Here is a 57,315-nt window from a genome sequence, read left to right on the forward strand (position 1 = left end):
TTGTCCTGGCAGCCACGGGCCTGCTCGATGGCGGCGCGGCGACCACCCATTGGCGCTATGCGGAAAAGCTGCGCGAGCGCTTTCCCAAAATCGCGGTCGACGACGCGTCGCTTTATCGGCAGCACAATCGCATCTCCACCTCTGCCGGCAGCGCCGCCGGCATCGACCTGATGATCGAGATGGTGCGGCAGGATTTCGGGCCGGCGGCCGCCAATTCGGTTGCGCGAAGGCTGGTCATGGCCGCGCACCGGGCTGGCGGCCAGGCGCAATTCCTCGAGCGGCCCGTTGCCATGCGTGAAAGCGCTGGAATCGGTCCGCTGCTGGACGCCGTGCGGGCGCATCTTGGCGAAGACTGGCCCATCAGCCGCATGGCCAAAACCATGGGAATGAGCCCGAGGACCTTCGTGCGCCGCTTTGCCGAAGCGACCGGACAATCGCCGGGCGACTGGCTGGCCGACGAGCGGCTGGAGGAAGCCAAGCGGCTGCTGATGCTGGGGGATCCGGCGATGGAGGATGTCGCAATGGCGGTGGGCTTCGGCAGCGCCCATACCCTGCGACACCACTTCCGGCAGAGGCTGGGTATCAGCCCGAGCGAGTACCGGGCGCGGTTCATGGCGGAGCGGGCCTGACCTGCTGGTTCACGCAAGCGTGGGTAAAGTAGACCAACATCGCCAAGTATTTGTCGCAATCGGAAGAGTAGCTTGGGAGCCATGAACAGACCTATGCTCCTCGCCGCCACGCTCCTGCTCCTGCCCGGCTCCGTCCTGGCGCAGGAGGCCGACCTCGCTCCAATCCTTGACCGCGCGGAGGCGCTCGAACCGCTCGAGACCGTGCTGGTCTCGGTCGATGGAAATCTCTTTGCCGAGCGCGGCTATCACGGGTCCGATGTGGACGATCCGACCAATATCAAGTCCGCCTCGAAAACCGTCGTGTCGGCCCTGGTGGGCATGGCCATCGAGCGCGGACTGATCGAGAGCGCGGACCAGAAGATCGCGGACTTTCTCGGCGGCGAGTTTCCGGATGACCCCGATCCGCGGCTGGACGAGGTGACGGTCGGGCAATTGCTGTCGATGCAGGCTGGCCTGGCCCCGACATCGGGCCCAAACTATGGGCGCTGGGTGGCGAGCCGCAACTGGGTGCGCTCGGCGCTGTCGCAGCCCTTCGAGACCGATCCGGGTGGGCGCATGCTTTATTCGACCGGCTCGACGCATCTGCTCTCGGCCATCCTGACCGAGGCGGGCGGAGACTCTTCGCTCGACCTCGCGGAGGAATGGTTCGCGCCGGTGGAGGATTTCGACATCACCGACTGGGAGCAGGATCCGCAGGGCATATATCTGGGCGGCAACCAGATGGCGATGAGTCCGAAGAGCCTGCTGGCTTTTGGCGAAGTGTTCCGCACGGGCGGACTGGCGGCTGACGGCACAAGGCTCCTGTCGCAAGACTGGATCGACGAGAGCTGGACCAGCCGCACCAATTCCCGTTTTACCGGCGACGGCTATGGCTATGGCTGGTTCCTGCGCAATATCGGTGGCGAGGAGGTGCGCTATGCCTGGGGCTATGGCGGACAGATGCTCTATATCGTGCCGGCGCTTGAGCTGACCGTGGTGATGACCTCCGACGAGAATGCCCCCTCGGCAGGCAATGGCCATCGCGATGCGCTGCATGCGCTGCTTGGGGAGATAATAGCGGCTGTCGACCCGGGCGACGACGTTCAGGCCCGCAGCGCCCAATAAAGCCCCAGCGCACCACCGAGCAGCAGTGCCAAAGCCGCGCCCGCCATGACGCGCCCGTCATGCACGAGCATGGCAAGGCCGAGCGCAGCGATGCAGAGCATCGGCACCGAACTGGCAAAGGGCACGATTTCGAGGAAAGGCACGGCCAGGCAGAGCAGCAGGACCACAGCCGCCGCAGCGCGCTGGAACGGTTCGTAGACGAGGATGGGCCAGCGGTCGTGAAACATGCGGTCCATCCGGCCGGCCACCTTTTCGAGCTTTTCCAGCGCGGTTGAAACCTTGTCCGACGCCATTGACCATTTGCGGACGAAGCCGGGAAGCCACATGGTCTTGCGGCCGGCAAGGACTTGCACGGCGAACACGGCAAGCAACAGCGCGATGACGGTCGGCACGCCGGGAATGCTGCCGATTGGCGTGAGTTCGACCAGAGCGGGAACGAGGAAGAATGGTCCCCTGCCCCGTGAGCTCAACTCGTCGACGATATCCCCCACGCTGAGGCGAGGCTGTTTCTCGGTTCTGTCCAGCAGGCGCTGCCGCAGGGCTTCAACGGTCCCGGTGCTCATTTGCGCCGACTTGCAAACCGGCCAATGAAGCCGCGCGCGACGGGTGGAACAGGCGGAAGCGATCATGCTTGTCGGCACGCTTGAGCCAGGCATAGAGACGCGCGCGCGCCGTATCCATGGCGATGGGCTCGAGCCATCCCTGGGCGCCCTCCGGATTGACCACGACGATTTCCGGACCACCCGCCTCGCCCAACCGCTTGGCCAAAGCGCTGACAATGGCGCGCGAGGCGAAATACTGGCTTTCGATATAAAGGAAGCGCTGTGCGGCCGCGATCTGATCCAGCCACAGGCGCTCGATCTCCAGCACGGCCGGGCGATCGTCGAGGGGTGGCGCGCTGCGCGCCACGCCCAGCGCGACCTTCTCGAACTGCACGGGCAAGGTGTCCGGCCACAGGCTGTCATTGCTTTTGAGGGGCGACATGTCCGGCTTGCCGCCCGCAATGGTCCAGCGATCGCGCACGAGTTCGGCGATGGTGTCGACCACAGGGCCGCTGGAGGCCGTGGTGACATCGTGCCAGGGCTTGTAGCGGCGCCGGGTGACCGGACGGCGGCGGCGCGGGTCCTTGTGGCGGTGTTCGCGCGTGTCCCAGCGATCGCCGGTCATATCGATGCCGCCGACAAAGGCCAGCGCATCATCGACCAGCATGATTTTCTGGTGATGCGAGGCAGCGGGCGGATGGGCGCCGTCGAATTTGAGATGAATGCGGGGGTGTCGTGCCCATTGCAGCATGCGCAACAGCGTGGTGCCGCGCTTGGCGACGTTGATCAGGCCGAAGTGCCATTGCAGGAGGAAGATTTCGAGGTCCGCGTTCTGGTCGACCAGCCACAGAAAGAAGCGGCCGAGTTCAGACGGAGCAGGATCGTCTTCGGTGTCATGGAGATCGATCCGGCTGTCGAAATCCCAGCCGACCAGCGTGATGCGCCGCTTGGCCATCAACATAGCGGCGCGCGCGTGACGGAAATAATCTTCCGCGTCGACGATGACGGAGAAATGCTCGGCATTGGCAACGGCCATGCAGTTGCTGCCGGGGGTAAGGATTAGGCCCGTCAAGTGACGCTCCGGGACTGGAAGAATGACGCGTGTTGCAAACGCGCGACCCGCCCGAAATTTCCATCCATCGCGCAAAAGTCAGGCGACGTGCCCTATTCGTCGCGCTTGTGGCCGTCGAGATGCTTGCTGGCCTTGGCTTTCTCGGCTTCGACCTTGAGCTTTTCGGACTTGGTCCGTCCAAACTTCAGCCGATTGGCTTCGGCCGCCGCGTCCTTTTCGGTGCGGGCCTTGGCTTTGCGGGCGGTGCGAAGGTTGATGATCTCGGCCATGGGCGCCCTCAGAAAATATAGGAACAGGACACCAGCACGACCGGCTTGTCGGGGATGAAGAGCACGGCTTCGAAAGTCGCGGCATCCTGGAAGTAGGACGCTTCGATGAGCTGCGACCCGGGGGCGATATGTTCGGCGAAGGCGGGGTCGAAATTGACCCGTTCGTCGAACAGCTCGAAGGAGTAGAATTCGCCGGGCGTGGCGGTGGCCGGATCGAGCCAGGCGAATGTGCTGTCGCCGCTGACCCGCATCGTGCCAGCCGGCGTATCCGGCCCTTCAAGATCGGACACGCAGTCGAAATCGTCCATGGGCTGGGCGACGGCCGGCGAAACCATGAGGCTCAGAAGCGCGGCGACGATGATGCGGTGCATTGCGGGATCTCCGGCGATTGCGGGAGATTGCCGGAGCTGCGGATGGGCGGCAAGTCCCTTTCGGGCGCCGCCCAAGCGAAGTCAGACCAGCCGGCTCTGGTCCATCGCGGCGGCGATGAAGCTGGTGAAGAGCGGATGGGGTTCGAACGGCTTGGACTTCAGTTCAGGATGGAACTGCACGCCGATGAACCACGGGTGGTCGGTGCGCTCGACGATTTCGGGCAGCGTGCCATCGGGCGAGACTCCGGAGAACAGAAGGCCATTGGCTTCGAGACGCTTGCGATAGTCCATGTTCACCTCATAGCGGTGACGATGGCGCTCGTTGATGCGGGTCGAACCATAGATGTCGGCGACGCGCGAACCGCGGGTCAGCTGGGCCGGATAGGAGCCGAGGCGGAGCGTGCCGCCCAGGTCGCCTTCGGCGGAGCGGGCTTCCTTTTCGTTACCCTTCACCCATTCGGTCATCATGCCCACGATCGGCTCCTTGGTGGGGCCGAATTCGGTGGATGATGCCGCCTTGATGCCGGCAGTGTTGCGGGCAGCCTCGATGCAGGCCATTTGCATGCCGAAGCAGATGCCAAAATAGGGCACATCCTTGGTGCGAGCAAAGCGGGCTGCCTCGATCTTGCCAGCCGAGCCGCGCTCGCCGAAACCGCCGGGCACGAGGATGCCATGGACATGTTCCAGATACGGCGCCGGATCGTCGCGCTCGAACACTTCCGAGTCGATCCATTGCAGGTTGACCTTCACCTTGTTGGCAATGCCGCCATGGGTGAGCGCTTCGGAAAGCGACTTATAGGCATCCTTGAGACCGGTATATTTGCCTACGATGGCAATGTTCACTTCGCCTTCGGGGTTGTGATACCGGGTCGTGACGTCGTTCCAGGCCGACATATCAGGCTCGGGCGCGTCGGTAATGCCGAGCGCGGCGAGGATTTCACGGTCGAGGCCCTCATTGTGGTAGGCCATCGGCACGTCGTAGATCGAGCCGACGTCGAGGCCCTGGATGACGGCGCTTTCGCGCACGTTGCAGAAAAGGCTGAGCTTTTTCTTCTCGCCTTCCGGGATAGGTCGGTCGCAGCGCACCAGCAGCACGTCCGGCGCGATGCCGATGGACCGCAGCTCCTTGACCGAGTGCTGGGTCGGCTTGGTCTTCAATTCGCCGGCCGAGGGAATGTACGGCATCAGCGTCAGGTGGAGGTAAGCGACGTGATTGCGCGGCAGTTCGTTGCCGAGCTGGCGGATGGCCTCGAAGAACGGCAGGCCCTCGATGTCGCCCACGGTGCCGCCGATTTCGACGAGGACGAAGTCATAGTCCTCGTTGCCTTCGAGGACGAAATTCTTGATCGAGTCGGTGACGTGCGGGATGACCTGCACAGTGGCGCCGAGGAACTCGCCCTTGCGCTCCTTGGCCAGCAGATCGGAATAGATGCGGCCCGAGGTGATGTTGTCGCGCTTGTTGGCGGCGCGGCCGGTGAAGCGCTCGTAGTGGCCCAGGTCGAGGTCGGTTTCCGCACCGTCATCGGTGACGAAGACCTCGCCGTGCTGGGTCGGCGACATCGTGCCGGGATCCACGTTGAGATAGGGGTCGAGCTTGCGCAGGCGGACCTTGTAGCCGCGCGCTTGCAGCACGGCGCCGAGAGCAGCCGATGCCAGACCTTTGCCAAGGGAGGAAACCACGCCTCCGGTGATGAATACGTACCGAGCCATGGGCGATCACCATAAGCATATCGTTGTCGATTCGCAGAGACCGAAACCGGCTCTACACAAAAAGAAGAAGGGGATGTCGCCATCCCCTTTTCGCATTCGCCTTGCGGCGGATCAGTTGCCCGTAGGCGCCGCGGGCACTGGGGCCGGCGTCGCCCCGGCATCGGTGCCGGTGGCGGGAGCCGTCTCGTTGGCCGGGACCGGAAGGTCCGTGGCGGCCGGAGCCGGAGCAGTCTCGTTGGCCGGCGGAACCGGCAGCGGCAGGTCCGAAGTCTCATTGCCGCCGAGGGCGTTGAGCGCATCCAGAACCGTGGTCGGCGCGGCGCCGTCCTCAACGGAGGTAGCGCTGTCGAGAATGCTGCTCGTGCCGCGATCGAGTTCGTTGAGAATGGTGAGGCCGATAGCCAGGGCGAAGAACAGCGTCGCCAGGATGGCCGTGGTGCGCGTCAGCAGATTGGCCGAGCCGCGGGCCGTCATCAGGCCGCCGCCACCACCGCCGCCAATGCCCAGGGCACCCCCTTCGGAGCGCTGAAGCAGGATGACGACAATCAGCGCCAGCACGATCAGCAGATAGGCGACGAGCAATACGTTGGCCATGAATCTCTTGTCTTCGCGTCAGTCCGGGCGTGCCAAAAGGCCTCGCCCGGTTTGGAAAGGATGCGGGGTCATACACCCCTCAACCGGCAAATGAAAGTCGCCTGTGGCGCTTTTTCGCCACAGGGGAGCATCACCGGCCGGTCCTAGACGGCGGAGATAATCGTATAGAAGTCCTTTGCCAAGAGGCTTGCCCCGCCGACCAGGCCGCCATTGACGTTTTCCACGTTGAGGATTTCGCGGGCATTCTGCGGCTTCAGCGACCCACCATAGAGAATGCGGATGGACGCGCCCTTGTCGTCGCCGAAGCGGCTGACAAGGCGAGACCGAATGGCATTGTGCATGTCGCGGATTTCGTCGAGCGTCGGGGTGCGGCCGGTGCCGATGGCCCAGACCGGCTCATAGGCGACGATGACTTCATGCAGGCTCGCGGCGTCGGGGATCGATGCGGCGAGCTGCGTCGCCACGATGGCTTCGGCGTCACCCGCATCGCGCTGCGCCTCGGTTTCGCCGACGCAGATGATCGGCTTGAGGCCGGCACCGATGGCGGCTTCGGCCTTGGCGCGCACGGTGTCGCTGCTTTCGCCATGATCGGAGCGACGTTCGGAATGGCCGACAATCACATATTGGGCACCGGCATCGGCCAGCATGCCGGCGGAGATGTCGCCGGTATGGGCGCCGGAGGCCTGGGCATGGCAATCCTGCCCGCCGGCAATGATGCCGCTCGAGGCGCCCTGGGCGGCCACGGCGGCAAGCAGGGTGGCGGGCGGGCAGACTACGACGAGCGCGCGAGGCGCCTCGCCCGTCGTCAAGAGACGCGCCAGCTCACTCAGCTCATCCAGCGAGTGGGTGAGCCCGTTCATCTTCCAGTTTCCTGCGATCAGCGGTGAGATGGTCGTCAATCTAGCTACTCCTGCCTCTTGCGCCGGAGAGGGCTTTGCCCTAACCCCGGCTGTCGTATTTGTCTTACTAGTCCGCCCTTGCCGTCGCGGTAAAGGGTTGGACCCGAAACTGGAACGCTTCAGATGCTCGATGGTTTGCGTAGTTTTGCAAAATCCTGGCCGGGGAAGATCATGGGGGCGTTCCTGCTCGTGGGTGTCGCCGGCTTCGGCATCAACAATGTGATCGTCGACCTCGGCAGCAATACGGTGGCGCGGGTCGGGGACGAGGAAATCAACTCCCGCGAATTCCTTCGCGCCTATCAGGCCCAGGCCAATGCGGTGTCCCAGCAGATGGGTTCTGTGCCGACCGCCAGCCAGGCGGAAGCCATGGGCCTGCCGACGGCCGTGCTGCTCGGCCTTTCGGAAGGCGCCTCGCTCGACATGCTGGCCAATGATTTCGGCCTCGGCGTATCTGACGCCAAGCTTGGCCAGTTGACCCGCGAGGATCCGTCCTTTGGCGGTACGCTGGGCAATTTCGATGCGTCGCGCTTCAGCCAGGTGCTGCAGGCCGCGGGCTGGACCGAGGCCGAGTATTTCGAGGCGCGGGGCGACGAGGCCCGCCGCGAGCAGTTGATTTCGACGCTGTTTGCCGGCGCCGAAATGCCCGCCGTCGCGTCCGACCTCATCAGCGACTATGCCAGTGCGACCCGCACCATCGACTTCATCACGCTGAGCGAGACCAGCATCGAGGCGCCGGCCGCGCCGACCGAAGAAGAACTGGCGGCTTACCTTGCCGAGCACCAGGCCGAGTTCCGCACCGTGGAAACGCGCACGGCTAAGCTCATCGACCTGTCGCTGGCGTCGCTGGCCGCTACCAAGACCATTTCCGACGAAGAGATCGCCGCCGAATACGAAGCGACCAGGGCAAACCTGACGACGCCGGAGCGCCGCACGCTTGAACAGGTGACGCTGACAACCCCTGAACTCGTCGCCCAGTTCGAGGCCGGCCTCGCCGCAGGCACCGATTTTGCCACGCTTGCCACCCAAGCAGGCCTTACGCCCTCGTCCATCGGCACGCTCGCCCAGTCCGAGATTACCGACCAGGCGCTGGCGTCGGCGGCCTTCGGCCTGCCCGAGAACGGCTTTGCCATCCTGGAAGGGATCGGCGGGCAGCGCGCCGTGCATGTCGCGGCCATCGAACCGGCCGGCGAGCCGACCCTCGAGGAAGCGCGCGAGCAGATTGCCAACCGGCTGTCCCAGGCGCAGGCGCGTGGCGAGATCAACGACGTGCTCGACCAGATCGAGGAACTGCGCGCTGCCTTCCAGCCCATCGAGCAGATTGCCGACCGTTTCGGTCTGCCGGTCTATGAACTCGACATCACCGCAGGCGGTAGCGAGCTCGCAGCCATGCCGAACCTTTCTCCGGAAGAGTATTCGCGCGTTGCGCAGGCCGTCTTTGCCGCCAATCCGGATCGCCTGATCCCGGCCGTGCCGCTTTCCGGCAATGCCCATGTGTGGTTCGACCTGGGCGAGGTGGCGCCCGCACGCGACCAGACGCTGGACGAGGTCCGCGCTGAAGTCGAGGCGGCGATTGCCGAAGAGCGCGCGAACAATGCCCTGCTCGCCAAGGCCACGGAGATCGTTACCCGGCTCGAAAATGGCGAAGCTCTCGCCGATGTCGGATTTGAGCTCAATGCCTTCCCGCAGTTGAGCTCGCCCTTCACGCGCTTCGGCTCGGAAGACGGGATCATCGACAGCACCCTGGCTGCAGCGGCTTTCGCCGGCGGCCCCGACCATGCGGGCTCCTCGGTCAACGAGGCCGGTGAAGTCGTGGTGTTCCAGGTGGTGGACGTCGCCGAAGGCACGCCGCTCGACCAGGCAGTGCTCGACAGCATCACCGAGGAATACAAGGCCGGGACGCAGAGCGAAGTCGTGGCTGCCATCCGCGAGGATGCCGGGCTGCGGATCAACCAGCAGGCGCTGACGCAACTGCTGGTCAACAATTACGGCCAGTAACGGCGCAACAACCCAACGGAACCAGACCAAAATGGGCGACGACTACTCCAAGACCTTTGCCGCGCAATACGACGCCGGAAAGTCTGGACTCGTCTGGCGTCGCATCGTGGCGGACCTGGAAACCCCAGTCGGGACCTATCTCAAGCTGGCCGCGGGCCGCACTCATAGTTTCCTGCTCGAAAGCGTGCAGGACGGGACCACGCGCGGCCGCTATTCGATGATCGGCCTCCTGCCCGACCTCATTCTCAAGGTCGAGGATGGCAGGGCCTCGATCAACCGCTCCGCCCAGACTGCGCCCGACGCCTTCGAGCCGCTCGACGACAAGCCGCTCGATGCCCTGCGCAAGCTGGTGGCGGAAAGTCAGATCGAGATGCCCGAGGGACTGCCGCCGCAGTCGGCAGGCATCTATGGCTATCTCGGCTATGAGATGGTCCGCTACATGGAAGTGCTGCCCAACAGCAATCCGGACGACCTGCAGACGCCCGAGGCGGTGCTGATGCGTCCCTCGCTGCTGGCCATTTTCGATACGGTCAAGGACGAGCTCTACCTGACGGCTCCGGCCTATGTGCGTGAGGGCGTCTCGGCTGCCCAGGCACTCGCTGCCGCCGAGGACAGGATCAACGACGCCATCGCCCGGCTGACCCGGGCAACGCCGGCAACCCCTGCCCTGCCCGATCTCGAATCCATCGCGGTGACCAGCAACACCTCGAAGGACGAATATTTCGGGATGGTCGCGCGGGCCAAGGACTACATCACCGCCGGCGACATTTTCCAGGTGGTGCTGAGCCAGCGCTTTTCCGCCGACTTTACGCTGCCGCCCACCGCGCTTTATCGGGCACTGCGGCGCACCAATCCCAGCCCCTATATGTATTTCTTCGATTTCGGCAGCTTCGCGGTTGCCGGTTCGAGCCCGGAAATCCTGGTACGGGTGCAGAATGGCGACGTCACCATCCGTCCGATCGCCGGGACCCGCAAACGCGGCTCCACCCCGGCGCGGGACAAGGAACTGGCGGACGAGTTGCTGAGCGACCCCAAGGAGCTCTCCGAGCACCTGATGCTGCTCGACCTCGGTCGCAACGATGTGGGCCGGGTGGCCAAGACCGGTACCGTCAAGGTGACCGACAAATTCTTCCTCGAATACTATTCCCACGTCATGCACATCGTCTCCAATGTCGTCGGCGTGCTCGACCCACAATATGACTTCGTCGACGCGCTCTCGGCCGGCTTCCCGGCGGGCACCGTTTCGGGTGCGCCAAAAGTGCGGGCCATGGAGATCATCGACGAGCTGGAGAAGTCGCGGCGCGGCATCTATGGCGGCTGCGTGGGCTATTTCGGTGCCGACGGGACGATGGATACCTGCATCGTGCTGCGCACCGGCATCGTCAAGGACGGCAAGCTCTATGTGCAGTCCGGCGCCGGCATCGTGGCGGACAGCAGACCCGAACTCGAACAGCTCGAATGTGAGAACAAGGCCCGCGCCCTTTTCAGCGCTGCCGAGGAAGCGCTACGCTATGCCGGTGAAGCGGGAGTGGGGCAGTGATGGAACGTTCCAACACGCATCGTGTCGTCATCCCCGCGAAAGCGGGGACCTCCGTTTTTCGATGGCGGGGTCAGCTCTGAAACAGAGGTTCTCGCTTTCGCGAGAATGACACCGTGCTCAGAACATAGGCCTCAAATGACCAAGACCCTCGTCATCGATAACTACGACAGCTTTACCTACAACCTCGTCCATTTCCTGGGAGAACTGGGCGCCGACATCACTGTGAAGCGTAACGACAAGATTACGCTCGAAGAGATCGCCGCCATGGCGCCGGATGCCATCGTGCTCTCGCCCGGCCCCTGCACGCCCAACGAGGCGGGCATCTGCCTGGCGGTAATCGACCGGTTCAAGACTACGACCCCGATGCTGGGCGTGTGCCTCGGCCACCAGGCCATGGGCCAGGCGCTGGGTGGCGATGTCGTGCGGGCCCCGAGCCTGTTCCATGGCAAGACCAGCAAGATCAACCACACCGCCAAGGGAATTTTCCGCGGCCTCAATGCCGGGTTCGAGGCGACGCGTTACCACTCGCTGATCGTCAAGGCCGACACGCTGCCCGAGGCGCTGGAAGTGACCGCGACGACCGACGACGGGCTGATCATGGGCATGCAGCACAAGATCCTGCCGATCCATGGCGTGCAGTTTCACCCCGAAAGCATCGCCTCCGAGAACGGGCACGCCCTGCTGCAGAACTTCCTCAACATCGCCCGCGACTTCAACGGCAGGAAGGCGGCGTGATGGATATCAAGGCAGCCCTCAACAAGATCGCCTCGCGCCGTGACCTGACGGGCGAGGAAATGCGTGGCGTGATGCGGCAGATCATGGCCGGCGAGGCCACGCCCAGCCAGATCGGCGCCTTTCTCATGGGCATGCGCCTCAAGGGCGAAACGGCGGGCGAAATCGCCGCGGCAGTGTCGATTCTGCGCGAGATGATGGTGCCGGTCGAGGCTCCTGCCGACGCCATCGACATCGTCGGCACGGGCGGGGACGGGCATGGCACGCTCAACATCTCGACGGCCGCTGCAATCGTCGTCGCGTCGATGGGCGTGCCGGTGGCCAAGCACGGCAACCGCGCCCTGTCGTCGAAGTCGGGCTCGTCGCAGGCGCTCGAAGCGCTCGGCGTCAAACTGGACCTGTCGCCGGACCAGATCGGCAGCACCATCCGCGACGCCGGCATCGGCTTCATGTTCGCGCCTTCGCATCACCCGGCGATGAAATATGTTGGCCCGACCCGCGCCGAAATGGGCGTGCGGACCATGTTCAACCTCCTTGGCCCCCAATCCAACCCGGCAAGCGTGCAGCGCTACCTCCTGGGCGTTTTCGCGGAGGAATGGGTCGAGCCGGTGGCGCAGGCGCTGCAGGCGAACCGGGCGGTGAAGGCCTGGGTCGTGCATGGTTGCGACGGGCTCGACGAACTCACCGTCACCGGCAAGAGTTTCGTCGCCCAGATCGCCGGCGGCGACCTCCGCAGTTTCGAAGTCTGGCCCGAGCAGGCCGGGCTCAGGCAGCACGAGCTCAAGGACATTCTGGGCGGCACGCCCGAGGAGAATGCCCAGGCGATCCACAATCTTTTCGACGGTGCTCCCGGCGCCTATCGCGACATCGTGTTGCTCAATGCCGCCGCAGCCCTCATTGTCGCCGACAAGGTGACGGATTTGCAGGAGGGTGCGGCCATGGCCGCCGCCGCCATCGATGGCGGCAAACCCAGGGATACACTCGCCCGCCTCGTGGCGGCATCGAACGGACGAGCGCAATGAGCGATATTCTCAAGCAGATCGAAGCCTATAAGCGCGAGGAGATCGCAGCGGCCAAGGCCATGCGCCCATGGGCGGAAGTGGTGGCCGAGGCGCATGATCAGCCGGCGCCCCGCGGCTTCCTCCGGGCAATCAAGGACAAGCGGGCTCGCGGCGACTATGCGCTGATCGCCGAAGTCAAGAAGGCCAGTCCGTCCAAGGGCCTCATCCGGCCCGACTTCAATCCGGCCGAGATTGCCCGCGCCTATGAAACGGCCGGCGCCGCCTGCCTCTCCGTGCTGACCGACCGCCCCAGCTTCCAGGGGTCGCCGAGCTATCTCATCGAGGCGCGCGCTGCGACGCGGCTGCCGGTTCTGCGCAAGGACTTCCTGTTCGAGACCTATCAGGTGGCGGAAGCCCGCTCCTGGGGCGCGGACTGCATTCTCATCATCATGGCGGCCGTGGGCGACGACGTGGCCCGTTACCTGCTCGATGCCGCCGAGGAATGGGGCATGGATGCGCTGGTGGAAGTGCATGACCAGCTCGAGCTGGACCGCGCGCTGGCCCTGGATACCAGGTTCATCGGCGTCAACAATCGCAACCTGCGCACCTTCGAAACGACGCTCGACACCACGATCAACCTCGCGGCCGGCGTGCCCGATGGCGTGGTGCTGGTGAGTGAGAGCGGCATCGTTACCCACGAGCAGGTCAGGATGCTAGAGGAGCGCTGCAATGTCGGCACTTTCCTGGTCGGCGAGAGCCTGATGCGGCAGGACGATGTCGTCGCCGCCACGCGCACCCTGTTGATGGGTGCGCCGGAGGCCGTGCGCTGATGGCTGGCGGCCTCACCCATCTCAACGAGAAGGGCGAGGCCCATATCGTCGATATCGGTGACAAGGCCGTTACCCGTCGCCGGGCGGTGGCACAGGCGCGGATTTCCGGCCAGGCCGAGACCATCGCCACTATTGTGGGCGGCGGCCTCAAGAAGGGCGATGCCCTTGCAGTGGCGCGCGTGGCCGGCATCATGGCCGCCAAGAAGACATCGGACCTGATCCCACTCTGCCACCCGATCCCGCTGACCAAGGTGAGCGTCGACATCGAGGGCGATGGCCCCTCTTCCATCCTCATCCTCGCGACGGCCGAAACCACCGGGCAGACGGGGGTGGAAATGGAAGCGCTGGTTGCCGCGTCGACGACGGCGCTGACTCTCTATGACATGGCCAAGGCGATCGATCGCGCCATGGTCATCTCCGATATCTGCCTCGTGGAAAAGTCGGGCGGCAAGTCCGGCGACTTTGTCCGCGCATGAGCCTCCTTCCCGTCGACGACGCCCTCAGGGCCATTCTCTCACACGTCTCGCCCGTTTCTACCGAAACCGTGCCCCTGGCAGACGCCGTCGGGCGCGTGCTGGCGGCGCCCATCGTGGCGCGGCATGACCAGCCGCCCTTCGACGCCAGCGCCATGGATGGCTATGCCATGCGGGCCGAGGATGTGGCTGACGGCACCTGGCTGGAGTTGATCGGCACGTCGCAGGCGGGTGCCGGTTTTACCGGCGCGCTGGGGCCCGGGCAGGCCGTGCGCATCTTTACCGGCGCGCCGGTGCCTGATGGCGCCGATACGGTCATCATGCAGGAAGAAGCGGTGCGCGAGGGCGAGCGCGTGCGCTTTACGGCCCCTGCCCGGCTCGGTCACAGCGTTCGGCCCAGGGGCAACGATTTTGCCGTCGGCCAGGTGCTCCTTGCCGCCGGCACACGGCTAACACCCATGCAGATCGCCGTGGCTGCCGCCGCCAATGCCGACCGGCTGGCGGTGGCGCGGCGTCCGCGCGTCGCGCTGGTCGCGACCGGGGATGAACTGGTGCTGCCCGGCAGTTCCCTGGGGCCGGACCAGATCGTCGCTTCCAACAGTTTCGGGCTCGGCGCCATGCTCGCCCCCTATGCCGAGGCCATTGCCGATCATGGCATCATCGCCGACGATGCCGGCCTGCTGCACGACCGCCTGGCTGCCGCCTTGGATGCGGAACCGGATGTGCTCATCACCACCGGCGGCGCTTCAGTCGGCGAACACGATCTGGTGCAGGACGTCCTTACGACCCTCGGGGTCAAACTCGACTTCTGGCGCATCAACATGCGCCCGGGCAAGCCGCTGATGTTCGGCACGCGTGGCAAGACCCTGGTCTTCGGCCTGCCCGGCAATCCGGTCTCGGCCATGGTCACGGCTTTGGTCTTCATCAAGCCGGCGCTGCGGGCATTTCTGGGTCATGGCGAGCCGGCGCACTGGCGCCTCCCGCTCGCGGCGCCAACGCCGCTCAACACCGCCCGACGGCATTTCATGCGCGCGCGGCTGATCCACTCGGAAACCGGACCGATGGCCGAGCCGATCAGCCAGACCGACAGCGGCCACACCTCTTCGCTGGCAGCGGCGGGCCTGCTGATCGTCCAGCCCGAACATGATCCCGGACAGGCCGCCGGGGCGCTGGTCGAGGCCCTGCCGATCGACGCCTTCTAGCCGTTTCCCCGGGCATTGCGGAACATAACTGGAACATGTATGGTCGTTCCGTCTATGTTCCGATTCTGGACCGAGGGGCCGATGCTGACACGCAAACAACACGAGCTGCTGATGTTCATCCACGAGCGGATGAAGGAGAGCGGCATTCCCCCCAGCTTCGACGAAATGAAGGATGCGCTCGATCTCGCGTCAAAATCCGGCATTCACCGGCTGATCACGGCGCTCGAGGAGCGCGGCTTCATCCGCCGCCTGCCCAACCGGGCGCGAGCTCTGGAAGTGGTCAAGCTTCCCGATTCGATGAACCCCTCTCTGGGTGGCCGCAAGGCGAAGTTCGAACCGGCGGTGATCGAGGGCAATCTGGGTAAGGTGGCCAGTCCCCCTGCCCGTGGTGGCAGCGTCGGTGACGACTATGCGCGGCCGGTTTCGATTCCGGTCATGGGCCGGATCGCCGCGGGTACGCCCATCGAGGCCATCCAGACCCATTCCCACACCATTGCCGTGCCGCCCGAAATGCTGGGCGCAGGCGAGCATTACGCCCTCGAAGTGCGAGGCGATTCGATGATCGATGCCGGCATTTTCGACGGCGATACCGTGCTCATCAAGAAACAGGAGCACGCCTCTACCGGCGAGATCATCGTCGCCCTGGTCGATGACGAGGAAGCGACCCTCAAGCGCCTCCGCCGCAAGGGCGACACCGTGGCCCTGGAAGCGGCCAACCCCGCCTATGAAACCCGCATCTTCCCGCCTGACCGGGTGAAGGTGCAGGGGCGCCTCGTCGGCCTTTTGAGGAAATACTGATGCGCTGCGCGGCAGGTTTCGGATTTGGGTTGCTGCTGATGCTGGCCTCTCCGACTGTCGCGCAGGAAGCCTCGTTGCGCGAGACGCGCTGCTGGGTGGGCGACGTGGTGTTCTCGGCCGGCATGAGCGTCAGTGTCGGCGACGATGTCGCTGTTTGCGAGGCGGGGACCGGCTGGCGCATCGCTGGCAGCAACGTTGCCGTGGCTGGCTGCGTGCTGGAGGGCGAGTTTTCGTCCGTGGGCGCGGTGGTCGGCATTCGCAACAGCGACGACATGCTGCTGCAATGCGATCCGCGCGGGCACTGGGTGACGATCGAGGCAGATTGAACCATCTGGCGCGCCGCATTGGACGGTCAGGAACGCTCCTCTGGTTGAGGCATTCCACCTCTGATGGAGGAAAATGCCATGGCGTCAGGTCCGCTCAAGCTCGGATTTCCCGTAAAGGTCCTGGGCAACCCGGCGCTCAAGAGCAATGATGCACGGCGCGCCCAGTCCAATCCGCATCTGCGCGTGTCGCTCGGCTACCTCGCCGATATTTTCGACTATCTCGAACGTCACGACATTCGCATGTACCGAATGTCCTCGGATATCGCGCCCTATGCGACCCATCCGGATATGCCGCAGTTCCATTCCATGGTGCGCGACTGCGCGGCGGAGCTGGCCAATCTTGGCAGCAAGGCGCGCGACCTCGGATTGAGGCTCTCGTTTCACCCGAGCCAGTTCATTGTCCTCAATTCGCCCGACCCGGACCTGGTGCGCAAAAGCATCTGGGACCTGACGAGCCAGGCCGAAATGCTGGACTTGATGGAGCTTGGCCCCGAGGCAGTGCTGGTCGTGCATGTCGGCGGCGTCTACGACGACAGGCTGGCAGCCCGGCAGCGCTGGGTGGATACCTGGCCCACCCTGCCCGAACCGGTACGCCGGCGGCTGGTGCTGGAAAATGACGACCTGCGTTTTTCCTGCGCCGACGTCCTTCATATTCATGGCGAAACGGGCGTGCGGCTGATATTCGATCACCAGCATTTCTGGTGTTTCAATCCCGAAGGGCTGGGGCTGCGCGATGCGCTGGCGGCGATGCTGGCGAGCTGGCCAGGCGAGGTCCGGCCAAAGGTGCACTTCTCCTCGCCCCGGACCGAGATGCGTCAACTGGCGCGAAAGAACCGCAGGACCGGCAAAGCCGAGACGGTCAACGTGGCGCCAGTCTGGACCGGGCACGCGGATTTCGTGCAGCCGTTCGAATTCATCAGCTTCATGCGCATTGCGGTTGGGCTGGATTTCGACGTCATGCTCGAAGCCAAGGCCAAGGACCTCGCCCTGATCAAGCTGCGGCCCGATCTCCTGCGCTATGCCCCCGATGTCGCGGCGCGATTTGGGTTGCTGGCGGCTGACCGGGAAGAGTTGGAGGACGAGGAGAAGGCGCTGATGGAGCCGGAGGGATCGTCGTGATTGCCTGCTTGTCGAAGCCGGCCTTGGGGAACAGGAGCGTGGCTGGACGCATTGGGCCGACATGACCAAAGGAGGTTCGCATGCGCCTGTGGTGTCAAGCACTGACCGTGGCAACGCTGCTGAGTGCGCAGCCGGTCCTAGCCCAGACCGAGGGCTGGCAGACCTACCGAGACCCTGACTTCGGGTTTTCCGCCATGCTGCCCACCGAGCAATTTGCGCCCATTGCCGTTCCCGAGACGCAGGGGGTGACGCTGCGCTCGGCCGACGGCGAGGCCCAGATCAATTTCCACGGCGGGCCGGCGCAGGATATGGGCCGCGACATGCTGGAGGAACGGCTATCCTCTGGCGACCAGATCCGGACCATCACCTACCGCGCGGGAGGAGACTCCTGGTTCGTGCTATCGGGATATTACAAGCCGGAAGGCATCGACGAGCCAGTGATCTTCTACACGAAGGTGCTGTTTTCACTGACGCATGACAGCTTTTCCGCCTTCGAGATCAGTTTCCCCCAAAGCGACAAACCGCGCTACGAGGATATGGTCGAAATCTTCGAGGACAATTTTACGCGTCCCGCCGGTTAAAGCGCCCCCTGTCGGCAGGCACGTAATCGTCCAAAGCAAAGCGCCGCCGGCAGAAATCCGGCGGCACTTCATTTTTCACTGCGCGATCAGTGGTTGTCGCGCGGCAGGCCCTCGGTCTGGGCGATGCGCTGATATTTTTCGGCGGGCTTGAGGATGGCGCCGTCGCCGAGCTGGCCGACGAGGCTGCGCTGGATTTCCTGCCACGGGGTCTGGTGCTTGGGGAACTTGTAACCGCCCTCCGCTTCGAGCGCCGCGCGGCGAGTGGCGATTTCCTCGGCCGAAATCATGATATTGGCCTCGCCCTTGTTGAGGTCGATGCGGACCCGGTCGCCGGTCTTGAGGATAGCAAGGTTGCCGCCCGCTGCCGCTTCCGGAGTGGCGTTGAGGATCGAAGGAGAGCCCGACGTGCCGGACTGACGCCCGTCGCCGATACAGGCCAGCGCCGAGACACCCTTTTTGATGAGATAGTCGGGCGGCCGCATGTTGACGACTTCGGCGGCACCCGGATAGCCGATCGGGCCGGCGCCGCGCATGAACAGCAGCGTGTGCTCGTCGATATCGAGCGATGGGTCGTCGATGCGATGGTGATAGTCCTCGGGACCATCGAACACCACGGCCTTGCCCTCGAACATGCCCGGATGGGCCGGATCGGACAGGTAACGATCCTTGAATTCGGTGCTGATGACCGAGGTCTTCATGATGGCGTTGTCGAACAGATTGCCGCGCAGCACGAGGAAACCGGCCTCGGCCTTGAGCGGGTTGTCGAAGTGCCGGATGACCTTGTCGTCCTCGATCACGGTGGTGCGGCAGTTCTCGCCAATGGTCTTGCCGTTGACGGTTGGGGCATTCTCGTGGATTAGGCCCTGCGCCATCAGTTCATTGACCACGGCCGGGACGCCACCGGCATGGTAGTAGTCTTCGCCCAGATATTCGCCGGCCGGCTGCAGGTTGACCAGCAGCGGCACCTTGTGGCCGTGCTGCTGCCATTCGTCGATGTTGAGGTCGACGCCGATATGCTTGGCGATGGCGTTGATATGGATCGGCGCATTGGTCGAGCCGCCGATGGCGGAATTGACCACGATGGCGTTGAGGAAGTTTTCCTTGGTCAGGATGTCCGAGGGCTTCAGATCCTCATGCACCATTTCGACGGCGCGCTTGCCGGTGCGCCAGGCCATTTCCTGGCGGTCGCGATAGGGCGCAGGAATGGCGGCCGAACCGGGGAGCTGCATGCCGAGGGCCTCGGCCAGCGAATTCATGGTCGAGGCCGTGCCCATGGTGTTGCAATAGCCGGTCGAAGGGGCAGACGAGGCTACCAGCTCGATGAATTTGGGGTAGTCGATCTCGCCGGCGGCCAGCATCTGCCGGGCCTTCCAGACGATCGTGCCCGAGCCGGTGCGCTCGCCCTTGTGCCAGCCATTGAGCATGGGGCCGACGGAGAAGGCGATTGCAGGAATATTGACGGTGGCCGCGCCCATCAGCATGGCCGGAGTGGTCTTGTCGCAGCCGATGGTCAGGACGACGCCGTCGAGCGGATAGCCGTAGAGCACTTCCACGAGACCGAGGTAGGCGAGGTTGCGGTCGAGACCGGCGGTGGGGCGCTTGCCGGTTTCCTGGATCGGATGCACCGGAAACTCTATGGCGATACCGCCGGCTTCGCGGATGCCTTCGCGCAGGCGCTCGGCCAGGACGATGTGGTGGCGGTTGCAAGGGCTGAGATCGGAACCGGTCTGGGCAATGCCGATGATCGGCTTGTCGGACTGCAATTCCTCGCGCGACACGCCGAAATTCATGTAGCGCTCGAGATAGAGCGCGGTCATGTCCGGGTTGTCCGGATTGTCGAACCACGCGCGCGAGCGCAGCTTGCGGCCGCCGGAGCCGCCATTGTTTGCAGTCATTTGCCTGTTCCTTGCTGATCCGCCAGGTATGCGGAAGTGAGGGCCTTGGTTGCGCTGTTCTATCACGCCGGAAGGCGCTGTGAATGGGTGTGCGGCAAAAAATCATACAATTCCAAATGCTGCGCCGGCAGTGTGGTGAAAATCTGTCTCCCGGGCTGATGCGCCTTACTCATGGCGGGGTACCTGACGGGTGCTTGCGCTATTTCGAGGCCGGAAGGGAATCGGTCTGGTCAGCGGCGAGGCGGGGCTTTAGGGTCGCGCGCGCAAATCAGCCCGAACCGGGAGCGAGGACGAGTTGACTGAGACGATTGCATGGATCGCGGTGGATTGGGGCACGTCCAACTTGCGCGCCTGGGGCATTGATGCCGGCGGCGCCGTCGTGGCCTCGGCCGTGTCCGACCAAGGCATGGGCAAGCTGGCGCGCGAGCAGTTCCCGGCGGCGCTCAAGGCCGTAGTCAATGAGCTGGCCCCGCCTGACGATACGTTGGACGTGGTCATCTGCGGTATGGCCGGGGCGCGGCAGGGCTGGCTCGAAGCGCCCTATCTCGAAGCCCCCACCGATCTCTCCGAACTCGGCCGAGGCGCGGTCCATCCCGTGGTCGAGGGCACCAGGCTCAATGTGTCCATCCTGCCCGGGGTCTGCCAGCGCGAGGGCGGCGAAAATGTCATGCGGGGCGAGGAAACCCAGCTCCTTGGCCTCGCGGCGATCAGCCCCGGCTATTCGGGCCTGGTCTGCATGCCCGGCACCCATTCGAAGTGGGCAGACCTCGAGGGCACCCGCATTACGCGCTTCTCGACGGCCATGACCGGCGAAATGTTCGAGCTGTTGAAGACCCATTCGGTGCTGCGCCATTCGCTCAACGGACCACTGGAGGGACCCGAGCGCGAGCATGGATTCCAGACCGGCGCGCGAGCTGGCCTCGATCACCCGGACATGCTGCTCGGTCAACTGTTCCGGGCCCGGGCATCCGCGCTGCTGTCGGGGCGCCCGCCGGACTGGTGCGCGGGCTATCTTTCGGGCCTCCTGATCGGCACGGAGATTGCCGCCAATCGTAACCAGATCGGCACCGATCCGGTGCCGCTGATCGGCTCGGCCACGCTGTGCGGATTGTATGCCGGCGTACTGGGCATGGCCGGAGCAACCGGTCGCGTCGTCGATTCCACCGAAGTGGTGCTGGCCGGTTTGAAGGCCGCCCGCGCCTCGATTGCCTGAGGATTTAGCCGTGTCCCATCGCCATATCATCGCCATTCTGCGCGGCATCACGCCCGACGAAGCCGTGCCGGTCTGCACCGCTCTGGTCGAGGCCGGCATCACCTTGATTGAAGTGCCGCTCAATTCGCCCAATGCCGTGGACAGCATCGGCCGGGCAGCCGCGGCCCTGTCCGATCGCGCCGAGATCGGCGCCGGCACCGTCCTCACGCCCGAAGATGTCCGGGCAGTGGCCGGGGCCGGCGGCACGTTCATCGTGTCGCCCGACACCAATGTCGAGGTGATTGGCGAGACCTTGCGGCTCGGCCTCAAGTCTTACCCCGGCGTGTTCTCGCCCACCGATGCCTTTGCGGCGATCCGTGCCGGCGCGACGGGGCTCAAATTCTTCCCGGCGGAAGTGCTGGGCTCGAAGGGCATCAAGGCGATGAAGGCGGTGCTGCCGCCTGCCCTGCCCGTTTATGCCGTGGGCGGCGCCAGTCCCGACAATTTCCACGAATTCTTCGCGGTGGGCTGCACCGGCTTCGGCCTCGGAACCTATATTTTCAAGCCCGGCATGAGCGTTGCCGAGGTGGCCGAGCGCGCAAAGCTGGCCGTTGCCGCCTATGACAAGGGAAATTCCAAGTGACCGAAACCGCAAAACTCCTTGTCGACAGCCAGTGTGCCCTGGGCGAAGGCCCGTTCTGGCATGCGGGACGGCAGCAACTCTTCTGGTTCGACATCAATAACAAGACGCTGTTCGCGGCAACGGCGGAAGGCGAAGTCCAGAACAAGTGGCATTTCGACGAGATCGTCGCGGCGGCGGCCATTGTCGATGACGAGACGCTGGCGCTCGCCACCGAAACCGGGCTCAAGCGCTTTGACCTCAAAAGCGGCGACACCGAGCATCTGATCGATATCGAGCGCGACGTTCCGGCCAACCGGACCAATGACAGCCGGGTGCATCCATCTGGAGCGTTCTGGATCGGTACCATGGTCAAGGACGAGGGTCCCAAGGATGGTGGCGTCTACCACTACCGCGCCGGGAAGCTGACCAAGATCATCGCCAACGCCGCCATTCCCAATGCGACCTGCTTTTCGCCCGACGGCCGCACCGCCTACTGGACCGACACGCCGGACCAGAAAATCCTCAAATGCGCCGTCGATCCGGAAACCGGCCTGCCCGCCGGCGAGTGGGAACTCTTTGCCGACGTCACCGATCATCGCGGTTATCCCGATGGTGCCGTGGTGGACAGCGAAGGCTTTCTCTGGAACGCCCGCTGGGGCGGCTCCTGCGTCATCCGCTACGCGCCGGATGGCACGATCGACCGCATCGTCGAAGTGCCGGTGAGCCAGGTCACCTGCCCCGCCTTTGGCGGCAAGGATCTGAAGCGCCTGTTCCTCACCACCGCCAACAAGAACATGCCGGCCGAGCAACTGGCAGCGGAAAAGGTGGCGGGCGGCGTGTTCTATATTGACCTCGACATTGCCGGCCTGCCGGAAACCAAAATCAAGCTCTGAGACCAACCATGATCAGCCCCACCCTCGGCGTCTGCTATTATCCTGAACACTGGCCCGAGGAGTGGTGGGAGACCGATGCGAAGCGGATGGCCGAGGTGGGCATTCGCTATGTGCGCATCGGCGAGTTCGCCTGGTCGCGGCTGGAACCAAGCGAGGGCGATCTCCGGCTCGACTGGATGATCCGCGCCATGGATGTGCTCGGGCGCCATGGCCATAGGGTGATCGTCGGCACGCCGACGGCCACGCCGCCGCGCTGGATGGTCGATAAGCATCCCGACATGCTGGCGGTGGACCGCGAAGGCCGCCGCAAGGGCTTTGGTTCGCGCCGGCACTATGATTTCTCGCATCTCGGTTTCCGCGAGGAGAGCGCAAGGATCACGCGCATCCTCGCCGACGCCTTGAGTGATCATCCGGCGCTGGGCGGCTGGCAGACCGACAATGAGTATGGCTGTCACGGCACGACCTATTCGTACTCGCCTGCGGCGCTCGAGGGTTTTCGCAAGTGGCTCGCGGAGAAATACGGGACCATCGAGGCGCTCAACACCGCATGGGGCAACGTGTTCTGGTCGATGGAATACAGCCGCTTCGACCAGATCGAACTGCCCAATCTCCTGGTCTGCGATGCCGCTCCGGCCCATGAACTGGATTTCCGGCGCTATTCCTCGGACCAGGTCGCCGCGTTCAACCGCACGCAGTACGAGATCCTCAAGGCAAAGCGCCCGGACCTGCCGGTGATCCACAATTTCATGAGCCGCTACAGCGAGTTCGATCACTACCACCTGGCCGAAACGCTGGATATCGCGAGCTGGGACTCCTACCCCATCGGCCACCTGGCCAAGAGTTCCGAGAGCGACGAGCACAAGGCGCTCTACATGCGCCAGGGCGATCCCGACAATGCGGCCTTCCACCACGACCTTTATCGCAGCGTGGGGCATGGGCGCATGTGGATCATGGAGCAGCAGCCGGGCCCGGTGAACTGGGCAGACGCCAATCCCGATCCGCTGCCGGGCATGGCGCGGCTCTGGGCCTGGGAGGCCTTTGCGCATGGCGCGGAAGTCGTCTCCTATTTCCGCTGGCGCCAGGCACCGTTCGGGCAGGAGCAGATGCATGCCGGCCTCCTTCGGCCCGACAGCGAACCCGCGCCGGCCTATGGCGAGGCCAGCCAGGTGGCGCGCGAGCTCCAGGAGATCGGCCTCGATGGGCCTGCCGGCCAAGGCAAGGTCGCGGTCATCTTCGACTATGAAAGCGAATGGGCCTGGGAAATCCAGCCGCAGGCAGCCGGGTTCAGCCATGGCAATCACGTGCGCGGGCTCTACGCGGCCTTCCGCAAGCGCGGGCTCGATGTGGACGTCCTGCCGCCCACAACCAGCGATCTCAGCGGCTATGACATCGTCGCTATTCCGGCGTTGCTGACATGGAATGAGGCGCTGCGTTCGGCCGTCGCGAATTTCGAGGGTTATCTGCTGGTGGGGCCACGCAGCGGCTCGAAGACCGAGAACTTCTCCATTCCGCCCCGGCTGGGGCCGGATCTCGGTGCCAACCTGCTCGACCTCAAGGTGGCGCGGGTGGACAGCCTGCCCGCCGGTATAGAGGTTGCCGTCAAGGGCGGCGGCGCGGCACGGCTGTGGCGGGAGATCACCGTCGGCAATGCCGAGGTGGTCATGGAAGACGAGGCTGGCGTGCCGGTGCTGCTGTCGCAGGGCAAGCTGTTCTACTTCGCGGCCAGCGGCGACAAGGCGCTGGTGCAGCGCGTTGCCGACTACATGATCGCCGAGGCCGACACGCCAACTCTCAGCCTGCCCGCTGGCGTCCGATGCCGGGTGCGGGGCGGCTACCGCGTCTATGTGAACTATGCCGCGAGCGCGCAGGTCCTCTCCCCGGCGGATGACGAGGCGGGCTATGTGCTGGGCAGCGCGGATATTCCGGCGGCGGGCGTTGCTATCGCGCGGCTCGCCACGGCCGGCTGACGCTCTCCATGGCCGGGCGGATATCGAACCGCCCGGCGCGCTCGTCCCAGGTCAGGGCGTGAACGCCGCCGGACGCGAGCTCGGCCGCGCCGATCACTTGGCCATCCGCGAAGCAATGCTGCGGCGGGTAGATCCGCGCAACCACCAGATCGTGCCGGCCGCAATCCTCGGCAAAGGCGGCCGCGTTGCGAACAAGGGCGACGCTGTAATCCGGCGTCGTGACCACGCAGCCGATGCTGTCGCAGCGCGCGCCTGAATGGGCGACTTCGATTTCGGTCTGGAAGTGCTCGCTCCACACATCGACGGCGAAGCTCCCGGTGCGGCCGCTGGCCAAAGCCATGCCATCGCCATCCCTTACCGCAACGGCCTGCGTCGTGTCGGCGATCAGAATGTCGGGGCGGGCCGTGAAGCCGAACAGCAGAATGACGCCGGCCGCAATGGCCGGCGCGGCCAGGCGCCAGTGGTTTTCGATAAAGGCGAACCAGGCCAGCGCCATCAGTCCCGCCGCCAGCGTCCATCCAGCCAGTAGCGGATTTCCGGTCCAGCCGGCGCTCCAGCCCGCCACCAGTTCGGCCACATCGACCATGCGATCGATCCCCCAGCCCATGGCGTGGAGAAACGGCGCATCGAGACCCAGCGGCATGGCGAGCACCGAAACGACACCCGCTGGCATGATGACAAGGCCCACGAAAGGCAGCGCCAGCACATTGCCCAGCACGCCGAGCGGCGCGGTCTGCTGGAAATGGTAGGCGGAGAAAAGCAGCGTCGCCAGCCCAGCGACGAAGCTGGTCCATGCCGTGACGGCGACCACCCTGGCGACACGATGCAGATATTCCGCTTCGGACGTGGCCTGCAGGCGCGGCAACTCGTAGATGCCGATAAGGCCGACCACGGCCGCAAAGGAGAGCTGGAAGCTGGGGCGGAACACGCTGGCCGGATCGATGAGCACGATGACGATCGCGGCGATGGCGACATTGCGCATGGTCAGCGCCTGCCGACCGGCCAGGACGGCGCCGAAGATCAGCGCCAGCATCAAGGTGGAGCGGAAGGCCGGCACATTGTCGATGCCTCCGGCCAGCAACAGGTAGAGGAAGGCGGCCACCAGTCCGGTGACGGCCGCGATCTTCTTGGTGGGCCAAGCCACCAGCACCGGAACCGAGGCCAGTACCATCCGCACCAGCCAGAAGACGCCACCGGCAACGATGGAGAGGTGGAGGCCGGAAATGGAGTAAATGTGGGCCAGACCCGCCGCGGCCATCAGCTCGCGGGTTTCGTCGGAAATGGCGCTCTGGTCGCCCACCACCATGGCCTTGGCGATTGCCGCGGTATCGCCCGACAGAACCGTGGCTATGCGGTTACCGATAACGTCGCGCAGTGCCTGGATGGCACGGCCGAGGTTGAACCCTTCGGCTGGGTCGATGCGCTCGAACGTGCCGATCACGGAGCCATAGGCGCCGACACCGATGAAGTAGGAATGAAACTGTGCGTCGTGGGCACCGGGCAGGACAGGCCCGGGAATGGGCGCGAGCCGCAGGTCAGCGCGCAGGTGGTCACCCGGCTCGACCCTTTCCCCATCCGGAAGCAGGATGCGGGCGCGCCGGACCGGAACCGGGCGCGCTTCGCCCTCGGGTGTGAGGCTGGAGACGATCGCCCGCTGCGCGCCGTCGTCACCGGGCAGAACCTCGTCCACGATGGCCTCGTAGGTGCCATAGGCGGGAAAGGCCAGCATGGATGTGCCGAAGGCGAGGCCATGCAACGGCAGGAGGCAAAAGCCGGCCCAGATAAACAGCGCCTGCACGGCCCATCGGGTAGTGGCCAGTGACCTGGTCCAAAGGCACAGAATGAGCGCCAGTCCCACGACCAGCGAACCGGCTGCAAACACCTGCAGTGGCGGCTCGGCCGGAAGGTTGGCATATAGAGCTAGTCCGACAATCAGCCCGAAGGGCAGGAGGACGAAGAGCCGGCGCTTGTCGATGGCGTCCACGATGCATCGGCGCAATGAAGCGAGGACTGCTGGCAGGATGCGGGTTGCAGCGGTCGTGGCGCCGTGGGCGCGCCAACGCCGCCACGCGTCTCCCAGGCCACCCCAAGCCTCGTGTCCCGCCTCCATGCGCCCCTGCCCTTGCGCTCAAGCCCGCCTATGCTACACACGGCCCGCAATTCCTCAAATCCCCCGGTTGCCATGTCTCAGGTCGTCACCCGCTTTGCTCCTTCCCCCACCGGCTATCTGCATATTGGCGGCGCCCGCACTGCGCTGTTCAGCTGGGCCTATGCCAAGAACCAGGGCGGGAAGATGCTGCTGCGGATCGAGGACACCGACCGCGAACGCTCGACCGAAGCGGCAGTCACCGCGCTGATCGACGGGCTCACCTGGCTCGGCCTCGATTGGGAGGGTGAGCCGATCAGCCAGTTCGCGCGCGCGTCCCGCCATGCCGAGGTTGCCCATGAGCTGGTGAAAATGGGCCACGCCTATTACTGCTATTGCTCGCCCGAGGAGCTGGACCAGATGCGCGAGGAGGCGCGCGCCGCCGGCAAGCCGCCGCGCTACAATGGCTTCTGGCGCGACCGCGATCCCTCCGAGGCGCCGGAAGGCATCAAGCCGGTGGTCCGCATCAAGGCGCCGCTCTCGGGCGAGATCGTCGTGCATGACCATGTGCAGGGCGATGTCGTGTTCAAGACCGAGAACCTCGACGATTTCATCATCCTGCGCTCGGACGGCACGCCGACCTATATGCACGCCGTGGTGGTGGACGACCATGACATGGGCGTCACCCACATCATCCGCGGCGACGACCACCTGACCAATGCCGCCCGCCAGATCGTCATCTACAATGCCATGGGCTGGACCGTGCCGGAAATGGCGCATATCCCGCTGATCCATGGGCCGGATGGCGCGAAGCTCTCCAAGCGCCACGGTGCCCTGGGCGTCGAAGCCTATCGGCAGATGGGCTATCTTCCGGAAGCGGTGCGCAACTACCTCGCGCGCCTCGGCTGGAGCCATGGCGACGACGAAATCTTCTCGACCGAGCAGATGGTCGAGTGGTTCAGCCTCGAAGCCCTCAACAAGGGCGCGGCGCGCTTCGACTTCGTCAAGCTCGAGAACATCAATGGCCACTATATCCGCGAGGCCGACCCGCGCTACCTCTACGAGGTGATGGTGGGTACGGCCGAAGAAGTGGGTCGCGACGAGGATGCCAAGGGGCTCAAGGCCAACCATAATACGGTGCTGGCCGCCCTGCCCGAATTGCAGCCACGCGCCAAGACGGTGCTCGAACTGATCGACCTGGCACAGTTCATCTATGCCCTCCGTCCGATCACGCCCGACGCGGCTGCGGCGGCCCTGCTTACCGACGACTCCCGGCTCGTGCTCAAGAGCATTGCCGATACGTTAGGGGGCCTTGCCGATTGGTCAGTGCCGGCGATCGACACGGCCATGCGTGCCCTTGCCGAGGAGAAGGGCCTGAAGCTGGGCAAGCTGGCGCAGCCGCTGCGCGCGGCGCTCACGGGACGCACTGTATCTCCGGGGATTTTCGAGGTCATGGTGCTGATCGGGCGGGAGGAAAGCCTCGCGCGACTCGGTGATCAGATCGGCGGCTGAGGCCGCCGGTCACGGCTGTCGCCAGCGTGTCGAATAGATAAGTCATACTCACCTATCGGTTGCTTGCGACGGGCAAGACCTGATACCTCTTGCCGGGAAAAGCGGCGCTTCCAAGGCGCCGGCCCCTGCCCGCATTTCCTGTCCTTTCCTGCGGGTGGAAAGGGGTGAAGCGAGGAGAGCTCAATGACCGATAAAGTCGCCAAACTCGTCATCGGAGACCAGACCCATGAATTCCCGATCCTGAGCGGTTCGGTGGGTCCGGACGTGATGGATATTCGATCGCTCTATGCCAAGACGGGCCTGTTTACCTATGATCCGGGTTTCACGTCGACCGCAGCCTGCGATAGCGCCATCACCTATATCGATGGCGACAAGGGCGAACTGCTCTATCGCGGCTACCCGATCGAGCAACTGGCCGAAAAGTCCAACTATCTCGAAGTCTGCTACCTGCTGCTCTATGGCGAGCTGCCGACCAAGACCCAGTTTGTCGAGTTCGAAAAGCTGGTGACGCGCCACACCATGGTGCATGAGCAGATGCACTACTTCTATCGTGGCTTCCGCCGCGACGCGCATCCGATGGCCATCATGACCGGCGTGGTCGGCGCCATGGCTGCCTTCTACCACGACTCGACCGATATCAACGATCCGCGCCAGCGCGAGATCGCCTCGATCCGCATGATCGCCAAGATCCCGACCCTGGCGGCGATGGCCTACAAGTATTCGGTGGGCCAGCCCTTCGTCTATCCGCGCAACGATCTCGATTACGCGGCGAACTTCCTCCATATGTGCTTCTCGGTTCCGGCCGAGGAATACAAGGTGGACCCGCGCATCGCCCGCGCCATGGACCTGATCTTCACACTCCATGCCGACCACGAGCAGAACGCCTCGACCTCGACCGTTCGCCTTTCCGGCTCGTCCGATGCCAATCCCTTCGCCTGTATCGCGGCCGGCGTGGCCTGCCTCTGGGGCCCGGCCCATGGCGGCGCTAACGAAGCCTGCCTCAACATGCTGCGCGAGATCGGCACGGTTGACCGCATTCCCGAGTTCATCGCCCGCGCCAAGGACAAGAACGATCCGTTCCGCCTGATGGGTTTTGGGCACCGCGTCTACAAGAACTTCGATCCGCGCGCCAAGGTCATGCAGGCCACGGCCAAGGAAGTGCTGGAGATCCTCGGCGTCGGCAACAATCCGACCCTGCAGGTCGCCCAGGAACTCGAACGCATCGCGCTTGAGGACCAGTACTTCATCGACCGCAAGCTCTATCCGAACGTGGACTTCTATTCGGGCGTGATCCTTGACGCGATCGGCTTCCCGACCTCGATGTTCACCGTGCTCTTCGCGGTGGCCCGCACCGTCGGCTGGATCAGCCAGTGGAAGGAAATGATCGGCGATCCGCAGAAGAAGATCGGCCGTCCGCGCCAGCTCTATAACGGCGCCACCGCCCGCGACTATTCGGCGATCAGCAGCCGCTGATTTTTCCACAGGGACAGGACCTGCTCCGCCGGGTCCTGTCGCTCAAAAGGCGGCAGGCCCGTCTCCATCACCGCGACAAGCTCGTCAAAGGCCACCATCTGGTCCTGGCGGGCTTTTTTGTTGCCGATGACCTCTGCGATGACGGGGCCGACATTGGCGGCCAGCAACGGCGCTGCGACGATTTCGGGCACTACGGAGCGCCCGAGGATGATGTTGGGCAGCGACACCGACGGACGGCCGAGCCGGTCGAAGATCCGCGATTGGTGGCGGTCCAGCGCATAGATCACCACCATCGGCAGCCGGGCGAGCGCCAGTTCGAGGGTGACGGTGCCGGACACGCAGAGCGCTGATATCGCCGAAGCGTAGAGGTCGCGCCGATCCGTCCTGTTGTCGACGATGCGCACAGGCACACCCCAGGTCCTGGTTTCGGCCTCGAGGCGCGGGCGCAGCCGCTTGAGGGTGGGGATGACCAGTTCGCTAACTTCGGCGCGCGCCGCCAACTCTGGCGCAAGGGTGGCCAGCACAGGCAGATGCCGACGCAACTCCCCTGCCCGGCTGCCCGGCAGCAGGACCAGCGGGCCACGATCCACGGCCTCACGTGCGGGGAGCGCCTCGGCCAGTGCGGGATGGCCGACATAGCGCGTCGGTGGTCCGTCGAGTCGCTCCATGACGTCGGGCTCGAACGGCAGCACGGCAAGGACGGCATCGAAGAGCGGCTTCAGCCGCGCCGCTCGCTCCGGATGGCGGGCCCAGACGGAGGGCGCCACATAGAGGATGAGACGCCCGGCAAAGCCGCGCTTGCGCAGACGCGCGGCCAGAAGGCGCGAAAAATCCTGCGCATCGACGAGCACCACGACATCGGGATTGGTGGCAAGGATGGCGCGCGCCGTCTGTTCGAGGCGCCAGAGGATTTTCGGCAGGTTGAACAGGACATCGGTGATGCCCATCACCGCCAGGTCGGACATGGGATAGAGGGATTCTAGCCCCTGGGCCGCCAGTTCGTCGCCGCCGACGCCGGTGAGATCCAGGGATACACGCTGACGCAACCGGGCAACGAGATCGGCCGCGATGCGGTCACCCGACGGCTCGCCGGCCAGGATGAAAAGGCGCAGCGTGTCGTTCATCAAGGGACTCCAGGAGGCTATTCGGTCTCGTGGCCGTTCCGCGGCAGGAGGATCGGGCGATCCTGCGCCTCCGAGATAAAGCGCACGACTTCCTGGACCAGCACGTCGTCGCGGAACAATTCCGCAGCATCTTCAACACGTTCGCGCAGGGTGCCTTCGCTGGCGAAGATCTGCCGATAGGCCGCCCGAAGACGATGAATGGCCTCGCGATCAAACTTGCGGCGCTTTAGCCCCACCAGATTCAATCCCGTCAACGTCGCCCGATTCCCCACCGCCATGCCAAATGGGATGACATCGCCATCTACCATGGACTGGGCGCCGATGAACGCATGGGCACCAATGCGGGTGAACTGGTGGATGACGCAGGTGCCGCCGAAAATGACGTTGTCGCCGACCTGCACATGGCCGGCAATGCCGACATAGTTGGCCATGATGACATTGTTGCCGACGATGGCGTCATGGGCCACATGCGCATTGGCCATGATCAGGCAATTGTCGCCGATCTGGGTCAGCATCCCGCCGTTTTCGGTTCCGGGATTGATGGTGACCGATTCGCGGATCGTGCAGTTTTCACCGATGACGAGGCGCGAGTCCTCACCGTGAAACTTGAGGTCCTGAGGCTGGTGCCCGACCGAGGCGAAGGGGAAGATGCGAGTGCCAGCGCCGATCGTGGTGTTGCCCTCGACCACGGCATGGGACACCAGTTCGACATTGTCGCCCAGCGTGACGTTGGCCCCGACTATGCTGTATGGGCCGATCCGTACGCCCTCACCCAGCCTCGCCCCGTCGGCGATAATCGCCGTCGGGTGAATCACGGGAGCGCTCACTCGGGAGCACCAACAATCATCGCCGTAATCTCGGCCTCAGCGATGACAGCGCCATTGACCTTGGCCTCGGCCTTGTAGCGGCCGACATTGCGGCGGCGGTGCATCTTGGCGATGTGGAACTCGATCGTGTCGCCCGGCCCCGCCGGCTTGCGGAACTTGGCAGCGTCGACGCCGAGCATCAGCACGATCTTCTTCCCGCCGGCATTGCCATCATGCTTGATGACGATGGCGCCAGCCGTCTGGGCCATGCCTTCAATGATGAGCACACCCGGGAAAATGGGGTTGCCGGGGAAATGGCCGGTGAAGATGGGCTCGTTATAGGTGACGTTCTTGATACCGATTGCGGATTCGTCGCCATTGATGTCGACGATGCGATCGATCATCAGGAAGGGGTAGCGGTGTGGCAGTGCTTCCAGAATTTCCGCAATGCTCATGGCATCGAGCTCGGTCACGGCGGTGGTATCACTCATCCCCGCTTCTCCCCCTTGGACAGTTTCCGCATAGTGGCGAGTTCACGCCAGAAATCTCTTATATCCTGCGCCGGAGCACCGGCAAGTTTGGACCCTTCAGGCCAATCCTTGGTCACCGCTGCGCGGCCATGGATCACCGAGCCGCTGCCAATGCTGAGGTGTCCGGACGTACCCACGCCGCCGCCCATCAGTACGCCATCACCCACAATGGTCGAGCCGGACAGGCCGCTCATGGCCGCAATCAGGCAATAGCGGCCGATGCGGCAGTTGTGGCCGATCTGGACCAGGTTATCCACCTTGGTGCCCTCGCCGATCACCGTATCGCCCAAGGCACCGCGATCCACGGTACTGTTGGCGCCGATCTCGACCTTGTCCTGGATGATGACCCGCCCCAATTGGGGGATCTTGCGGTTGGACCGGCCGAAATCGAGCCAGCCGAATCCCTCGGTGCCGATGCGAACGCCGGAATGGATCACCACGTCGTTGCCCAGATGCGCGCAGTCGATGGTGGTATTGGCAGCGATGACGCAATTGCGGCCAATGGTGACGCCGGCGCCGATGACGGTATTGGCGCCGATCACCGTGCCGCGGCCGATTTCGACCCCCGCGCCAACCACCACATTGGTGCCCAGGGTGACGTCGCGCTCGAAGATCGGCGCACCAAGGTCTTCGCGACCGGACGCGATGACCGAACGCGTGCTCGACGGATAGAGCGTATCGAGGATTTCAGCGAAGAGATTGTGCGGCCGCTCAAGCGTAATGGCGATGCAACCGGGCGGGACCGCATCGCGCAGCGCCGGCGCCACAAGCACCGCGCCAGCCTTGGTGCGACGCAGGTCCTCGATATAGCCTGGCTGTGCGGCGAGCACGAGATCGCCCGGTTCGGCCAGATCGAGTTCGGCCACGCCCGAGATTTCGTAGTCACTGCCGGCAAGGCCATCGGCCAGCTCGGCGCGACCCAGACGGGCCAGAAGCGCGCCCAATGTCATGGGGCCGGCGAAACGGTGAAAACGGGTGTCGACCATTACATCACTTGAAAAAAACAGAGCCGCGGCGCTACCGCACCGCGGCTCAAGAGCTTTGTCACGCCGATCCGACTAGAGCAAGGTCTGGATGGTGAACTGGAAGACCTGCGTCCGGTCGTCGGTCGACTGGTTCAGCACATGGGCAACGTCGCCACGCAGCGGGCCGAACGGCGAGTCCCAGATGAGCGAAGCACCGATCGAGGTGCGCCACGGCTGGTCGTTGCTGCCCGCAACGGCACCGGCACCACCCAGGATGTTGCTGGCATCGCCGATCCAGGCCGCGTCAGCCCAAACCGCACCGCTCAGACCGTAGTTCTCGGGCAGGCCGGGGATCGGGAACTCGATCTCGCCGGAGAGACCGGCATACATCGTGGTGCCCAGATATTCACCGCTCGCCAGGCGCGGACCGAAACCGCGACCAGCAAAGCCGCGGATCAACTGCGAACCGGGAGTGAAGGCTTCGATCGAATGGACGTTGTTGCCATCGAGGCTGTTGATGACACCCGCCTGGCCACGAACGCTGGCGACGATGCCGCTGTCCGGAACGACCGGCACGAAGTAGCGGGCACGCGCTTCCGAGCGCAGCAGGTTGTGATCCCAGCCGATATACTGCTGGGTGAAGGTCGCGTAGAGGCCTTCCGTCGGGTTCTTGGTGTCATCAAGGCTGTTCCAGGTCAGCGTATAGCCGACGAATGCCTTGTTGAATTCCTGACCGTTGGTAACCAGAGCAGATTTGGGCGCATCATCGTCCTCGACGACCTTGCGCTCATATCCGCCAAAGAACTGCGCATTGAGCGCGCTGGTCAGCGGCACACCGAGGCGCAACTGGCCACCCGTGGTCTGGGTACCGTAGAAGCTGGTGGCGTTCTCGTCGCTGATGCGATGGTACGCATCGACACCGGCCGACACCTTGAGACCCATGAAGCGCGGCTCGGTGAACGAGAAGTCAAAGGTACGACCGGCCTGCGAGGCGCCGATGGAGGCACGCAGGAACTGGCCGCGACCAAGGAAATTACGCTCGGTCAGCGAGAGTTCGCCCAGGATACCATCGGTGGTCGAATAGCCGGCGGTGACGCCGTATTCACCCGTCGAGGTTTCCTCGACATTGATGTTGAGCACGATCTTGTCGGGCGCCGAACCCGGACCGGTCGTCACTTCGACCTTGGAGAAATAGCCCAGGGCGTCGATGGCGGTACGGCCACGCACGACCATGGAGCGGTTGAACGGGTCGCCTTCGGCGAAAGCCAGCTCGCGACGGATGACGAAGTCGCGGGTCTTGACGTTGCCGGTGATGTTGATGCGCTCGACATAGACGCGGGCGCCTTCGTCGACGAGGTAGGTCACGTTGAAGGTATTGGTCGCGACGTCGCGATCGAGACGAGCACGCACGTCGGCGAAGGAATAGCCCTGAGCAGTCGCCTCGTAGGCCATGTCCTCGATCGACTTCTGCAGGTCGAGAGCGGAATAGGTTGCGCCCTGCCCGGTGCGGACCGTGCCGCGCAGCACGTCGGTGTTGAGGCCATCGATGCTGGTCTCGATACCGACGGCGCCGAACTCGTAGGGCTGGCCTTCATTGACGGTGACGTTGATGAAGTAGGTATTGCGCGCCGCGTCGTACTCGGCGACCGAGTTGACCTGGGCGTCGGGGAAACCGCGATTGGCGTAGTAGAGACGGATGCGCTCGCGATCCACCGCCATCTTCTGCTCATCATAGGTGTCGTCCTTGAGCAGCCAGCTCAGAACGCCCGATTCCTTGGTGAGCATCGTGCCCTTGAGATTGTTGGCACTGATGGAATTGTTGCCGGTGAAGTTGATCGCAGCGATGCCCGCGCGCTCACCTTCATTGACAACAAAGACAACGCGGACGCGACCGTCGGCGGTCGCCTCGGTCCGTGCCGTCACCGAAATGGAATTGAAGCCCTCACGGGCATAAGCCTGGCGAATGCTCTCGATATCGGCATTCAGACGCTGCTGGGTGAAGACGCCAGAGCTGGAAATGTCGACCATGGCCAGGAGCTGGTTGTCGGGGAAGCGGCGATTGCCTTCGAACAGAACCGAAGCAACCAACTGTTCCTGGGCCTGAGCAGACACGACGCCAAGGACGGGCAGGCCCGCCACCATCGGGGCAGCCCCGATGAGGGCGATCGCGGAAACCGCGCCACGCAGCAGCTTGGTGGTGTGATTCATATTGTTATTGCCTTCTGCGACCGGCCCGGAGAATCGCCATGCACAGCGCTCCCCCAAGCTAACTCCATGGGACTGTTTTACTGTTTTTTTAACCAGGAACAAGGCGTGAGTGATCACGCGGTTAGTAATTCCTTGGTGCACGTGTATTCGTGCAACACCTTGCGAACCAAGGTTAACAAGGGGTTAGCGCAGGATTCCGAAATAGTCGAACACCGTGTCGTTGAACAGGGTGAAGACCATCAGGGCCAATACAAGCGCGAATCCAAACCTGAATCCGATCTCCTGCACTCTGATGCTTAGCGGCCGTCCGCGGACGGCTTCGACCAGATAGTACAGCAGATGTCCGCCGTCCAGCATCGGAACCGGCAGAAGGTTGAAAATTCCAATGTTGAGAGACAGTAGCGCCATCAGGTTGATGAGTGCCACGATACCCAGGGTCGCCACCTCGCCCGACACCTTGGCGACCTTGACGGGACCGCCGAGCTGCTCGACATCGCCCCGGCCGACAAAGAAGTCGCCCAGGAAGGCCGCCGTCCGCTGGATGATGAAACGGATTTCCTCGACGGTCATGCCGATGGCTTCGATCGGGCCGGGCCGATAGCGCGTAGGTTCTGGCAGGATCGGGGCGGCAGACGTCACGCCGATTCCCACTACGGTTTCGCCATCGACTTCGAACGCCCTCGGCGCGAGATCCACCGTGCGGCTCTCGCCATTGCGCGCGACCTCGACGGAGACCGAATCTCCGGCCCGGTCCGCCACAGCCTGCTGGAACTCCGTGAAATACTGGATGGGCCGGCCATCGACGGCGGTGAACACGTCACCAGCCTCGATGCCAGCCGCCTCGGCCGCGGAACCCGGCACTACCGAGCCCACCTCCGGCAACAGCACATAGGGCGCGATGCCGATGTCGCCAATGCGCGAGTCGTTTCCGAAGCGATCCGTTGCCTGCAGGGCATCGGGAACGAGAACGATGTCCTGCGTCTGACCATCGCGCTCGATGGTCATGGTCACCGCCCGTTCGGGGCTGGTGGCAACCATGCGCATGACATCCTCAAAGCCATGGACCGCGTAGCCGTCCACCGACAGCACCGTGTCTCCGGCCTCGAGTCCGGCCTCCTGGGCGACCGAATTGGCGGCCACATAGGCGATGTCGGGGGGCGTGATGACCCGCCCGTAGCACATCAGCAGCACGTAGAGGATGACGAAGGTCAGCAAGACATTGGCCAGCGGTCCGGCCGCTACGATGGCGATGCGCTGCCAGACGTTCTTGTTGACGAAAAGGCGCGGCGCCAGGGCCGGATCCACATTGGCCACTGCGTCCGGGTCGGGCACGCTGGCCGGGTTCATGTCGCCCACGAAGCGGACATAGCCGCCCAGGGGAATGGCGGAAATGCGCCAGCGCGTGCCGTGCCTGTCATTCCAGCCGATCAATTCCCGGCCAAAGCCCACCGAGAAGGTCTGGATGGCGACACCATTCCAACGGGCGACCAGATAGTGGCCCATTTCGTGGACGAACACGATGACCGTGAGCACCGCAAGAAACGGGACCAGGTAGGACAGAAGCCAATACGCGAAATCAAACATGCCGTATCCAAACTCCGCGCGGCCGGCGTCGCCGATGCGCTACCAGTGGAGCAAACCCTCGGCAACAGAGCCGAATCCGGCATGCGCCACGCCTATGATAACCACCAGGAACACGCCGAATGTGAGGCTGTCGAGCCGGTCCATCAGGCCGCCATGACCCGGAATGATGTCGCCGCTGTCCTTGATCCGGAAGTGGCGCTTGATGGCACTTTCGGCCAGATCGCCGGTCTGTCCCAGTATGCTGATTGACGCAGAGAGGATGAGGCCGATCCAGAGGGGCGAAGCACTGATCCAGGACCAGACCAGTGTCCCCGCAATGGTGCCGAGCGCGAGCCCACCCAGAGCGCCGGACCAGGTCTTGGAGGGCGAGATGTCCGGGGCAAGCTTTTCCCCGCCGATCTGCCGGCCGGTGAAGAAGGCCGCAGAATCGGTCATCCACACCACGGTGCCAAGATAGACCCCGGCCCAGATGCCGGCCGTGCCGGTGCCGCGCATGAGCAGGATGGAGATGATCAGGGCGCCGAAGAGGACGAGGCCAGCAATGCGCCAGAGACGATCCTCGCGCTCCATGAACAGGGCGGCGATGCAGGCGAGCGCGATGGTCGCCACAGCCGCGAGCAGCCCGAAGGCGAGGTAGACGAGGCCCGAAATGCCGACAAGACCGATAAGCACCCAGCCCATGGGGGTGAGCGGCGCGCGCGACACCATGGTCTCCCATTCGCGGTAAGCGCCGCCATAGACGGCCCCGACCACGGCGGCGAAGAGGTAGCTTCCCACATAGAGGGCGGTCGCAGTCAGAATGATCAGAACGATGGCGGAGGCAAACCGCGGCCCCACATCGGCCCATGAGCGCCGCGGATTGGTTGCCGGATCTGGCTGGGGCCCGCCTTTGTCGCTCAACTCGCTGCCGTCCCGATGCCGCCAAACCGCCTGTCCCGGCGCGAATAGGTTTCAAGCACGCGCACAAAACTGGCTTCGTTGAAATCGGGCCAATGCTCATCCACGAAGATGAACTCGGCATAGGCCGCCTGCCAGAGCAGGAAGTTGGAGAGCCGCTGCTCCCCGCTGGTGCGGATGATGATGTCCGGATCCGGGAGGCCGGCGGTATAGAGCGCGTCGCCGATGCGCTGCTCGTCGATCGCCTCGGGGTCGAGCCGGCCGGCTGCCACTTCGCGCGCCAGGTGGCGCGCCGCAGCGACGATTTCGGCCTTGCTGCCGTAGTTGAACGCCACCACCAGGGTAAGCCCGGTATTGGCTGAGGTCTTGGCCTCGACATCCTCGATCAGGCGCACCAGCGAGGGATCGAGTCCCTGTCGGGCGCCGATGATGCGGACCTTGACATTGTTACGGATCAGACGCTGCAGGTCCGATGCAACGAAACGCCGCAACAAATTGAATATAAACGAGACTTCGTCCTGCGGACGAGACCAGTTCTCGGACGAGAAACTGAACACCGTCAGGTAGTCGACACCGTAATTGATGCAGTGCTCGACGATGCCGCGCAGAGCCTTGACGCCTTCGACATGGCCTTCGGTGCGGCGCTTGCCGCGCTTTTGCGCCCAGCGGCCATTGCCGTCCATGATGACGCCGAGATGGCGCGGGATCTTCAATCCCACGCCCGGTACAAAATCAACACTGGCGGCGGGTTCCCCTGCCATCGACGCCCTCCCGGCGCGAGATCAGCGGGTCCGGTCAGACCTGCATGATCTCCTGTTCCTTCTGCGCCACGATCGCATCGATCTCGGTCACTGCGTCGTCGGTGGCCTTCTGCACGAGTTCGGACTGCTTCTTGGCATCGTCCTGGCTCATGTCGCCGTCCTTCTCCGCCTTTTTCAAGGCATCCATGCCGTCGCGACGCACGTGGCGGACAGCGACGCGGGCCTGTTCGGCATAGGTATGGGCAACCTTGGCGAGCTCCTTGCGGCGCTGCTCGTTGAGTTCGGGAAGCGGAACGCGGATGACCTGGCCTTCACCCATGGGATTGAGGCCCAGGCCGCTGTCACGAATGGCTTTTTCGACGGCATTGGCCATGCCGCGGTCCCAGACCTGTACCGAAAGCATACGAGGCTCGGGGACGGTCACCGTCGCCACCTGGTTGAGCGGCATGCGCGAGCCATAGGCATCGACGGTCACCGGCTCAAGCAGGCTGGCGCTTGCGCGTCCGGTGCGCAGGCCACCCAGTTCATCCTTGAGAGACCCAATCGTCTTCTGCATCCGGGTCTTGATGTCTTTGAGATCGTAGCTTGCGGCCATTGTCGTATCCTTCCAGTCCATGTCCGGCACGGGTCACCCCGATCCGGCTTCAATCTGCTGCCTGGCGCTCGGAGCGCCCTGCCCCTCAGCGGTCGCTTTAGCGCGGATTGCCCACCCAGGTCGAGCGTCCACGGCCTTCGAGCAGGCCATTGAGCCCGGCCTTGTCGTCCAATGCATATACGATTATCGGCATGGCGCTGTCGCGGGCAAGGGCGAAAGCCGCGGTATCCATGACCTTCAAATTCTGGCTGATGACATCGTCATAGCTGATCTGGTCGTAGCGGGTGGCAGTGGGATCCTTCATCGGATCGGCCGAATAGACGCCGTCGACTTTGGTGCCCTTGAGGACGACATCGCATTCGAGCTCGATGGCGCGCAGTGTCGCCGCGGTGTCGGTGGTGAAAAACGGGTTGCCGGTTCCGCCGCCGAGGACGACGACAAACCCTTCTTCGAGCGCCAGCTTGGCGTCGCGAGCGGTGAAGGTATCGGCGACCGAAGGCATGGTCGCGGCGCTGAAGGGCTTGGACTTGACCCCCTGCCGGGTGATGGCATTGCTGAGCGCCAGGGCGTTGATCATGGTGCCGAGCATGCCCATGAGGTCGGCGGTGACACGGTCGGTGCCGTCGGCAGCGCCGGCCATGCCGCGGAAGATGTTGCCGCCGCCCACGACGATGGCCACCTGGACGCCGGACCGCGCGACATCGGCGATCTGGCCGGCAACGCGCTGCAGATAAGGGGGCTCGATACCGAACGAATTATCCCCTGCCAGCGCTTCACCCGAAACCTTGAGCAGAATGCGCTTGTAGGCAGACGACATCGACCAGACCCCTTTGTCGGTAAAATGCGGGCCACCGATTCCGGCGGACCGGGGCGACCCTAGGCCAAAACGCTCCGCAAATGAAGCGGCGGCCCTCTATGTGATCTTTAAGAAAATTCAGGCTCGATCCAGATGACGGAGTGTTCCGGAGAGCAGAGGACGGGCCCGGAAAGGCCCGTCCGATAGTATTGGCGCTTACTTCACGCCAGCCGTTGCGGCCACTTCGGCGGCGAAGTCGCTCTCGACCTTCTCGATACCTTCGCCCAGGGCAAAGCGCACGAACTTGGTCAGCTTGATCGGAGCGCCGGCATCCTTCTCGGCGTTCTTGATCGCGTCAGCGACCTTGGTCTCGCCGTCGATGACGAAGACCTGGCTGAGCAGAGTGACTTCCTCGAAGTACTTGCGCATGCGGCCTTCGACCATCTTTTCGGCGATCTCGGCGGACTTGCCGCTTTCCTTGACCTGCTCGAGAATGATGGCGCGTTCGCGGGCAACCACTTCCTGGTCCAGCTCGTCGGGCGCGATGGCCTGCGGCTGGGCAGCGGCGATGTGCATCGCGAGTTGCTTGCCGAGGGCGCTGAGGGCGGCCTTGTCGCCGGTCGATTCGAGCGCGACCAGAATGCCGATCTTGCCCATGCCGGACTTGACCGCATTGTGGATGTAGCTTTCCACGACGCCGTCGCTGACCGAGACGGTCTGCGTGCGACGCAGGTTCATGTTCTCGCCGATCTTGGCGATAGCTTCGGTCAGTTCGGCCGAAACCGAGTGACCAGTGCCGGGGAACGGCATTTCGCCGAGCTTGACGACATCGCCATCGGCGTCGAGGGCCAGCTTGGCAACGGCGCCGACGATGTTCTGGAACTGCTCGTTGCGGGCAACGAAGTCGGTTTCAGAGTTCACTTCGACGACGGCGGCCTTGGTGCCGGCAGTGGCGACGCCAACCAGACCTTCGGCGGCAACGCGGTCGGCCTTCTTGGCGGCCTTGGCAAGGCCACGGGTGCGCAGCCAGTCGACCGCAGCTTCCATGTCGCCATTGGTTTCAGCCAGAGCCTTCTTGCAGTCCATCATCCCGACGCCAGTCGAGTCGCGGAGCTGCTTGACCATTGCAGCAGTGATTTCCATGGGTTCACCTCTTGGCGGCCCCTCGCGGGGCGGCTTATTCGATTGGGAATTGCCCGGAATCGGGCGGGGCGTGCCTTGCCATCAAGCAAGGCACGCCTGCACGACGATCAGTTGACGGCAGTCTCGTCAGCCGGCAGGTCTTCCGCCGGAGCTTCGGTGGAGGAGCCGAGATCGGCGCCCAGACCCGAAGCCGAACGGCCAATGCCGTCGATGGCAGCGCGCGAAACCAGCGAGACATAGAGCTCGAGGGCGCGGCTGGCGTCGTCATTGCCGGGAATGGCGTAGTCGACGATATCGGGATCGCAGTTGGTATCAACAATGGCGACGACCGGGATGCCCAGGCGACGGGCTTCCTTGATGGCGTTCTCTTCCTTGTTGGTGTCGATCACGAACAGGAGGTTGGGCAGGTTGCCCATGTCCTTGATGCCGCCGAGGTCGCGCTCGAGACGCTCCTGTTCGCGCGACATCATCAGGCGTTCCTTCTTGGTGCGCAGGGCCAGGTCGGCCTCGCTCATCGACTCGAGCTCGCGCAGGCGGGCGATCGAGTTCGAGATGGTCTGCCAGTTGGTGAGGGTGCCACCGAGCCAACGCGAGTTGACATAGTACTGGGCCGACTGCTTGGCGGCTTCGGCAACGAGCGGGGCAGCCTGGCGCTTGGTGCCCACGAAGAGCACGCGGCCGCCATCGGCCACGGTGTCGCTGACGAGCTGCAGGGCGCGGCTGAGGGCCGGCACGGTCTGGCTCAGGTCGAGAATGTGGATGTCGTTGCGAACGCCGAAAATGTAGCGTTCCATTTTCGGGTTCCAGCGGTGCTTCTGGTGGCCGAAGTGAACGCCAGCTTCCAGAAGCTGACGCATGGAGAATTCAGGCAGTGCCATGATGGGCTGCTCCTTTTACCGGTTATACCTCCACGAAGACTTGCAGCGGTTACCCGCCACCGGATGGATTTCCCCGAGGGAAAGCCGGCTTCGTGTGTGAGATCACGCCCGGCACGGTGCCGGAACGCGTGGCTGCTATAGGGGAAGCGTGCCGGATTGGCAAGACATCTGCGCAATGACGGCGTTGCGCGGCATTTTCACGATCATTTCAATGAACCGTTTGGCCGGCAATGGTATTGTTCATTATGGACCCGCGCCGAGACGCGGGGACGAAGGGTGAAAGCCCCCATGCGGGAGAGAGGGTCCAAAAACCTTCCTCTCCCGCGTCTGTTTCCGCATCAGGCAAAGCGGACGTCGGTCACGCCCTCGAGGGCCTTGATGCCCCCGGCGACCTCTGCCGTAACATTGTACTTTCCAGGCAGTTCGATCTCATATTCGCGCGCGCCGCCATCGCGGATGACCACGAAATTGACGGTGCCGTTGCCGCCCCGCTTGAGTTGGGCGTGCGTGGACCCGAGCGCCTTGGCATCGGACAGGAACACCGTGAGCTGGCGATCGACGCGTTCCGCCATGCCTTCGATCGGTTCGGCGGAGATCAGGCGGACGCTGATGCTCTCGGCCCGCTCGTCGGCGCCCACCTGCAGGATGACTGAGTTGCCCGGCTGCAGGATGGCGCCGAACTCGTTGATCTGCTCGGAAAAGGCGATGCATTCAAACGTGCCGCTCTGATCCGACAGGGTCAGGATCATCATCGGCGTGCCTTTTCGCGTTCGCCTGTCGTTACGGGATGAAATGGTCCCGGCGAGGCGCCCGGCCCCTGCCCCGTCCTTAACGGCCCGCTCGAAATCGGCCCAGCGCTGCACACGGAGCTTTTCGAAGAGGTCGGCATAGGCATCGAGCGGATGGGCCGACAGATGGAAGCCGATGGCGGCCAGCTCGCGGTCGGCCCGCTCGGTGGAATTCCAGACGGCCACCCCAGTGGGCAGGCGGAATGGCTCGGGTTCGCCGCTGTCGAACATGTTCCACTGGCCTTCATTGCGCTCGCTGGTGAGGGCCTGAGCGGTGCCGATCACCGATTCCACGGCGGCGAAGGCCACTTCGCGGCGTGGGGCCAGGCCGTCGAAAGCGCCGGCATTGACCAGGGTTTCAAGCGTGCGCTTGTTGAGGACCCGCGGATCGACGCGGCGGGCAAAATCCCCCAGATCCTTGAACGGTTTGTCGCCGCGCACCTCGACGATGTGCTCGGCCATGGCGCGGCCCACACCCTTTACGGCCGAAAGACCGTAATGAATGCGGTCATCCTTGACCGAGAAGACGACTTCGGACTGGTTCACGCAGGGCGGGACGACCTCGATCTTCTTCTTGCCGGCCTCGCGGCGGAAGTCGGATAGCTTGTCGGTCTGCGCCATGTCGAGGGTCATCGACGCGGCGTAGAATTCGTGCGGGAAGTGTTCCTTGAGGTAGGCCGTCTGGTAGCTGACCCAGGCATAGGCCGCGGCGTGACTCTTGTTGAAGCCGTAATTGGCGAACTTGGCCAGAAGGTCGAAAATCTGGTCGGCAAGCGCTTCGCTCACCCCGTTGGGGCCCGAGCCCTCGCGGAAGCGGATGCGCTGATTGTCCATCTCCGCCTTGATCTTCTTGCCCATGGCGCGGCGCAGCATGTCGGCTTCGCCGAGCGAATAGCCCGAAAGGAGCTGGGCGATCTGCATCACCTGCTCCTGGTAGACGATGATGCCATAGGTCTCGTCGAGCACTTCGCTGAGCTTGGGATGAGGATATTCCACATCCTCGCGGCCGTGCTTTCGGTCGATGAAGCTCGGAATGTTGTCCATCGGACCCGGCCGATAGAGAGCGTTCATGGCGATGAGGTCTTCGATGCGGTCGGGCTTCAGATCCATCAGCGCCCGACGCATGCCCGCCGATTCAAACTGGAAGATGCCGTAGGTGTCGCCACGGGCGTAGAGCTTATAGGTCGCCGCGTCATCGATGGGGATGGCATCGATGTCGATGTCGATGCCGCGCTGCTTCACCATGTCGACCGCATAGCGGATGGTGGTCAGCGTCTTGAGACCAAGGAAGTCGAATTTGACGAGGCCCGCCGGCTCGACCCATTTGAGATTATACTGCGTGACCGGCATGTCGGAGCGCGGATCTCGGTAGAGCGGCAGCAGTTCCTGCAGTGGACGGTCGCCGATGACGATGCCGGCCGCATGAGTCGAGGCGTGGCGGAAGAGGCCTTCGAGCGACTGGGCGATCTCGACGAGCTGGGCGACGGTCTCGTCCTCGTCCGCCATCTGCTTGAACTGCGGCACTTCCTTCATGGTCCGCTCGATCGACCAGGGATCGGCCGGATTGGCGGGCACAAGCTTGCAGATGCGATCGACCTGGCCATATGGCATCTGCAGCACGCGGCCGACGTCGCGCAGCACGGCGCGGGCCTGGAGCGTACCGAAGGTGATGATCTGGGCGACCTGCTGGCTGCCGTATTTGTCCTGCACGTAGTCGATGACTTCCTCGCGCCGGTCCTGGCAGAAGTCGATGTCGAAGTCCGGCATCGAGACGCGTTCGGGATTGAGGAAGCGTTCGAACAGCAGATTGTAGCGCAGCGGATCAAGGTCGGTGATGGTGGTGGCATAGGCCACGAGCGAGCCGGCACCCGAACCGCGCCCCGGGCCCACCGGAATATCCTGGGCCTTGGACCACTGGATGAAGTCGGCCACAATCAGGAAGTAGCCGGGGAATTTCATCTTCTCGATGACGTTCAGCTCAAAATCGAGCCGCTCGCGATATTCCTGTTCGGTCTTGCCCGGCGCGATGCCGGTCGTGGCGATGCGCTTGTCGAGGCCCTCCACGGCAATCTTGCGCAAGGCAGCGGCTTCCGCGGCAACGACTTCGTCCTCGGTCGAATGCGAGCCGGCGGCGAACTTTGGCAGGATGGGCCCGCGGGTGCGGGGGCGGAAGGCGACGCGCCGGGCGATCTCGATTGTCGAATCGAGCGCCTCGGGCAGGTCGGCGAAGAGCTCGACCATTTCGGCGCGGGTCTTGAAATAATACTGGTCGTTGAGCTTGCGGCGCTCGGTCTGGGCCAGCACCGAGCCGCCGGCAATGGCCAAGAGCGCGTCATGCGCCTCGTATTCTTTTGCGGCCTTGAAGAAGGGCTCGTTGGTGGCGACCAGCGGAATGCCCTTGCGATAGGCATAGTCGACAAGGCGCGGCTCGACCGTGGTTTCCATGGGACGGCCATGGCGCTGCAATTCGATGTAGAAGCGGTCGCCGAAGAGATCGGCCAGCCGGTCGAGGCGCCTGATCGCATTGGCGTCCTGCCCGTTGGCAAAGGCCATGTCGATGGCGCCTTCAGGCCCGCCGGAAAGGCAGATGAGACCTGCCAGGCTTTCCCGCGTCATCCAATCGAGCTTGGCGCGCGCCAGGCCGTCCTCGCTTTCGAGGTAGGCCTGCGACACGAGCTGGGAGAGATTGGAGAACCCCTCTTCCGACTGGGCCATCAGCACAATGCTGGACTTGCCTGCCCAGGCGGTATGGCCGCGTTCGTTGAGGCGTTCCTCGGCAGCGGCAAAATCGACGGCCAGTTCCACGCCGATCAGCGGCTGGATGCCCTTCTTGGTCGCCTTTTCGGAGAATTCGAGGGCCCCGAAGAGGTTGTTGGTATCGGCAAGGCCCAGCGCGGGCTGCTTATCCTCGGCCGCCAGCTTGAGGATGGTCTCGAGCTGGACCGCGCCTTCCAGAAGCGAGAAGGCAGAGTGGACGTGTAGGTGAATGAAGCCAGGGCCGCGCATGTGCATCTCCTCGTCCATCCTTGGTTCACCCGGTGCGTCGGGTCAAACCACACTGCGGTCAATCCACAGGCGATCAGGCGAACTTGGTGATGATGTCCATCCAGGTCAGCGAGCCGATGGTGAAGGCGCCGAGGGTAACGAAAGCGGCGAGGTCTTTGACGAAGTTGAGCATCTGGGTCTCCCGTGTTTCTGTGTTTGTTCTTATACGTTCGGTTTTTGTTCTCGTCCACATGGGAACAGTGGTGAAACCGGGGACACGGGTTAACTGGTTAGGAATTGGTTAGGAGAGGTTCCGATGGCGTTAAGATTCGGGACGTGCAAAAGCGCCGGCGGCCGATGCGGATCCCGGTTGGCGTGGACGTGTCCCGAGACGCGTGCGTCTCAGTATGGTGAGGGAAATAGAGACGTCGCCGCCTCGGGACACCGGTTTTTCGAACCGAAACAACCCCCATTGATCGCTCGTCGCCGGGGAATAGAAGTTTCTGTAATGCGCAGGTTCAGATGGCACTGGGTGGGGATATACGGGATCAGGTGGGATTCAGCGGGATTGGCCGGTTGTAGGGGAAATGCCGGCCCCTATACCGCCATCACGTTCGGCCCGGTTACGACGCTCCCTGCCGGAGGGGCAGCGGCGGCCGGCGTAGTGCCTATTGGGCCCGGGGCGGTGCGCATTGATTTTTCCATTCCAAAGGGCGTCGATGGCGCCGGCACTGGGGATGTTGTCGGTCCGGCTTCGTCGATCGACGGACAGATGGCAGTGGCGGACGGCACGACTGGCAAGCTGCTCAAGTTTGTGGCGCCGGCTGCCGCGCGGGCCGCGATCGGCGCCGACCTCCTGGGCGGTGTACGCAACCTCCTGATCAATGCCCGCGGGACCATCAATCAGCGGCAATATGCGAGCGGCGCCGCCACGGTCGGTGCGAACCGATATACCTTGGACCGCTGGCGGGTCGTCACCAGCGGGCAGAGCCTGTCATGGACCGAGAGCGAAAATGTTCGCACCATGACCGCGCCTGCCGGCGGCCTGGAACAGGTGGTCGAGGGAACCGCCACCCTGACAGGCGACCATGTTCTTACCTGGGACGGCACTGCCACCGCCACGGTCAACGGCACGCCCCGCGCCAAGGGTGAGGTGTTTGCCCTGACGGGTGGGGCCAATGTCACCGTCCGCTTCATAGGTGGCACCGTCTCTCGGCCGCAACTGGAACGGGGCAAGTCGGCCACGGCCTTTGCCATTCGCCTTCCAGGGGACGAGCTTTCGCTGTGTCAGCGGTATTTCGAAACCAGCGATGACGGCGACTTCATCTTCAGCTCAGATGTGAACGCCGGGGGCACCTACTACAATTTCTCCACCTTCAAGGTCACGAAGCGCATCGTTCCATCCGTGGTTCTCACCAATGTGGGGGCCAGCTGGTTCGCCGCCACCACGGGGGTCGTTGCCGCCTGGCGTTCCGGCTTTCGAGAAGCAAGGGCGGCAACCATTTCAGCCTCCGGTGGATACTTCGAAAGCTATTGGGCTGCGGATGCTGAGCTTTAGTTGAAGGGGTGGCTCACATCGGAGCCATCGCACTGGCCGGACCGAGCCGTGGATAAGTTTGCCCGTCGCGATCGGCGACGGGCGGCCGAGGTGTGGAAGCACCTCGACTGGGGCAATGGATTGGCGTCCGACCCCAAGAGCGCAACGAGACACTCTCTGCCCGCCACCCTCCGGAGAGGGCAAGGCCGGTTGAACCATGTCGAGACCAAGGAACCATGTCTGATTTCGCTCAAATGCGAACCGTCGAGCCCACCAGAACGCCGGCCGGCTATATCGGCGGCAAGCGCAACCTGGCCAAGCGCATCACTGCCCTCATCGAGACCATCCCCCACCGCACCTATGCCGAGGTGTTTGTCGGTATGGGTGGCATCTTCCTCAAACGCCGCCTGGCGCCGCCTGCCGAGGTCATCAACGACTATTCTGGCGACGTGGCGAACCTCTTCCGCATCCTGCAGCGGCACTACCCGCAGTTCATGGAGACGCTCAAATTCCAGCTCTCCGGACGCCGGGAGTTCGAGCGGCTCAAGGCCAGCGATCCGGCGACGCTGACCGACTTGGAGCGCGCTGGCCGCTTCCTCTACCTGCAGCGTCTGGCATTCGGCGGCAAGGTCGCCGGCCGCAATTTCGGGGTCGATGCGTCTGCCACGGCCGGGTTCAACATCCTGACCCTGGCGCCGCAGCTCGACGCCATTCATGAGCGCCTTGCCGGCGTCACCATCGAGCAACTGCGCTGGCAGGACTTCCTGACCCGCTACGACCGCGAAGGGACGCTCTTCTACCTCGATCCGCCCTACTGGGGCAGCGAGGACGACTATGGGAAGGCCATGTTCGGCCGAGAGGAGTTTGAGGAGATGGCGGCCCGTTTAAGAGGGCTAAAAGGCCGCTTCATCATGTCGATCAATGACGTGCCGCAGATCCGCTCGATCTTCGCCGGCTTCGCCCAGGTCGAGGCCGCTACCACATACTCCGTACAGGGCGGCGGCGCCGCAGCTCGCGAGCTGGTGATCACCGGATGACGAGGCGTCCAGGCTCACTATTCGTGTGCCGGCCGGGCCCACTAGCGGGGCTCTCTACGATCGCCACGGAAGCGGCAGGGCTTTTGCACCTGCTGCACCGGAGGCGACTCAGAACGTCCTCAAGTGTCACCTCCCAGCCCCGTTGGGCTGCCAGTAGTCGAAAGGGCAGGATGGTATTGGCGCCGGCGCTGCATGGGCAACTGACCTCCAGCCACCAACCAGTAAGTTCGGCCATGGTCGCCTTAAGGGGCGGCTCGACAGGAAGCGGCGGCGGGTAGGCCGGAATCTCTGGGAACGGGTGAAGGGACTTCTGGCGACTTTGCATAGGCCGTGCATATCATGGTCGGGTGGAAATGGGGCAACAAGTCCGCCAAGAACTTGAGGCCCGACGGAGGGACACATGGACGGCCGGCTTAATCAAAATGGCATCCCGCATGCCTTTGATCTGAACGCTGAGTTTGTGATCAATATCGCCGACTATGACGGGCGATTGCGAATTGGCGAGGGCCCGTTCTACTTCGAAATGGTGTGGGAGGCCTTGGGCCCCGATCGCGTCCGAGCGTACAACTCAGGGGAAAACGTGGTCGGCGTTGCTGTGATCAGGAACCCGCCTAACCCTTCTGACCTAACCACTGACTTGTTACGGGGGCTCAACTACACCTCCCGCCTGCGTAATGTCACAGCTGGGGAATGGGCAGTGTTCATGAACGCGGATGGGAATTTCTTGATCGCCCGAGTCCTGCAGCTGCAGGATGTAAATGAGGACCAACGGATCCTGAACATCGAATGCCGTGTGCATAGCGTGGGAGCCTCTGGTCATGAAATACGGCCATCGTCGGCGCCGGGGGTGGATGCGATAACCTCGGCAACTGAAGGGGTTCTCGCACCATCCGGGGGTGGAGATTTGGACAATCAGGCAGATGTTGCGTACGACCTCTACGGCCAAGTAGCGGTTGCTGCTGCAGTGGCCGAAGTGGGACTGATTGAGGCATTCCAAGCCTTCGATAGCTCGCCCAAGACACTGGAGCACGGCGGAATGGGCCACAACATGCCGCCGCCGGACATCCTCGTCGATGAACAGAGCCGTAGCGACGCATTGCAGGCTCTCCGGTCGCTTCAAGACTTACAGGATACGCGTGACGGCACAGCCTTTGCCAAAGTGGTTGAGGCCGGTCAGCTACTGCTTAAGGCTGCACAGGCTCTATGGTCTTGGATTGAGCCACGCTTCGGCAAATTTGCCGATAGTTTCGCTGACACTCTGGGTAAGACAGCGGCATCCAAGACTTGGCTCCTCAGCGTTATGATGGTTGCAACCGGTCAATTGACGAAGGTGGTTGAGTTGGTCGGACAGCTGTTGCCCACTTGGCCCATCTAGCGCCGCTTCAAGGTAAGGCTGAGGCGCCTTCAGCCCACGTCATTCTGCTGCCAAATGAACTTGCGCGTGATGCCATTCGATTTTGCGCGCTACAGTTTCACGAGCGCGCGGATGGAGCGACCCAACCATGCCCGGTTCCTCCCCGCAACTGTTCGCTGCAGTCCGTCCGGTGCGGAAAGGATGCAGGGAGTATGCGGGAAGATTTGAGGGCGGGGATAAGATTTTTGGAAGACGGGCCTTCCTCTCCGTCTGCGGGAGAGGAGGGCTGCCGAAAGGCAGAGAGAAGGGCGCGGCTCCCACTGACTTAACGGGGTCGGTGTCTGTTGCACCCCCCTCCACCGCCTAAGGCGGTCCCCCTCCCCCGTGAACGGGGGAGGAAGACACCGAGTTCTTCTTTACAGCGTATGCGGAACCACCAGCCCGCCCTTGAGCGTGACGATGCGGTCGGCACGGCGGGCGAGGTCGTGGTTGTGGGTGGCGATCAGAGCGGCAGCGCCTTCGTTCTTGATCAGGTCCTTGAGGGCCTCAAAGACGAGGTCGCTGGTTTCCGGATCGAGATTGCCGGTGGGTTCGTCGGCGAGGATGACGCGCGGGTGATTGGCGGCCGCGCGGGCAATGGCGATGCGCTGCTGTTCGCCGCCCGAGAGTTCAGCCGGACGGTGGCTGGCGCGGGGGGCGACGCCGAGAAGATCGAGAAGTTCCATGCCCCGGGCTTCGGCGGCCTTCTGGTCCTTGCCGGCGATGAGCTGGGGCATGACCACGTTTTCAAGCGCCGTGAATTCAGGCAGCAGGTGGTGGAACTGGTAAACATAGCCAACGGTCGAGCGGCGGAGCTGGGTGCGAGCCCGGTCGCCGAGCTTGCTGGTCGGCTGGCCGACGATCTCGATTTCCCCGCCCTGCGGCGATTCGAGGAGACCGCAGAGATGCAGCAGCGTCGACTTGCCGGCGCCCGAGGGCGCAACGAGGGCCACCAGCTCGCCGCTCTCGACAGTGAGGTCGGCGGCTTCGAGCACGCGGACTTGGCGTTCGCCCTCGCCATAGTGGCGGTGGACGCCCGACAGTTTCAGATGCGGCTTACTCATAACGCAGCGCCTCCACCGGGTCGTACTGGGCGGCGCGCCAGGCCGGATAGAGCGTGGCGAGGAAGCTCAGCCCCAGGGCCATGGTGACGACCACGGTGACTTCCACCGGATCGGTGCGGCTGGGGAGCGAGGACAGGAAGAAGACTTCTGGCGGGAACAGGGTGATGCCCAGGAGATTGGAAATAGAGGAGCGCAGGAATTCGGCATTGGCGGCGACGATGAGGCCGATGACCGTACCCGCCAGCGTGCCGACCACGCCGATCGTGGTGCCGGTGATGGAAAAAACCCGCATGATCGATCCGCGCGTGGCGCCCATGGTGCGCAACACGGCGATGTCGGCGCTCTTGTCCTTCACCAGCATGATGAGGCTGGAAATGATGTTGAAGGCGGCCACGAGAATGATCATCGAGAGGATGGTGAACATCACCACGCGCTCCACCTGGAGGGCGGAGAAGAAGGTCTCGTTGCGCTGCTGCCAATCGGTCAGGACCATGGGCCGGAGGTCGGTCTGGTCGAGCAGGTTGCGGCGGACCTGGGCGACCTGATCGGGGTCCTCGATGAAGATCTCGACAGCGGAGGCGCGTGGGATGCGCTCATAGGCGGCGTCGATTTCTTCGTCACTGGCGAGCGGGTCGAGCGGGCCCATGCCGGGCTTCAGGACCTCGTCGACCATGCGAAAATAATCCTGCGCCGGTTCGAGCGGCATATACATGAAGTAGCTGTCGAACTCGACCATGCCCAGATTGTAGATGACGTTGACCGGGTAGGACCGGATCTGCGGCGTCGAGCCAAAGGGCGTCATGGCGCCCTCGGGATTGATGATCTGCACCTCGTCGCCAATGCCGACGCCAAGCGTCTGCGCCAGGCGATAGCCGATGGCGACGCCGCGACTGTCGTCCCACTGGTCGAAACCGCCCTGCTCCGCAGCATTATAGAGGAGATCGAGCTTCTTGAGATTCTCTTCATCCATGCCGCGCACGGTGACGCCGGCGGATGAGCCGACGCCGGAGGCCAGGACCTGGCCCTCGACGAAGGAGACGGCAAAGGTGACGCCGTCGACCTGTTCGAGCGCCTTTACCGTTTCCTCGTAGTCGGTGAACTGGCTCTCGATGGGATAGCCGGTGAAATGGCCGTTGAGGCCGAGAATCTTGTCGAGCAACTCGCCGCGGAAGCCGTTCATGACGGACATGACGACGATCAGCGTCGCCACGCCGATGGCCACGCCGACCATGGTGAGGCTGGCAATGACGGATATGAAGGCTTCCTTGCGGCGGGCGCGCAGGTAGCGCCCGGCAATCATCCACTCAAACCGGGAGAAGGGACGGGTTGCCCTGCCTCCCGGAGCTGCGCGCGCGCTGTCGGTCAAATGTCGGTCATCCGCTGGGGTTCGATCAGGCCTGTGAGGCGTGCGACGGCCTCGGTGAGCGGCAGAGTTTCGCGCTCGCCGGTCTTGCGATGTTTGATCTCGACTTCGCCCGATTTAAGGCCGCGCGGCCCGAGGATGACCTGATAGGGAATACCAACGAGGTCGGCGGTGGCGAACTTGGAGCCGGCCGGCTGGTCGCGATCATCATAGAGCATGTCGAGGCCGGCTGCGACGAGCTCGGCATAGAGCTTGTCGCAGGCGGCATCGGTTTCGGCGTCGCCGGCCTTGAGATTGATCAGCACGGCCTCGAAGGGCGCGACCGAGACCGGCCAGACAATGCCGTTCTCGTCATGGCTGGCTTCGATGATGGCAGGGACGACGCGCGTCGGGCCGATGCCGTAGGAGCCCATGTGCACGGCAATGTTCTTGCCATCGGGACCGGTCACGTTTGCCTTCATCGGATCGGAATACTTGGTGCCGAAGTAGAAGATGTGGCCGACCTCGATGCCGCGGGCCATGAGCTGCTTTTCGGCAGGCACTTCGGCGCGGAAGGTGGCCTCGTCGGTCATTTCGTCGGTGGCGGCAAAGAGCGAGGTCCAATCCTTGAAGATCGGCTCGAGGTCGCCGCGGAAATCGGTATCGATGGGCGGAATGGGCTTATCCAGCAGGTCCTTGTCGAGGAAGACCCCGCTCTCGCCTGTATCGGCCAGGACGTGGAACTCGTAGGAGAGGTTGCCGCCGATGGGGCCGGTATCGGCGCGCATGGGAATGCCGACCAGGCCCATGCGCCGGAAGGTGCGAAGGTAGGCCACGAACATGCGCTGGAAGGCCGCGACGGCGGCGGGCTCGTCGAGGTCGAAGCTGTAGGCGTCCTTCATCAGGAATTCGCGGCTGCGCATGGTGCCGAAGCGGGGGCGGACTTCGTCGCGGAACTTCCACTGGATGTGGTAGAGATTGAGCGGCAGGTCCTTGTAGGATTTCACATAGGTCCGGAAGATGTCGGTGATCATCTCCTCATTGGTCGGACCATAGAGGAACTCGCGCTCGTGCCGATCCTCGACGCGCAGCATTTCCTTGCCATAGGCATCGTAGCGGCCCGACTCGCGCCAGAGATCGGCGGACTGGATGGTGGGCATGAGCAGTTGAATCGCGCCGGAGCGGTTCTGCTCCTCCTCGATGATCTTCTGCACCTTCATCAGCACCTTGTAGCCGAGGGGCAGCCAGGAATAGAGCCCGGAAGCCTGCTGGCGGATCATGCCGGCGCGCAGCATCAGGCGGTGGGAGACGATCTCGGCTTCCTTGGGAACGTCGCGGAGCACCGGCAGGAAATAGCGGGAAAGGCGCATGATAACTCCGAAGAAAGCGGCTTCGACTCGTGGGTTTCGTTGATGCCCACTCAAAGCGCAAGCGTCCATTCGATGCAAGCATGCAAGCTATGCAGAATCTGCTTGGCAGACCGATTTTCTGTTGTTAGGGTCCGGCCCAATAAAACAAAGGCGGCCCAAACCGCCGGACGTCGACAACGTCAAGGGAGGAGCGTTGGCAGCCGCTTCAGTAGCGCGCCTAAGACCAACGTATTGTCGAACAAACTCATTCAAGCGGGGCCTTCGTGCCCCGCTTTTTTATTTTGGATCAAGGCTCTATGGCTGACACCGAAACCTTCAAGCGAATTGCGATCGCCCTGCCCGAGGTGACGTCCGCACCGCATTTCGATCGCCTGGCCTTCAAGGTAAAACGCATCTTCGCGACGCTGGCCGCGGACGGGAAGACAGCAAACCTCAAGTTCACGCCGGAGGAACAAGAGTTCAAGTGCATGGTGGCGCCGGAGGTGTTTCAGGCGATCGACAATGGCTGGGGGCGGCAGGGCTGGACGACCATCGACATTGCCGCTGCCAGTGACGCGGACATCGAGGCGGCGCTGGCCATGGCGCATGCGCATGCCATCGGACCCGCGCCCAAGCGCTGAGGCGGAAAGGCCCTCAGCCGCAGGCGTCGAGCATGCCGCCGAAGGAATCGGCAAAGGCGCCGCCTTCAAAGTAATAGGCCTGGCCTTCGACAATGACCTCGACCTGACCGGACGCCGCATAGAGAGCCTGAGCGACTTCGACGGTCGGCGCTGTGTCGCTGCTGGCACTCGCCATCAGGAAGCCGCCATTGTCACCGAGCAGGACCGGGACGGGAAAGGTGACGCCTGATGCGGTGATCGTGACTTCCGAACCGGATTGCACAACGCCAGGGGCACTGGTGATCAACTGGATATGGAAAGTGCCCGATCCCATGAGGCAGCCGAGAATGAAGCTGGTATCGCCCATTTCATCAAAGGCTGTAACGGCGTTCAGGACCTGGCCATTGCCATAGTCGTTGAGCACATGATCCCAGGCCAGAACCGTACCCGGCATGGCGATGGCAAGTATTGCGGTTGACAAGACAGCGCTGAATTTCATGCAGACCTCCACTGACATAGTCATGGCACGAAGCCGGTCAGTTGGCAGCCCCCGTTATTTCAGCGGTTCCAGTAAGCCTGGATCAGTGGATTGCTGATGCCCCAGAGCAAGAGCGCTGTCAGCCCGGCCGCGAGCACGGTGGTGATCAGGGCCTTGGTGATGAGGCGGGGCTTGATGGGCGCGCCGGGATCGGAACCAGCGACGATGTCGGCGCCGACCTCATGGTGGCTGTGGCTGCCAATGGGCAGCACGGCCACAAAGGTGAGCCACCAGACGACGAAATAGACAGCGAGGAGGGATCCGACTTGCATGGACGAGGCCTTTCACAGGCTTTTCCTATAGCCCACCGGGTCATTCCCGCGAAAGCGGGAACCTCCGTTTCCTATTGCCGCACCGGCCGGGCCAGGCCGGCACCGACAGCCCCACCCTTGATCCCTCCCCACAAGGGGGAGGGAGACGATGAACACTTGCGGTCGTCCTGCGCCTCCCTCCCCCTTCTTCAGGGGGAGGCTGGGTGGGGGGCCCAATCAGACCCGATGCACGAAGATCGAGACGTTGGGCTTGCGGCCCCAGAAGGCGTTGACTTCGTTGCGGATGGCCTTGAACAGGGCCGAGTTCAGCACTTCGGTGTCGCTGCGGCGCTTGGCCGGCATCGACTTGATGACGCCGGCAATGGTGTCCTCGATGAGGTCGGTCACCGACTCCTCGTCGGTCTCGGGCAGCCCTTCGATCATCATGTCGGGGCCGGACACGACCTGGCCGCCGCCATTGACGCAGAGACTGACGACGATCATGCCGCCGAAGGACAGGCGCCGCCGGCCCTTTACGCCGCTTTCCTCGGGCGTGCAGAGCACGAGGCCGTCGAGATAGAGTTCGCCGGTCCGCACCTCGGCCGGATAGGCCATGGGTTCGGGGAAGAGCCGCACCATGTCACCATTGCGCGCTTCGCAGACATTGGGAATGCCTTCTTCGCGGCCGAGCTTGGCATGGGCCAGCAGATGCATGGATTCGCCATGGACCGGCACGAGAACCTGCGGCTTGACCCAGGAATAGAGCTTGCGCAGTTCGCCGCGGCGCGGGTGGCCGGTGACGTGCACCAAGGCGTCGCCGGCGGTGATCACCTCTATGCCCTTGTCGATTAACAGGTTCTGGATGTCGATGACTTCGCGCTCATTGCCGGGAATGGCCCAGGACGAGAAGATCATGCGGTCGCCGGCATTGAGATCGATCACCGGATGGTCGCCGCGCGCGATACGGGCAATGGCGGCGCGAGCTTCGCCCTGGCTGCCGGTACAGATCAGCACGCACTTGTCGCGGGCAATGGTCTTGTAGGCGTCCTGGTCATGGAGGGTCGGTAGGCCTTCGAGCATGCCCAGTTCGCGGGCAATGCCCATGATGCGATGGAGCGAGCGGCCCGAGAGCACGACCTGGCGGCCGGCCTGGTGGGCGGCACGCACGATAGACACGACGCGCCCGACATTGGAGGCAAACGTGGTGACGGCGACGCGGTGTGGCGCGTCGGCGATGAGTTCGGCCAGGTTGCGGCCGATCTCTTCCTCGGAGGGGCTTTCGCCTTCCTTCATGGCATTGGTCGAGTCGCAGATCAGCGCCAGCGGCAGGTCGCTCTCGGTGCCGATGCGCTCCATGCGCGCAAAATCGGTCGGCGCACCCATGGTCGGCGTCGGGTCGAGCTTCCAGTCGCCGGTATGAAGGGCGCGGCCGACCGGGGTGGTGATCAGCAGGGCGTTCGATTCCGGGATGGAGTGGGCGACATTGATCGCCTCGATGGTGAAGGGCCCGACCGTAAAGGGCTTGCCCGGCTGCATGATGGTGACGTCGACATTTTCGACGATGCCGTCCCCTGCCCGCTTGGCCGCCAGCATGGCGGCGGTAAAGGGCGTGGCATAGACCGGACGATCGAAAACCGGCCAGAGATCGAGCACGGCGCCGTAATGGTCTTCGTGGCTGTGAGTGAGGATCAGCGCCAGAACGTCGTCGGCGTTTTCCTCGAGAAATTCGGGATTGGCCATGATCAGCTCGATCCCCGGCAGATCGGGGCCGCCGAAGCTGACGCCGCAATCGATCACGATCCACTTGCGGCGGTTGGCCGGGCCGAAGCCGTAGGCGCCCATATTCATGCCGATCTCGCCGACGCCGCCAAGCGGCACAAAGACGAGTTCATCCCTTTGGTTCTTAGCCATGGGGCTTTCTATTCCTTATGTCCGGGCGGACGCCGGGCGAACTCATGGTCGCCGGTCACCCTGCCCTGTTGTGGTCAGCTTCGGGCGCTGGCCGTTGCCCCAAAATGTACATCGCCCGCCGTGATAGCGACGCGGTGATCGTCATCGGTCCGGATGATCAGCCGTCCGGCGTCGTCGATCGTTTCAAAAATGCCCCGCAGGATTTCGCCATTCTGGTTGACCGCGACGGGAGCGCCTATTCCGGCTGCGGAAGCGCGCCAGCGCTGCAACACGGCGCCGATGCCGCGGCCGTCATTCCACAAACCGAAAGCGTCTACCCAAGCGTCGCTCAGGACCTCGAACAGGTCAGCGGCGCTGCGGTTAGCGCCCAACTGAGCCAGACTTGTGGCGGGATAAGCCAAATCAGCGGGCGCCGCAACTATGTTTACGCCAATGCCGATGGCGACGGCATGGCGTCCATCGTCCCGCCGCGTTGCCTCGAGGCCGATGCCGACAAGCTTGGCGCCATCGGCGAGGACATCGTTGGGCCATTTCAGCGCCACGCGGCTGGTACCATCCAGCCCATCCGCAGCGTCGAGGCCGACCTTGACAGTGCCGGCGGGCAGTATCGAATGCAAGGCCGTGCCGATGGCCACGCCGGCGACGAAGCCCAGGGTTGCGACAACGGCCGGATCGGCATCGGGTACGATCAGCAGCGTGGCGGCCAGATTGCCCGGCGTATGCTGCCACACCCTGCCCCGGCGGCCGCGACCGGCGGTCTGGTCAGTCGCCACGAACCAGATGCCA

At 63.7% G+C, this 57,315-nt stretch carries 52 protein-coding genes (2 of these 52 running past the window's edge); 23 read left to right on the plus strand and 29 right to left on the minus strand.

All coding sequences use genetic code 11. The annotated features are described in order from the left end of the window. Together ftrA and JEQ47_RS06650 are read left to right on the plus strand one after the other, a co-directional pair. Window positions 1–629 carry the 3' portion of a transcriptional regulator FtrA gene (gene ftrA, locus JEQ47_RS06645; RefSeq protein WP_198875561.1) on the plus strand. 358 nt of this gene lie to the left of the window's left edge, so only the last 629 of its 987 coding nucleotides appear in the window; the start codon falls outside the window, past its left edge; its stop codon occupies window positions 627–629. Between the two features lie 81 nt (window positions 630–710). Next, window positions 711–1,733, plus strand: a complete 1,023-nt coding sequence (locus JEQ47_RS06650; RefSeq protein ID WP_198875562.1) for a serine hydrolase domain-containing protein — start codon at window positions 711–713, stop codon at window positions 1,731–1,733. On the opposite strand, the gene JEQ47_RS06655 is transcribed toward JEQ47_RS06650, so the two are convergent. The 7 genes from JEQ47_RS06655 to tpiA form a co-directional block, all read right to left on the minus strand. Further along, window positions 1,712–2,296: an exopolysaccharide biosynthesis protein gene (locus JEQ47_RS06655; RefSeq protein ID WP_198875563.1), complete on the minus strand. Its 585-nt coding sequence runs from the start codon at window positions 2,294–2,296 to the stop codon at window positions 1,712–1,714. The two genes, JEQ47_RS06650 and JEQ47_RS06655, sit on opposite strands and share 22 nt — an antisense overlap. Next, window positions 2,277–3,347, minus strand: coding sequence for a phospholipase D-like domain-containing protein (locus tag JEQ47_RS06660; protein WP_198875564.1), 1,071 nt, complete (start codon window positions 3,345–3,347; stop codon window positions 2,277–2,279). Before JEQ47_RS06660 ends, JEQ47_RS06655 begins: the two co-directional genes overlap by 20 nt. Before the next feature lie 92 nt (window positions 3,348–3,439). Further along, a complete protein-coding gene (locus JEQ47_RS06665) occupies window positions 3,440–3,616 on the minus strand; it encodes a DUF4169 family protein (RefSeq protein ID WP_198875565.1) in 177 nt (58 codons plus the stop codon). 8 nt (window positions 3,617–3,624) lie between these two features. Continuing rightward, window positions 3,625–3,987, minus strand: a complete 363-nt coding sequence (locus JEQ47_RS06670) for a hypothetical protein (RefSeq protein WP_198875566.1) — start codon at window positions 3,985–3,987, stop codon at window positions 3,625–3,627. 81 nt (window positions 3,988–4,068) lie between these two features. Beyond that, entirely contained in the window at window positions 4,069–5,697 is a 1,629-nt protein-coding gene (pyrG, locus tag JEQ47_RS06675; RefSeq protein WP_198875567.1) for a CTP synthase, read from the minus strand. A gap of 111 nt (window positions 5,698–5,808) precedes the next feature. Beyond that, entirely contained in the window at window positions 5,809–6,291 is a 483-nt protein-coding gene (gene secG / locus JEQ47_RS06680) for a preprotein translocase subunit SecG (RefSeq protein ID WP_198875568.1), read from the minus strand. 143 nt (window positions 6,292–6,434) lie between these two features. Beyond that, window positions 6,435–7,190, minus strand: coding sequence for a triose-phosphate isomerase (tpiA, locus tag JEQ47_RS06685; protein ID WP_268905703.1), 756 nt, complete (start codon window positions 7,188–7,190; stop codon window positions 6,435–6,437). A 123-nt stretch (window positions 7,191–7,313) separates the two neighbouring features. On the opposite strand from tpiA, the gene JEQ47_RS06690 reads away from it, so the two are divergent. From JEQ47_RS06690 to JEQ47_RS06740, 11 genes are all read left to right on the plus strand, one after another. Next, on the plus strand, window positions 7,314–9,185 hold the full coding sequence (locus JEQ47_RS06690) for a peptidylprolyl isomerase (protein ID WP_198875569.1): 1,872 nt from the start codon (window positions 7,314–7,316) through the stop codon (window positions 9,183–9,185). Between the two features lie 31 nt (window positions 9,186–9,216). Continuing rightward, a complete protein-coding gene (gene trpE / locus JEQ47_RS06695; protein ID WP_198875570.1) occupies window positions 9,217–10,725 on the plus strand; it encodes an anthranilate synthase component I in 1,509 nt (502 codons plus the stop codon). Window positions 10,726–10,860: 135 nt separating this feature from the next. Further along, window positions 10,861–11,460 carry an anthranilate synthase component II gene (locus JEQ47_RS06700; protein ID WP_198875571.1) on the plus strand — a complete coding sequence of 200 codons (600 nt, stop codon included), beginning with the start codon at window positions 10,861–10,863 and terminating at the stop codon, window positions 11,458–11,460. Further along, the gene (gene trpD, locus JEQ47_RS06705) at window positions 11,457–12,479 is read left to right on the plus strand and encodes an anthranilate phosphoribosyltransferase (protein ID WP_198875572.1); all 1,023 of its coding nucleotides are present in this window, start codon (window positions 11,457–11,459) and stop codon (window positions 12,477–12,479) included. The genes JEQ47_RS06700 and trpD overlap by 4 nt, the downstream gene beginning before the upstream one ends. Then, window positions 12,476–13,288: an indole-3-glycerol phosphate synthase TrpC gene (gene trpC, locus JEQ47_RS06710; RefSeq protein WP_198875573.1), complete on the plus strand. Its 813-nt coding sequence runs from the start codon at window positions 12,476–12,478 to the stop codon at window positions 13,286–13,288. Before trpD ends, trpC begins: the two co-directional genes overlap by 4 nt. Then, entirely contained in the window at window positions 13,288–13,764 is a 477-nt protein-coding gene (moaC, locus tag JEQ47_RS06715) for a cyclic pyranopterin monophosphate synthase MoaC (RefSeq protein WP_198875574.1), read from the plus strand. Before trpC ends, moaC begins: the two co-directional genes overlap by 1 nt. Next, entirely contained in the window at window positions 13,761–14,963 is a 1,203-nt protein-coding gene (locus JEQ47_RS06720; RefSeq protein WP_198875575.1) for a molybdopterin molybdotransferase MoeA, read from the plus strand. Before moaC ends, JEQ47_RS06720 begins: the two co-directional genes overlap by 4 nt. Window positions 14,964–15,044: 81 nt before the next feature. Beyond that, window positions 15,045–15,761 (plus strand): transcriptional repressor LexA, encoded by a 717-nt coding sequence (gene lexA / locus JEQ47_RS06725; protein WP_198875576.1) that lies wholly within the window; start codon window positions 15,045–15,047, stop codon window positions 15,759–15,761. Beyond that, window positions 15,761–16,087: a hypothetical protein gene (locus tag JEQ47_RS06730; protein ID WP_198875577.1), complete on the plus strand. Its 327-nt coding sequence runs from the start codon at window positions 15,761–15,763 to the stop codon at window positions 16,085–16,087. The genes lexA and JEQ47_RS06730 overlap by 1 nt, the downstream gene beginning before the upstream one ends. Before the next feature lie 78 nt (window positions 16,088–16,165). After that, complete coding sequence (uvsE, locus tag JEQ47_RS06735; RefSeq protein ID WP_198875578.1) at window positions 16,166–17,206, plus strand: UV DNA damage repair endonuclease UvsE; 1,041 nt, start codon at window positions 16,166–16,168, stop codon at window positions 17,204–17,206. A gap of 80 nt (window positions 17,207–17,286) precedes the next feature. Beyond that, window positions 17,287–17,787, plus strand: a complete 501-nt coding sequence (locus JEQ47_RS06740) for a hypothetical protein (protein ID WP_198875579.1) — start codon at window positions 17,287–17,289, stop codon at window positions 17,785–17,787. Between the two features lie 86 nt (window positions 17,788–17,873). Here the strand turns inward: JEQ47_RS06740 and JEQ47_RS06745 are convergent, their stop codons facing one another. Further along, a complete protein-coding gene (locus JEQ47_RS06745) occupies window positions 17,874–19,682 on the minus strand; it encodes an IlvD/Edd family dehydratase (protein ID WP_198875580.1) in 1,809 nt (602 codons plus the stop codon). A 295-nt stretch (window positions 19,683–19,977) separates the two neighbouring features. On the opposite strand from JEQ47_RS06745, the gene JEQ47_RS06750 reads away from it, so the two are divergent. The 4 genes from JEQ47_RS06750 to JEQ47_RS06765 are packed head-to-tail and all read left to right on the plus strand — an operon-like array spanning window position 19,978 to window position 24,356. Next, the gene (locus JEQ47_RS06750) at window positions 19,978–20,895 is read left to right on the plus strand and encodes a 2-dehydro-3-deoxygalactonokinase (protein WP_198875581.1); all 918 of its coding nucleotides are present in this window, start codon (window positions 19,978–19,980) and stop codon (window positions 20,893–20,895) included. A 10-nt stretch (window positions 20,896–20,905) separates the two neighbouring features. Continuing rightward, the gene (locus JEQ47_RS06755) at window positions 20,906–21,517 is read left to right on the plus strand and encodes a 2-dehydro-3-deoxy-6-phosphogalactonate aldolase (RefSeq protein WP_328768383.1); all 612 of its coding nucleotides are present in this window, start codon (window positions 20,906–20,908) and stop codon (window positions 21,515–21,517) included. After that, window positions 21,514–22,389 carry an SMP-30/gluconolactonase/LRE family protein gene (locus JEQ47_RS06760; protein ID WP_198875583.1) on the plus strand — a complete coding sequence of 292 codons (876 nt, stop codon included), beginning with the start codon at window positions 21,514–21,516 and terminating at the stop codon, window positions 22,387–22,389. The genes JEQ47_RS06755 and JEQ47_RS06760 overlap by 4 nt, the downstream gene beginning before the upstream one ends. A gap of 8 nt (window positions 22,390–22,397) precedes the next feature. After that, window positions 22,398–24,356, plus strand: coding sequence for a beta-galactosidase (locus JEQ47_RS06765; RefSeq protein WP_198875584.1), 1,959 nt, complete (start codon window positions 22,398–22,400; stop codon window positions 24,354–24,356). On the opposite strand, the gene JEQ47_RS20595 is transcribed toward JEQ47_RS06765, so the two are convergent. Beyond that, window positions 24,328–26,340: a ComEC/Rec2 family competence protein gene (locus JEQ47_RS20595; protein WP_198875585.1), complete on the minus strand. Its 2,013-nt coding sequence runs from the start codon at window positions 26,338–26,340 to the stop codon at window positions 24,328–24,330. The two genes, JEQ47_RS06765 and JEQ47_RS20595, sit on opposite strands and share 29 nt — an antisense overlap. A 198-nt stretch (window positions 26,341–26,538) precedes the next feature. On the opposite strand from JEQ47_RS20595, the gene gltX reads away from it, so the two are divergent. Together gltX and gltA are read left to right on the plus strand one after the other, a co-directional pair. Then, on the plus strand, window positions 26,539–27,954 hold the full coding sequence (gltX, locus tag JEQ47_RS06775) for a glutamate--tRNA ligase (RefSeq protein ID WP_198875586.1): 1,416 nt from the start codon (window positions 26,539–26,541) through the stop codon (window positions 27,952–27,954). 183 nt (window positions 27,955–28,137) lie between these two features. Beyond that, a complete protein-coding gene (gltA, locus tag JEQ47_RS06780; RefSeq protein WP_198875587.1) occupies window positions 28,138–29,427 on the plus strand; it encodes a citrate synthase in 1,290 nt (429 codons plus the stop codon). On the opposite strand, the gene JEQ47_RS06785 is transcribed toward gltA, so the two are convergent. From JEQ47_RS06785 to dnaE, 13 genes are all read right to left on the minus strand, one after another. Beyond that, on the minus strand, window positions 29,403–30,551 hold the full coding sequence (locus JEQ47_RS06785; RefSeq protein ID WP_198875588.1) for a lipid-A-disaccharide synthase: 1,149 nt from the start codon (window positions 30,549–30,551) through the stop codon (window positions 29,403–29,405). The genes gltA and JEQ47_RS06785 overlap by 25 nt on opposite strands. A gap of 17 nt (window positions 30,552–30,568) precedes the next feature. Then, window positions 30,569–31,378, minus strand: a complete 810-nt coding sequence (lpxA, locus tag JEQ47_RS06790) for an acyl-ACP--UDP-N-acetylglucosamine O-acyltransferase (protein WP_198875589.1) — start codon at window positions 31,376–31,378, stop codon at window positions 30,569–30,571. After that, window positions 31,375–31,848, minus strand: coding sequence for a 3-hydroxyacyl-ACP dehydratase FabZ (fabZ, locus tag JEQ47_RS06795; protein ID WP_198875590.1), 474 nt, complete (start codon window positions 31,846–31,848; stop codon window positions 31,375–31,377). Before fabZ ends, lpxA begins: the two co-directional genes overlap by 4 nt. Further along, window positions 31,845–32,873, minus strand: coding sequence for a UDP-3-O-(3-hydroxymyristoyl)glucosamine N-acyltransferase (lpxD, locus tag JEQ47_RS06800; protein ID WP_198875591.1), 1,029 nt, complete (start codon window positions 32,871–32,873; stop codon window positions 31,845–31,847). The genes fabZ and lpxD overlap by 4 nt, the downstream gene beginning before the upstream one ends. A 72-nt stretch (window positions 32,874–32,945) precedes the next feature. Next, window positions 32,946–35,060 (minus strand): outer membrane protein assembly factor BamA, encoded by a 2,115-nt coding sequence (bamA, locus tag JEQ47_RS06805; protein WP_198875592.1) that lies wholly within the window; start codon window positions 35,058–35,060, stop codon window positions 32,946–32,948. Window positions 35,061–35,243: 183 nt separating this feature from the next. Further along, window positions 35,244–36,644, minus strand: coding sequence for an RIP metalloprotease RseP (rseP, locus tag JEQ47_RS06810; RefSeq protein WP_198875593.1), 1,401 nt, complete (start codon window positions 36,642–36,644; stop codon window positions 35,244–35,246). Between the two features lie 39 nt (window positions 36,645–36,683). Further along, the gene (locus JEQ47_RS06815; protein WP_198875594.1) at window positions 36,684–37,544 is read right to left on the minus strand and encodes a phosphatidate cytidylyltransferase; all 861 of its coding nucleotides are present in this window, start codon (window positions 37,542–37,544) and stop codon (window positions 36,684–36,686) included. Then, window positions 37,541–38,302: an undecaprenyl pyrophosphate synthase gene (gene uppS / locus JEQ47_RS06820; protein WP_198875595.1), complete on the minus strand. Its 762-nt coding sequence runs from the start codon at window positions 38,300–38,302 to the stop codon at window positions 37,541–37,543. Before uppS ends, JEQ47_RS06815 begins: the two co-directional genes overlap by 4 nt. A gap of 34 nt (window positions 38,303–38,336) precedes the next feature. Continuing rightward, window positions 38,337–38,897: a ribosome recycling factor gene (frr, locus tag JEQ47_RS06825; protein ID WP_198875596.1), complete on the minus strand. Its 561-nt coding sequence runs from the start codon at window positions 38,895–38,897 to the stop codon at window positions 38,337–38,339. Between the two features lie 97 nt (window positions 38,898–38,994). After that, a complete protein-coding gene (gene pyrH, locus JEQ47_RS06830) occupies window positions 38,995–39,714 on the minus strand; it encodes a UMP kinase (RefSeq protein WP_198875597.1) in 720 nt (239 codons plus the stop codon). 195 nt (window positions 39,715–39,909) lie between these two features. After that, window positions 39,910–40,836: a translation elongation factor Ts gene (gene tsf, locus JEQ47_RS06835; RefSeq protein ID WP_198875598.1), complete on the minus strand. Its 927-nt coding sequence runs from the start codon at window positions 40,834–40,836 to the stop codon at window positions 39,910–39,912. Window positions 40,837–40,943: 107 nt separating this feature from the next. Continuing rightward, window positions 40,944–41,714, minus strand: coding sequence for a 30S ribosomal protein S2 (gene rpsB, locus JEQ47_RS06840; RefSeq protein ID WP_198875599.1), 771 nt, complete (start codon window positions 41,712–41,714; stop codon window positions 40,944–40,946). Window positions 41,715–42,052: 338 nt separating this feature from the next. After that, entirely contained in the window at window positions 42,053–45,508 is a 3,456-nt protein-coding gene (dnaE, locus tag JEQ47_RS06845; protein ID WP_198875600.1) for a DNA polymerase III subunit alpha, read from the minus strand. Window positions 45,509–46,172: 664 nt separating this feature from the next. Here dnaE and JEQ47_RS06850 point away from each other — a divergent pair. The 3 genes from JEQ47_RS06850 to JEQ47_RS06860 all read left to right on the plus strand — a co-directional run bounded on the left by JEQ47_RS06850 (window position 46,173) and on the right by JEQ47_RS06860 (window position 49,436). Next, window positions 46,173–47,045: a hypothetical protein gene (locus tag JEQ47_RS06850; protein ID WP_198875601.1), complete on the plus strand. Its 873-nt coding sequence runs from the start codon at window positions 46,173–46,175 to the stop codon at window positions 47,043–47,045. 215 nt (window positions 47,046–47,260) lie between these two features. Further along, entirely contained in the window at window positions 47,261–48,061 is an 801-nt protein-coding gene (locus JEQ47_RS06855; RefSeq protein ID WP_198875602.1) for a DNA adenine methylase, read from the plus strand. A 400-nt stretch (window positions 48,062–48,461) separates the two neighbouring features. Further along, on the plus strand, window positions 48,462–49,436 hold the full coding sequence (locus JEQ47_RS06860) for a hypothetical protein (protein ID WP_198875603.1): 975 nt from the start codon (window positions 48,462–48,464) through the stop codon (window positions 49,434–49,436). A gap of 395 nt (window positions 49,437–49,831) precedes the next feature. Here JEQ47_RS06860 and JEQ47_RS06865 read toward each other — a convergent pair whose 3' ends face one another. The 3 genes from JEQ47_RS06865 to proS form a co-directional block, all read right to left on the minus strand. Continuing rightward, entirely contained in the window at window positions 49,832–50,518 is a 687-nt protein-coding gene (locus JEQ47_RS06865) for an ABC transporter ATP-binding protein (protein WP_198875604.1), read from the minus strand. Further along, window positions 50,511–51,818: an ABC transporter permease gene (locus JEQ47_RS06870; RefSeq protein ID WP_198875753.1), complete on the minus strand. Its 1,308-nt coding sequence runs from the start codon at window positions 51,816–51,818 to the stop codon at window positions 50,511–50,513. The genes JEQ47_RS06865 and JEQ47_RS06870 overlap by 8 nt, the downstream gene beginning before the upstream one ends. Before the next feature lie 62 nt (window positions 51,819–51,880). After that, window positions 51,881–53,230: a proline--tRNA ligase gene (gene proS / locus JEQ47_RS06875; protein ID WP_198875605.1), complete on the minus strand. Its 1,350-nt coding sequence runs from the start codon at window positions 53,228–53,230 to the stop codon at window positions 51,881–51,883. Window positions 53,231–53,493: 263 nt separating this feature from the next. On the opposite strand from proS, the gene JEQ47_RS06880 reads away from it, so the two are divergent. After that, on the plus strand, window positions 53,494–53,850 hold the full coding sequence (locus JEQ47_RS06880; RefSeq protein WP_328768394.1) for an MmcQ/YjbR family DNA-binding protein: 357 nt from the start codon (window positions 53,494–53,496) through the stop codon (window positions 53,848–53,850). A 13-nt stretch (window positions 53,851–53,863) separates the two neighbouring features. Here the strand turns inward: JEQ47_RS06880 and JEQ47_RS06885 are convergent, their stop codons facing one another. From JEQ47_RS06885 to JEQ47_RS06900, 4 genes are all read right to left on the minus strand, one after another. Then, a complete protein-coding gene (locus JEQ47_RS06885) occupies window positions 53,864–54,328 on the minus strand; it encodes a hypothetical protein (RefSeq protein WP_198875606.1) in 465 nt (154 codons plus the stop codon). A 59-nt stretch (window positions 54,329–54,387) separates the two neighbouring features. Beyond that, entirely contained in the window at window positions 54,388–54,639 is a 252-nt protein-coding gene (locus JEQ47_RS06890; protein ID WP_198875607.1) for a DUF1467 family protein, read from the minus strand. 216 nt (window positions 54,640–54,855) lie between these two features. Continuing rightward, window positions 54,856–56,529 (minus strand): ribonuclease J, encoded by a 1,674-nt coding sequence (locus JEQ47_RS06895; RefSeq protein ID WP_198875608.1) that lies wholly within the window; start codon window positions 56,527–56,529, stop codon window positions 54,856–54,858. Between the two features lie 74 nt (window positions 56,530–56,603). Next, window positions 56,604–57,315 carry the 3' portion of a biotin--[acetyl-CoA-carboxylase] ligase gene (locus JEQ47_RS06900; RefSeq protein WP_328768397.1) on the minus strand. The gene runs 119 nt beyond the window's last position, so only the last 712 of its 831 coding nucleotides appear in the window; the start codon falls outside the window, past its right edge — the gene reads right to left on this strand; the stop codon is at window positions 56,604–56,606.

Source organism: Devosia sediminis, assembly GCF_016411825.1.
GTDB classification, from domain to species: Bacteria; Pseudomonadota; Alphaproteobacteria; order Rhizobiales; family Devosiaceae; genus Devosia; species Devosia sediminis.

Coding starts and splice junctions, on each gene's coding strand:
- pyrG (WP_198875567.1), bottom strand. CDS start 5,697: ATGGCTCGGTACGTATTCATCACCGGAGGCGTGGTTTCCTCCCTTGGC.
- trpC (WP_198875573.1), top strand. CDS start 12,476: ATGAGCGATATTCTCAAGCAGATCGAAGCCTATAAGCGCGAGGAGATC.
- bamA (WP_198875592.1), bottom strand. CDS start 35,060: ATGAATCACACCACCAAGCTGCTGCGTGGCGCGGTTTCCGCGATCGCC.
- fabZ (WP_198875590.1), bottom strand. CDS start 31,848: ATGAGTGATACCACCGCCGTGACCGAGCTCGATGCCATGAGCATTGCG.
- JEQ47_RS06700 (WP_198875571.1), top strand. CDS start 10,861: ATGACCAAGACCCTCGTCATCGATAACTACGACAGCTTTACCTACAAC.
- JEQ47_RS06730 (WP_198875577.1), top strand. CDS start 15,761: ATGCGCTGCGCGGCAGGTTTCGGATTTGGGTTGCTGCTGATGCTGGCC.
- JEQ47_RS06785 (WP_198875588.1), bottom strand. CDS start 30,551: ATGAACGACACGCTGCGCCTTTTCATCCTGGCCGGCGAGCCGTCGGGT.
- uvsE (WP_198875578.1), top strand. CDS start 16,166: ATGGCGTCAGGTCCGCTCAAGCTCGGATTTCCCGTAAAGGTCCTGGGC.
- uppS (WP_198875595.1), bottom strand. CDS start 38,302: ATGGCAGGGGAACCCGCCGCCAGTGTTGATTTTGTACCGGGCGTGGGA.
- JEQ47_RS06650 (WP_198875562.1), top strand. CDS start 711: ATGAACAGACCTATGCTCCTCGCCGCCACGCTCCTGCTCCTGCCCGGC.
- lpxD (WP_198875591.1), bottom strand. CDS start 32,873: ATGGTCGACACCCGTTTTCACCGTTTCGCCGGCCCCATGACATTGGGC.
- rseP (WP_198875593.1), bottom strand. CDS start 36,644: ATGTTTGATTTCGCGTATTGGCTTCTGTCCTACCTGGTCCCGTTTCTT.
- JEQ47_RS06860 (WP_198875603.1), top strand. CDS start 48,462: ATGGACGGCCGGCTTAATCAAAATGGCATCCCGCATGCCTTTGATCTG.
- pyrH (WP_198875597.1), bottom strand. CDS start 39,714: ATGTCGTCTGCCTACAAGCGCATTCTGCTCAAGGTTTCGGGTGAAGCG.
- JEQ47_RS06765 (WP_198875584.1), top strand. CDS start 22,398: ATGATCAGCCCCACCCTCGGCGTCTGCTATTATCCTGAACACTGGCCC.
- frr (WP_198875596.1), bottom strand. CDS start 38,897: ATGGCCGCAAGCTACGATCTCAAAGACATCAAGACCCGGATGCAGAAG.
- JEQ47_RS06890 (WP_198875607.1), bottom strand. CDS start 54,639: ATGCAAGTCGGATCCCTCCTCGCTGTCTATTTCGTCGTCTGGTGGCTC.
- JEQ47_RS06885 (WP_198875606.1), bottom strand. CDS start 54,328: ATGAAATTCAGCGCTGTCTTGTCAACCGCAATACTTGCCATCGCCATG.
- dnaE (WP_198875600.1), bottom strand. CDS start 45,508: ATGCGCGGCCCTGGCTTCATTCACCTACACGTCCACTCTGCCTTCTCG.
- JEQ47_RS06670 (WP_198875566.1), bottom strand. CDS start 3,987: ATGCACCGCATCATCGTCGCCGCGCTTCTGAGCCTCATGGTTTCGCCG.
- secG (WP_198875568.1), bottom strand. CDS start 6,291: ATGGCCAACGTATTGCTCGTCGCCTATCTGCTGATCGTGCTGGCGCTG.
- JEQ47_RS06855 (WP_198875602.1), top strand. CDS start 47,261: ATGTCTGATTTCGCTCAAATGCGAACCGTCGAGCCCACCAGAACGCCG.
- gltA (WP_198875587.1), top strand. CDS start 28,138: ATGACCGATAAAGTCGCCAAACTCGTCATCGGAGACCAGACCCATGAA.
- moaC (WP_198875574.1), top strand. CDS start 13,288: ATGGCTGGCGGCCTCACCCATCTCAACGAGAAGGGCGAGGCCCATATC.
- tsf (WP_198875598.1), bottom strand. CDS start 40,836: ATGGAAATCACTGCTGCAATGGTCAAGCAGCTCCGCGACTCGACTGGC.
- JEQ47_RS06745 (WP_198875580.1), bottom strand. CDS start 19,682: ATGACTGCAAACAATGGCGGCTCCGGCGGCCGCAAGCTGCGCTCGCGC.
- JEQ47_RS06895 (WP_198875608.1), bottom strand. CDS start 56,529: ATGGCTAAGAACCAAAGGGATGAACTCGTCTTTGTGCCGCTTGGCGGC.
- JEQ47_RS06655 (WP_198875563.1), bottom strand. CDS start 2,296: ATGAGCACCGGGACCGTTGAAGCCCTGCGGCAGCGCCTGCTGGACAGA.
- trpE (WP_198875570.1), top strand. CDS start 9,217: ATGGGCGACGACTACTCCAAGACCTTTGCCGCGCAATACGACGCCGGA.
- JEQ47_RS06720 (WP_198875575.1), top strand. CDS start 13,761: ATGAGCCTCCTTCCCGTCGACGACGCCCTCAGGGCCATTCTCTCACAC.
- JEQ47_RS06690 (WP_198875569.1), top strand. CDS start 7,314: ATGCTCGATGGTTTGCGTAGTTTTGCAAAATCCTGGCCGGGGAAGATC.
- gltX (WP_198875586.1), top strand. CDS start 26,539: ATGTCTCAGGTCGTCACCCGCTTTGCTCCTTCCCCCACCGGCTATCTG.
- JEQ47_RS06665 (WP_198875565.1), bottom strand. CDS start 3,616: ATGGCCGAGATCATCAACCTTCGCACCGCCCGCAAAGCCAAGGCCCGC.
- JEQ47_RS06870 (WP_198875753.1), bottom strand. CDS start 51,818: ATGATTGCCGGGCGCTACCTGCGCGCCCGCCGCAAGGAAGCCTTCATA.
- JEQ47_RS06865 (WP_198875604.1), bottom strand. CDS start 50,518: ATGAGTAAGCCGCATCTGAAACTGTCGGGCGTCCACCGCCACTATGGC.
- lexA (WP_198875576.1), top strand. CDS start 15,045: ATGCTGACACGCAAACAACACGAGCTGCTGATGTTCATCCACGAGCGG.
- JEQ47_RS06740 (WP_198875579.1), top strand. CDS start 17,287: ATGCGCCTGTGGTGTCAAGCACTGACCGTGGCAACGCTGCTGAGTGCG.
- proS (WP_198875605.1), bottom strand. CDS start 53,230: ATGCGCCTTTCCCGCTATTTCCTGCCGGTGCTCCGCGACGTTCCCAAG.
- rpsB (WP_198875599.1), bottom strand. CDS start 41,714: ATGGCACTGCCTGAATTCTCCATGCGTCAGCTTCTGGAAGCTGGCGTT.